Annotated in this window: 54 protein-coding genes and 5 tRNA genes; 53 read left to right on the top strand and 6 right to left on the bottom strand. The window is 39.9% G+C overall.

Annotated elements, in window-relative coordinates; all coding sequences use genetic code 11:
- Positions 1-49 precede the first annotated feature (49 nt).
- The 3 genes from WD048_09310 (at position 50) to WD048_09320 (ending at position 3,883) form a co-directional block, all read left to right on the top strand.
- Positions 50-985, top strand: coding sequence for an alpha/beta hydrolase (locus tag WD048_09310; protein MEX0812404.1), 936 nt, complete (start codon positions 50-52; stop codon positions 983-985).
- 88 nt (positions 986-1,073) lie between these two features.
- Positions 1,074-2,210: an ATP-binding protein gene (locus tag WD048_09315; GenBank protein ID MEX0812405.1), complete on the top strand. Its 1,137-nt coding sequence runs from the start codon at positions 1,074-1,076 to the stop codon at positions 2,208-2,210.
- Positions 2,211-2,428: 218 nt separating this feature from the next.
- Entirely contained in the window at positions 2,429-3,883 is a 1,455-nt protein-coding gene (locus tag WD048_09320; protein MEX0812406.1) for a T9SS type A sorting domain-containing protein, read from the top strand.
- Here the strand turns inward: WD048_09320 and WD048_09325 are convergent, their stop codons facing one another.
- Together WD048_09325 and WD048_09330 are read right to left on the bottom strand one after the other, a co-directional pair.
- A complete protein-coding gene (locus WD048_09325; GenBank protein ID MEX0812407.1) occupies positions 3,884-5,143 on the bottom strand; it encodes an FAD/NAD(P)-binding oxidoreductase in 1,260 nt (419 codons plus the stop codon). It abuts the gene before it with no gap.
- A 105-nt stretch (positions 5,144-5,248) separates the two neighbouring features.
- Positions 5,249-5,770 (bottom strand): CopD family protein, encoded by a 522-nt coding sequence (locus WD048_09330; GenBank protein MEX0812408.1) that lies wholly within the window; start codon positions 5,768-5,770, stop codon positions 5,249-5,251.
- 228 nt (positions 5,771-5,998) lie between these two features.
- On the opposite strand from WD048_09330, the gene atpD reads away from it, so the two are divergent.
- The 41 genes from atpD (at position 5,999) to WD048_09535 (ending at position 45,372) form a co-directional block, all read left to right on the top strand.
- Positions 5,999-7,516 (top strand): F0F1 ATP synthase subunit beta, encoded by a 1,518-nt coding sequence (gene atpD, locus WD048_09335; protein MEX0812409.1) that lies wholly within the window; start codon positions 5,999-6,001, stop codon positions 7,514-7,516.
- A gap of 14 nt (positions 7,517-7,530) precedes the next feature.
- The gene (locus WD048_09340) at positions 7,531-7,824 is read left to right on the top strand and encodes a F0F1 ATP synthase subunit epsilon (GenBank protein MEX0812410.1); all 294 of its coding nucleotides are present in this window, start codon (positions 7,531-7,533) and stop codon (positions 7,822-7,824) included.
- Between the two features lie 418 nt (positions 7,825-8,242).
- On the top strand, positions 8,243-9,628 hold the full coding sequence (locus tag WD048_09345; GenBank protein ID MEX0812411.1) for a c-type cytochrome: 1,386 nt from the start codon (positions 8,243-8,245) through the stop codon (positions 9,626-9,628).
- 35 nt (positions 9,629-9,663) lie between these two features.
- On the top strand, positions 9,664-12,717 hold the full coding sequence (locus WD048_09350; protein MEX0812412.1) for a TAT-variant-translocated molybdopterin oxidoreductase: 3,054 nt from the start codon (positions 9,664-9,666) through the stop codon (positions 12,715-12,717).
- A 26-nt stretch (positions 12,718-12,743) separates the two neighbouring features.
- The gene (nrfD, locus tag WD048_09355) at positions 12,744-14,186 is read left to right on the top strand and encodes an NrfD/PsrC family molybdoenzyme membrane anchor subunit (protein MEX0812413.1); all 1,443 of its coding nucleotides are present in this window, start codon (positions 12,744-12,746) and stop codon (positions 14,184-14,186) included.
- 10 nt (positions 14,187-14,196) lie between these two features.
- A complete protein-coding gene (locus WD048_09360; protein ID MEX0812414.1) occupies positions 14,197-14,733 on the top strand; it encodes a DUF3341 domain-containing protein in 537 nt (178 codons plus the stop codon).
- Positions 14,723-15,421 carry a cytochrome c gene (locus WD048_09365; protein ID MEX0812415.1) on the top strand — a complete coding sequence of 233 codons (699 nt, stop codon included), beginning with the start codon at positions 14,723-14,725 and terminating at the stop codon, positions 15,419-15,421. The genes WD048_09360 and WD048_09365 overlap by 11 nt, the downstream gene beginning before the upstream one ends.
- 23 nt (positions 15,422-15,444) lie before the next feature.
- The gene (locus tag WD048_09370) at positions 15,445-16,869 is read left to right on the top strand and encodes a hypothetical protein (protein MEX0812416.1); all 1,425 of its coding nucleotides are present in this window, start codon (positions 15,445-15,447) and stop codon (positions 16,867-16,869) included.
- 18 nt (positions 16,870-16,887) lie between these two features.
- Positions 16,888-17,919, top strand: coding sequence for a cytochrome c oxidase subunit II (locus tag WD048_09375; protein MEX0812417.1), 1,032 nt, complete (start codon positions 16,888-16,890; stop codon positions 17,917-17,919).
- Positions 17,920-17,933: 14 nt separating this feature from the next.
- Entirely contained in the window at positions 17,934-19,757 is a 1,824-nt protein-coding gene (locus WD048_09380) for a cbb3-type cytochrome c oxidase subunit I (GenBank protein ID MEX0812418.1), read from the top strand.
- Positions 19,758-19,779: 22 nt separating this feature from the next.
- Positions 19,780-20,682 carry a heme o synthase gene (gene cyoE / locus WD048_09385; protein MEX0812419.1) on the top strand — a complete coding sequence of 301 codons (903 nt, stop codon included), beginning with the start codon at positions 19,780-19,782 and terminating at the stop codon, positions 20,680-20,682.
- Positions 20,682-21,302: a cytochrome c oxidase subunit 3 gene (locus WD048_09390; GenBank protein ID MEX0812420.1), complete on the top strand. Its 621-nt coding sequence runs from the start codon at positions 20,682-20,684 to the stop codon at positions 21,300-21,302. Before cyoE ends, WD048_09390 begins: the two co-directional genes overlap by 1 nt.
- A gap of 10 nt (positions 21,303-21,312) precedes the next feature.
- Complete coding sequence (locus WD048_09395) at positions 21,313-22,080, top strand: cytochrome c oxidase subunit 3 (protein ID MEX0812421.1); 768 nt, start codon at positions 21,313-21,315, stop codon at positions 22,078-22,080.
- A gap of 35 nt (positions 22,081-22,115) precedes the next feature.
- Positions 22,116-22,451: a cytochrome C oxidase subunit IV family protein gene (locus tag WD048_09400; protein MEX0812422.1), complete on the top strand. Its 336-nt coding sequence runs from the start codon at positions 22,116-22,118 to the stop codon at positions 22,449-22,451.
- A gap of 9 nt (positions 22,452-22,460) precedes the next feature.
- Positions 22,461-23,147, top strand: coding sequence for an SCO family protein (locus WD048_09405; GenBank protein ID MEX0812423.1), 687 nt, complete (start codon positions 22,461-22,463; stop codon positions 23,145-23,147).
- Positions 23,131-23,658 carry a DUF420 domain-containing protein gene (locus WD048_09410; protein ID MEX0812424.1) on the top strand — a complete coding sequence of 176 codons (528 nt, stop codon included), beginning with the start codon at positions 23,131-23,133 and terminating at the stop codon, positions 23,656-23,658. The genes WD048_09405 and WD048_09410 overlap by 17 nt, the downstream gene beginning before the upstream one ends.
- Positions 23,659-23,668: 10 nt before the next feature.
- A complete protein-coding gene (locus WD048_09415) occupies positions 23,669-23,902 on the top strand; it encodes a hypothetical protein (protein MEX0812425.1) in 234 nt (77 codons plus the stop codon).
- 384 nt (positions 23,903-24,286) lie between these two features.
- Positions 24,287-25,255, top strand: coding sequence for a helix-hairpin-helix domain-containing protein (locus WD048_09420; GenBank protein MEX0812426.1), 969 nt, complete (start codon positions 24,287-24,289; stop codon positions 25,253-25,255).
- Entirely contained in the window at positions 25,224-25,751 is a 528-nt protein-coding gene (locus WD048_09425) for an adenine phosphoribosyltransferase (GenBank protein MEX0812427.1), read from the top strand. Before WD048_09420 ends, WD048_09425 begins: the two co-directional genes overlap by 32 nt.
- 98 nt (positions 25,752-25,849) lie before the next feature.
- The gene (locus WD048_09430; protein MEX0812428.1) at positions 25,850-26,989 is read left to right on the top strand and encodes an acyl-CoA dehydrogenase family protein; all 1,140 of its coding nucleotides are present in this window, start codon (positions 25,850-25,852) and stop codon (positions 26,987-26,989) included.
- Between the two features lie 642 nt (positions 26,990-27,631).
- On the top strand, positions 27,632-27,829 hold the full coding sequence (gene rpsU / locus WD048_09435; GenBank protein MEX0812429.1) for a 30S ribosomal protein S21: 198 nt from the start codon (positions 27,632-27,634) through the stop codon (positions 27,827-27,829).
- A 37-nt stretch (positions 27,830-27,866) separates the two neighbouring features.
- Positions 27,867-28,748 carry a tyrosine-type recombinase/integrase gene (locus WD048_09440; GenBank protein MEX0812430.1) on the top strand — a complete coding sequence of 294 codons (882 nt, stop codon included), beginning with the start codon at positions 27,867-27,869 and terminating at the stop codon, positions 28,746-28,748.
- A 13-nt stretch (positions 28,749-28,761) separates the two neighbouring features.
- Positions 28,762-29,061, top strand: coding sequence for a ribosome-associated translation inhibitor RaiA (raiA, locus tag WD048_09445; protein ID MEX0812431.1), 300 nt, complete (start codon positions 28,762-28,764; stop codon positions 29,059-29,061).
- 96 nt (positions 29,062-29,157) lie between these two features.
- Positions 29,158-29,231: transfer RNA gene (locus WD048_09450), tRNA-Thr, on the top strand.
- 16 nt (positions 29,232-29,247) lie between these two features.
- Positions 29,248-29,329: transfer RNA gene (locus WD048_09455), tRNA-Tyr, on the top strand.
- Between the two features lie 18 nt (positions 29,330-29,347).
- Positions 29,348-29,420, top strand: a tRNA-Gly gene (locus WD048_09460).
- A gap of 26 nt (positions 29,421-29,446) precedes the next feature.
- Positions 29,447-29,518: transfer RNA gene (locus WD048_09465), tRNA-Thr, on the top strand.
- A gap of 72 nt (positions 29,519-29,590) precedes the next feature.
- Positions 29,591-30,778: an elongation factor Tu gene (tuf, locus tag WD048_09470; protein ID MEX0812432.1), complete on the top strand. Its 1,188-nt coding sequence runs from the start codon at positions 29,591-29,593 to the stop codon at positions 30,776-30,778.
- A gap of 11 nt (positions 30,779-30,789) precedes the next feature.
- A tRNA-Trp gene (locus tag WD048_09475) sits at positions 30,790-30,862 on the top strand.
- A 21-nt stretch (positions 30,863-30,883) separates the two neighbouring features.
- Complete coding sequence (gene secE, locus WD048_09480; protein MEX0812433.1) at positions 30,884-31,081, top strand: preprotein translocase subunit SecE; 198 nt, start codon at positions 30,884-30,886, stop codon at positions 31,079-31,081.
- A gap of 26 nt (positions 31,082-31,107) precedes the next feature.
- Complete coding sequence (gene nusG, locus WD048_09485) at positions 31,108-31,674, top strand: transcription termination/antitermination protein NusG (GenBank protein ID MEX0812434.1); 567 nt, start codon at positions 31,108-31,110, stop codon at positions 31,672-31,674.
- Between the two features lie 3 nt (positions 31,675-31,677).
- Positions 31,678-32,121, top strand: coding sequence for a 50S ribosomal protein L11 (gene rplK / locus WD048_09490; GenBank protein MEX0812435.1), 444 nt, complete (start codon positions 31,678-31,680; stop codon positions 32,119-32,121).
- Between the two features lie 26 nt (positions 32,122-32,147).
- Positions 32,148-32,843 carry a 50S ribosomal protein L1 gene (gene rplA / locus WD048_09495; protein MEX0812436.1) on the top strand — a complete coding sequence of 232 codons (696 nt, stop codon included), beginning with the start codon at positions 32,148-32,150 and terminating at the stop codon, positions 32,841-32,843.
- 1 nt (position 32,844) lies between these two features.
- Positions 32,845-33,369 (top strand): 50S ribosomal protein L10, encoded by a 525-nt coding sequence (rplJ, locus tag WD048_09500; GenBank protein ID MEX0812437.1) that lies wholly within the window; start codon positions 32,845-32,847, stop codon positions 33,367-33,369.
- A 28-nt stretch (positions 33,370-33,397) separates the two neighbouring features.
- Entirely contained in the window at positions 33,398-33,775 is a 378-nt protein-coding gene (gene rplL / locus WD048_09505) for a 50S ribosomal protein L7/L12 (protein ID MEX0812438.1), read from the top strand.
- A 110-nt stretch (positions 33,776-33,885) separates the two neighbouring features.
- On the top strand, positions 33,886-37,692 hold the full coding sequence (rpoB, locus tag WD048_09510; protein MEX0812439.1) for a DNA-directed RNA polymerase subunit beta: 3,807 nt from the start codon (positions 33,886-33,888) through the stop codon (positions 37,690-37,692).
- A gap of 32 nt (positions 37,693-37,724) precedes the next feature.
- Complete coding sequence (rpoC, locus tag WD048_09515; protein MEX0812440.1) at positions 37,725-42,080, top strand: DNA-directed RNA polymerase subunit beta'; 4,356 nt, start codon at positions 37,725-37,727, stop codon at positions 42,078-42,080.
- Positions 42,081-42,139: 59 nt separating this feature from the next.
- Positions 42,140-42,475 (top strand): DUF3467 domain-containing protein, encoded by a 336-nt coding sequence (locus tag WD048_09520; GenBank protein ID MEX0812441.1) that lies wholly within the window; start codon positions 42,140-42,142, stop codon positions 42,473-42,475.
- A gap of 105 nt (positions 42,476-42,580) precedes the next feature.
- Positions 42,581-43,807: a tetratricopeptide repeat protein gene (locus WD048_09525; GenBank protein ID MEX0812442.1), complete on the top strand. Its 1,227-nt coding sequence runs from the start codon at positions 42,581-42,583 to the stop codon at positions 43,805-43,807.
- A complete protein-coding gene (locus tag WD048_09530) occupies positions 43,800-44,702 on the top strand; it encodes a hypothetical protein (GenBank protein ID MEX0812443.1) in 903 nt (300 codons plus the stop codon). The genes WD048_09525 and WD048_09530 overlap by 8 nt, the downstream gene beginning before the upstream one ends.
- Complete coding sequence (locus WD048_09535) at positions 44,677-45,372, top strand: hypothetical protein (GenBank protein ID MEX0812444.1); 696 nt, start codon at positions 44,677-44,679, stop codon at positions 45,370-45,372. The genes WD048_09530 and WD048_09535 overlap by 26 nt, the downstream gene beginning before the upstream one ends.
- Here WD048_09535 and WD048_09540 read toward each other — a convergent pair.
- On the bottom strand, positions 45,369-45,743 hold the full coding sequence (locus WD048_09540; protein ID MEX0812445.1) for a hypothetical protein: 375 nt from the start codon (positions 45,741-45,743) through the stop codon (positions 45,369-45,371). The genes WD048_09535 and WD048_09540 overlap by 4 nt on opposite strands.
- 96 nt (positions 45,744-45,839) lie before the next feature.
- Positions 45,840-46,178 carry a helix-turn-helix transcriptional regulator gene (locus WD048_09545; protein ID MEX0812446.1) on the bottom strand — a complete coding sequence of 113 codons (339 nt, stop codon included), beginning with the start codon at positions 46,176-46,178 and terminating at the stop codon, positions 45,840-45,842.
- A gap of 154 nt (positions 46,179-46,332) precedes the next feature.
- Between WD048_09545 and WD048_09550 the strand changes: the two genes are divergently transcribed.
- Positions 46,333-46,629, top strand: coding sequence for a hypothetical protein (locus WD048_09550; GenBank protein ID MEX0812447.1), 297 nt, complete (start codon positions 46,333-46,335; stop codon positions 46,627-46,629).
- A 114-nt stretch (positions 46,630-46,743) separates the two neighbouring features.
- On the opposite strand, the gene WD048_09555 is transcribed toward WD048_09550, so the two are convergent.
- Positions 46,744-47,916 (bottom strand): TIGR03364 family FAD-dependent oxidoreductase, encoded by a 1,173-nt coding sequence (locus WD048_09555; protein ID MEX0812448.1) that lies wholly within the window; start codon positions 47,914-47,916, stop codon positions 46,744-46,746.
- Between the two features lie 198 nt (positions 47,917-48,114).
- On the opposite strand from WD048_09555, the gene WD048_09560 reads away from it, so the two are divergent.
- The 8 genes from WD048_09560 to WD048_09595 all read left to right on the top strand — a co-directional run bounded on the left by WD048_09560 (position 48,115) and on the right by WD048_09595 (position 56,686).
- Entirely contained in the window at positions 48,115-49,335 is a 1,221-nt protein-coding gene (locus WD048_09560) for a parallel beta-helix domain-containing protein (protein MEX0812449.1), read from the top strand.
- A 20-nt stretch (positions 49,336-49,355) separates the two neighbouring features.
- Complete coding sequence (locus WD048_09565) at positions 49,356-50,447, top strand: SO2930 family diheme c-type cytochrome (GenBank protein ID MEX0812450.1); 1,092 nt, start codon at positions 49,356-49,358, stop codon at positions 50,445-50,447.
- A 50-nt stretch (positions 50,448-50,497) separates the two neighbouring features.
- Complete coding sequence (locus WD048_09570) at positions 50,498-51,991, top strand: AAA family ATPase (protein MEX0812451.1); 1,494 nt, start codon at positions 50,498-50,500, stop codon at positions 51,989-51,991.
- Between the two features lie 207 nt (positions 51,992-52,198).
- The gene (locus WD048_09575) at positions 52,199-53,758 is read left to right on the top strand and encodes an ATP-binding protein (protein ID MEX0812452.1); all 1,560 of its coding nucleotides are present in this window, start codon (positions 52,199-52,201) and stop codon (positions 53,756-53,758) included.
- Between the two features lie 47 nt (positions 53,759-53,805).
- Positions 53,806-54,204, top strand: a complete 399-nt coding sequence (locus WD048_09580; GenBank protein ID MEX0812453.1) for a response regulator — start codon at positions 53,806-53,808, stop codon at positions 54,202-54,204.
- 118 nt (positions 54,205-54,322) lie between these two features.
- Positions 54,323-54,805, top strand: a complete 483-nt coding sequence (locus WD048_09585; GenBank protein MEX0812454.1) for a DUF4168 domain-containing protein — start codon at positions 54,323-54,325, stop codon at positions 54,803-54,805.
- 109 nt (positions 54,806-54,914) lie between these two features.
- Entirely contained in the window at positions 54,915-56,105 is a 1,191-nt protein-coding gene (gene kbl / locus WD048_09590) for a glycine C-acetyltransferase (GenBank protein ID MEX0812455.1), read from the top strand.
- A 2-nt stretch (positions 56,106-56,107) separates the two neighbouring features.
- Positions 56,108-56,686, top strand: coding sequence for a hypothetical protein (locus tag WD048_09595; GenBank protein ID MEX0812456.1), 579 nt, complete (start codon positions 56,108-56,110; stop codon positions 56,684-56,686).
- Here WD048_09595 and WD048_09600 read toward each other — a convergent pair.
- Positions 56,656-57,429, bottom strand: coding sequence for a segregation/condensation protein A (locus tag WD048_09600; GenBank protein MEX0812457.1), 774 nt, complete (start codon positions 57,427-57,429; stop codon positions 56,656-56,658). The two genes, WD048_09595 and WD048_09600, sit on opposite strands and share 31 nt — an antisense overlap.
- Positions 57,430-57,671: the final 242 nt, after the last annotated feature.

Genomic DNA, 57,671 nt, shown 5'->3' on the forward strand with positions numbered 1-57,671 from the left:
GTATCTTTGGGCGGATACTTAGTTTATCTAATCATTTCAGATTTTCCCTATGAACTGGAAAACAAAATTGGTACTGCAGTTTACCAAGCTGAAAAAGCCCATTGATGGCAGTGCTGCTATTAACATTCACAAATTGAGGAAAAATGCGGCATCCGGAGCCAGGTTGGGCAGTCTTCTTTTTGATGAAAAAATTAAAATCAAAGGGCTGAAGGATACCGAGGCAGATGGAGTTCCCATAAGGATTTACAGAGACAGCGATGAAACGGATTTACCCGTAATGATTTACTATCACGGTGGCGGTTTTGTGGTACTTGATCTCGATTCACACGATAGGGTGTGCAGGCGCTTGTGCAAGATGAACAATTGCATTGTGGTTTCCGTAGATTATCGCTTGGCGCCCGAGCACAGTTTTCCATTGGCCCATGATGATGCTTTTACGGCTATCAATTGGGTTTTAAATCATATTGGCGAATACAGGGGAAATCCTGAAAAGTTGATTTTGGCCGGAGACAGTGCCGGTGGAAATTTGGCGGCATGCATGGCACATCGCTGCAAAAGGGAGCAAATTCCGGTAAAGGCCCAGATTTTGATTTATCCTTGGATAGATGGGAAAATGGACAATCCTTCCATAGAGCGAAATGGCGAAGGCTATATGTTGACCAAAGACGCTTTGTTTTGGTATCGCGAACAATATACTCCCAATCCGGAAGATCAATGCAGGCCAGAGGTTTCACCCTGTTATGAAAAGGATTTTAAAGGACTGCCTCCAGCTTTTGTACTTACCGCTGAATTCGATCCACTATTGGACGATGGCAAAAAATATTTCGACCAACTGAAAAGAGCGGGTAATAATGGGCTTTACAAAGAATATCCCAATATGATCCACGGCTTTTTCAATATGCCCAAAATCAGTCCCGATGCCTTGCAGGCCTATAAGGATATCCAGATATTTTTGAACCTAGCACTGGCTGAAAGTAAATCCTAATAGAAAAATTAGTAGTAATTTTTCGGTTGTAATAGGAATATTTGTACAAATATTTCGGTTATAATAGGAAAATTCATAGTTTTATCAAATGGATACTACTAAAAGAATTGCTGAAAAAGATATACAAAATTGGTTTTTCAAGTCAAAAGTATTGGTCGTAACAGGGGCAAGGCAAGTAGGAAAAACCACCATGTTGCAAAACATACTTTCTGAAAAAGAACAAGTTTTGTGGCTGAATGCAGATGAAACCGCTACTAGAGAAAGGCTTCAGGAGCATAATTTAAGTGCGCTGAAAGGAATAGTGGGCAATTATAAAATTATTGTAATTGATGAAATACAAAGGGTTAGAAATTCGGGCTTATTGCTAAAGTTGCTTGTCGATAATTTCAAGGACATTCAAGTTTTAGCAACAGGTTCATCTGCCTTGGATATTTCCGAAACTGTTTTTGAGCCTCTTACTGGCAGACATTTGCTTTTTCATCTTTACCCTTTTTCGCTTGCTGAAATTTATCCTTCAAAATCTTCATTCGAAATTGAACAGCAATTGCCATTTCATTTGACTTATGGCAACTATCCTGAAATTTGCAACCAAAGAGCAGATGCAGAAAAACTTTTGAAAAATCTGTCAGCGCAATATTTGTATAAAGATGTGTTGGTATGGAAAGACATAAGAAAGCCTGAATTGCTTGATAAATTACTCAAATTGTTGTCCTATCAAGTTTGTTCAGAAGTGTCTTTACATGAACTGAGCAATCAATTACAAGTCCGGTCTGAAACGGTGGAGACCTATATCGATTTACTTGAAAAGTCTTTTGTGATTTATCGGCTTCCTGCATATAGCACGAATGCTAGAAAAGAAGTGACCAAAATGCATAAAATACTGTTTTGGGACAATGGAATTAGAAATGCCGTGATTGATAATTTTGATGATTTACAATTGCGGAATGATCAGGGGCAGCTTTGGGAAAACTTCATGATTGGTGAACGTATGAAAATGAATGCTTGGCTTAATTCGGACACGAAAAGTTTTTTTTGGCGCAATTACAATCAAAGTGAAGTAGATTATTTAGAAACCAAAAAGGGTGAAATCAAAGCTTTTGAAATGAAGTGGAATTTTAATAAAAATCAGAAGGTGAGCAGGGCTTTTACAAATGCTTATCCAAATGCAGCTACAGATGTAATTCATCCGAGAAATTTTGTGGAATTTTGTCGCATAAATTCCTAAAATACCGATGGTGGCAAAAGAGTTGGTTTTGTATCAAAAACAATACACTCCCAACCCGGAAGATCAATACAAGCCAAAAGGATATTCATCGGTTTTTAGGAACCTTGTAAAACACGCTTAAAAAGTTTGAAAGTAGAAATTACTTATAAGACCCCCCCTGTGTAGTTTGATTATTGATAACCCTTTGATTTCAGTAAATTAGTGGAAATTAAGTTGTTGTGAAAAATATAAGCCTTATTGCTTTATTGATGCTTGTGTTATTCCATGCGCACAATGCGCAGGAATGGCTACGCCCATTAGATTTTACAGCACCTGATCAATCTAACGCCCGGCTAAGTACTACTGAAATTTTTCAAAACAGCATCAATAAAAATTTAAACTGTGAGAATTGTTTAGCAAAAAAACAAGCTGACAATGCTTATCCCTGGGATACGGTATTGTGTTTTAAGTGGAACAAGGATGATTGGTTGTACTATGATATGCGTGTTTTGACTTTTGATGACCAAGGCAATATTACCCAAAATGTATCAATTTTTTTTGATGAGTTTGGATGGAAAAAATATAAAAGATCGATTTATGAGTATAATCCTGAAGGAAATTTAACCTATGGCCTAAGTCAGAGAAAAAATGGCGGATCGTGGGAAAATGATATGCAATCAATTAATGAATATGATGCTGAGGGCAATCTAACAAATGCAGTTAGACAATCCTGGAAAAACGACAGGTGGGAAAACAATAACAGGCAGATTTATGAATATGATAATCAAGGAAATTTAGCAAGTGGGTATTATCAAACATGGGGAAATTCCAAATGGAACAATTATGCAAAATCAATATTCTCCTACAATAAAGACAATTTAAGGGATACAACATACAGTTACAGTTGGGATGGCAATAAATGGAAGCTTAGATCAAAATCAATTACAGAATATGATGATAATGAAAATGTGTTATACCGTCTCAGCCAAACATGGGAAGATTCTTTATGGGTGAACAACAATCGGTACATCAACACTTATAATTCAGATAGTCAACAAACCAGATATACAAGCCAATTTTGGAATGGCGTGTTTTGGGCAAATGATGAAAGGGCAATTTACACCTACACTCCTGCAGGTAAGAGAACAAAAATTTTGTACCAGGAAGGCGATGGATTGTATTGGGATAATGACGAGCAAATTATTTACATGCATGACACGGTTCAAAATTCAGGCACTCAATATATCAATGTGGCAATATCCCAATACTGGGAGGGAATGGCCTGGAAGAATGCATCCAGGAATATCAGCACAGTCAATTCTGAAGGAACTTTTCGGGAATACATAACCCAATATTGGGAAAACAATACCTGGGAAAATCAGGAAAAATGTCAATATGGAAATATCGGACTCCCTGAGGGAATTGTTATACCACAACCTGAAATAGACATCAAAGTATCGGTTTATCCCAATCCATTTATTGAAAGCACCACTTTTAGCTTAGAGGGAATTTATCAAATCAGGGAGCCTGCAGAACTTAGGATTTATAATCTGCTGGGACAAGAAGTTGAAAGGGAGTCAATTACCCAAAACAGATATGTTTTTTCAAGAGAGGCCCTTTCTTCTGGTATTTATATATACAAAATCAGGGTTGCAGGAAAATTAATTGCAAGTGGAAAGTTGGTGGCTGAATGATCAGGCCATTCCTTTCAGCATAAAATTCCAGTACATAAATGGCAACCCATACTTCTTAAGCAACCACATGCTGTATTGTTCCTTGCTGGTATCCAAAAATTTAGAGATCAATGGATCGCTGTCCCTTACATTTTCATATTTGAATTCTGCAAGCAGCATTTTTCCATATCCGGTGATGATGGGGCAAGAGGAATAGCCTTGATATATTTCATTCCCTAGTTGATTGTTTTGGATCATTTCCAAAAGATTATTGACCACTACAGGGGCTTGCTTGCGAATGGCGGCCCCGGTTTTGGCAGTGGGCAGTGCCGCTACATCTCCCAGGGCAAAAATATTTCCAAAACGCTTGTGCTGCAAAGTGTAAATATCTACATCTACCCAGCCTTTGTTATTTCCTTCCTGCACCGCTACTTCTGATTTCTGGATAAATTCCGGTGCAGATTGAGGTGGTGCCAGATGCAGCATATCATAGGGAATGCTAACGGCACCTTCCTCGTAGTGTTCGTCTATTTTTGTCAAATTGCTTTGTGGGCTGTTTTCAAATTTTTCTTTGTCAAATTGATAAACTACTTCCTGCTTTTCAGCATCTATTTTTACAGGGCGATGGAATGGCCGGAATACCACATCTTTTTCCTTGATGATTTCTTCCAGTCTTTTGGCGAAAGGTTGAACACCAAAAATCACAGAACCAGGGGTAGCATAGATCATTTTGCTTTTATCCCTGATGCCTTGTTTGCGCAAATAATGCTCTGAGAGATAGAGAAATTTTTGAGGAGCACCTCCACATTTAATCGGGGTGGTAGGTTGGGTAAAAAGCGCATTTCCACCCTTGAAATTTTGTAAAGTTTTCCAGGCTTTTACAGGATCTACATACACACTGCTCACAATGTCTTTTTTCATGGCTTCTGGCAGCCCCTCCAGTAATTCGGGGCGCATGACCAAGCCGGGCGCAATGACTAGGTAATCGTATGTGAAATCACCTGATGAAGCTGTAGCAACTTTGTTTTCATTGGGTAAAACATCGCTTGCCTTGTCCTTGATCCACTTTATTCCTTTGGGGATATAATCGGCTTCATTTCTAATAGTGTCCTCATAATTATAAGTGCCGGCACCTACCAATGTCCAGGCAGGTTGATACACATGCTTATCAGAGGGCTCTATCAGACCGATTTTAAGGTTTTTGTTTTTTCTGAGTAATTGGGCAGCAACGGTAATTCCCGCTGTTCCTCCACCAATTATCAAAATTTGGTAATGGCTCATTTGTTATGTGTTTTAGCTACAAATAAGCACTTTGTTTTATGGAGATACTGTAACAAAAGTTACACCTCTATTTACTTGGGATACTTTCCAGAATAAATAGTGCGATTACCTCAGCGACTTGTAAATCTTAATTGCGCTCATCAATATTATCACAAAACAAACCAGCCCTATCAATGCATAGAAAAGACTGATTTCCTGTCTTACAACAACCAGTATGACTATCGCTACAAGGAAAATGGTAGCCATTTCATTCCACACGCGCAACTGAGTTGAGGAATATTTAAAAACACCATTTATTTGTTGTTTATAAATGCCTTGTAAAGAAAAATGGTATAAAAATAAACCAGCTACAAAGCCCAGCTTTATCCAAAGCCAAAGTGGAATTACAGGATAATACATCAGCAGCAAAAGACCAAAGACCAGCGTTAAAACAGCCGATGGCCAGGTGATGCCATAGAGCAGTCTTTTCATCATAATGCTGAATTGTGCTTGCAAAATCCTTTTTTCAGATTCCGGTTTTTCATTGGCTTCGGCATTGTATATAAACAGGCGAACCAAATAGAACAAGCCGCTGAACCAGGTTACAACAAAAATAATATGCAGTGCTTTGATGTAGAGAAAAGCCATTTTTTAAAATACCGTATCCGGCAAAGTTCGTATTATTATTTGATCTGTAAGCAAAATTGTAAGGCTATGGCCGATTCTGTATTTATACTTATGTTTTGGCCTGAAAATAAACGCAAAATTCAAAAAAGCTGAAAAGAATTACGCCACTTTGATTGTTTTATGCAAATACTTACTTTATTTTTGCGCTCGAATTTGAGCTTCTAAATACTAAATTTAAAGTAAAACAGAATGGCGAATAAAGGTTATGTTAAGCAGGTAATTGGTCCGGTTGTGGATGTGGCATTTGCTTCAGCAACGAGCACAGCAGAACTCCCACAGATTTTAAATGCACTTGAGATCACAAAAGAAGATGGTCAAAAAATTGTACTGGAATGTCAGCAGCACCTCGGTGAAGACAGTGTGCGGGCAATTGCAATGGATTCTACCGATGGTTTGACCCGCGGAATGGATGTAATTGACCTCGGTGCGCCAATTAGTATGCCTGTCGGCAACCAGGTAAAAGGCCGCTTGTTTAATGTAGTGGGAGAAACCATTGACGGACTGGGCGAAATGGAAAGCAAAGAACGTTCGCCTATTCACCGTAAACCTCCAAAATTTGAAGACCTTTCTACAGAAGAAGAAATATTATACACTGGTATCAAAGTTATTGACCTGATTGAGCCATATTCAAAAGGTGGTAAAATCGGATTGTTTGGTGGCGCAGGTGTTGGAAAAACAGTTTTGATCCAGGAATTGATCAACAATATTGCAAAAGGCTATGATGGCCTTTCCGTATTTGCCGGAGTAGGAGAGCGAACAAGAGAAGGAAACGATCTGATGCGTGAAATGCTTGAAGCCGGTATTATCAATTACGGTGAAAAATTCATGAAGTCGATGGAAGAAGGTGGCTGGGATTTGTCAGCTGTAAATAAAGAGCAACTGGAAGAATCAAAAGCAGCATTTGTTTTCGGGCAGATGAATGAACCTCCGGGTGCACGTGCAAGAGTGGCGCTTTCAGGGCTTACATTAGCCGAATATTTTCGTGATGGAGGAGAGACAAGTGCAGAGGGAGGAAAAGACATTCTTTTCTTTATCGATAATATTTTCCGTTTTACACAAGCAGGTTCTGAGGTTTCTGCCCTTTTAGGAAGAATGCCTTCAGCAGTGGGTTACCAACCTACACTCGCTACGGAAATGGGAATAATGCAGGAGCGAATAACCTCAACTAAAACAGGCTCAATCACCTCCGTACAGGCTGTTTACGTGCCAGCGGATGACTTGACAGACCCTGCACCGGCTACAACTTTCTCTCACCTTGATGCTACAACAGTATTGAGCAGAAAGATAGCTGAGCTCGGTATTTACCCGGCTGTAGATCCATTGGATTCTACTTCCAGGATACTGACTCCTGAAATTGTTGGCGATGAGCATTATAAATGTGCACAGGATGTAAAAGAGATTTTACAGCGCTATAAAGAATTGCAGGATATTATTGCCATTCTTGGAATGGATGAATTGTCGGATGAAGACAAACTCGTAGTTACAAGAGCAAGAAGAATTCAGCGTTTCCTTTCCCAACCATTCCACGTGGCCGAGCAGTTTACAGGCTTGCCGGGTGTCTTGGTATCTATTGAAGAAACCATCAGAGGCTTCAATATGATTTTGAACGGAGAAGTAGATGAATATCCCGAAGCGGCTTTTAACCTGGTAGGTGGTATTGACGAAGCCATTGAAAAAGGCAAGAAAATGCTTGCTTCAAATAAATAAGCAAAAGGAAAAAGATGCAATTAGAAATCCTCACTCCTGAACAGAATCTTTTTAAAGGTGAAGTATCGCATGTAGAATTGCCTGGTACCAATGGTTCTTTTGGCGTGCTCGACAATCACGCGCCTATGGTTTCCGGACTTGATGAAGGAGAAGTGAGGTTTCAAACTGCTTTAAAAGCCAACAGTGCTCCACTGAATAAAGCAATTAAAAAAGATGCCGGTGACTCCAACCTGTTGATCTTAGATATCAAAGGCGGTTTTGTGGAAGTGCTCAACAACAAAGTAAGTATCCTGCTTGAAAGTATCTAAGAATTGAGCAGAAGCCAAAACTGTCGATGCATCGTTTGTAATTTCAAGTGTTTTGCAAAAGCCAATGCAATTCCATAATTAGTCCGGCAGTACATTCCCTTAATTATAGGACAAAAGAAATCTGCTTATGCAAAGCACAATTCCCGCTTTTAAATAATCATATTTCAGGTTCAAACAGGTCTCAATTTAAGCTGTATAACATTTAGTTTTTTTGATTTTAGCAAAATATTTTTTTAAAAACAATAGTTTTATTGCTGCCCAAGGGCTTTTCATATTTCTGATAAACAACAACTTACAACACTATTTATAACCCTTCTAAATAAAATCTTTTTTAGCACTTTTGTTGCTCAATATTGGAAGGATAACTAACTTTGCGCCCGAGTTATTTTGACGAAATTATGACAATCTGTTGAATACGATGATATCAAACAAGCCGGCATTCCTGATTTTTTCACTCCTATTACTCTCTGCGTTACTTTTTAAAATAAATGCTCAAGATGCAGCTGCTGCTGGTTCCGATCCGGCAATTAAGGCGGGAGAGAAGATTTTTAAATCTAATTGTGCTTCCTGCCACAAGGTGAAAGGAAACCTAATCGGGCCACAATTGTATGGTGCGCCACAAAATTGGGAAGAGAATGGTGAATTTGAGGGCGAAAGTGGCCAAGAATGGCTGTACAAATGGGTGAAAAACTCCCAGTCTGTAATTGGCACAGGCCATCCTTACGCCAATCAACTGTTTGAGGAATGGAATAAATCCGTAATGACCGCTTTTGCTTCATTGAGCAATGAAGAAATCGACAATATTTTTGCTTACGTAGAATACGAAGCCAACAAAGCTCCTGCGCAAGATGTAACTGCATCTGCCGAGGGTGCTGGCGGTGCGTCCGGCTCGGGTAAATACACCGAATTGTTCTTGTACATTCTTTTAGCCTTGCTTTTGTTGATTGCGCTAATCCTATTGCGCGTATCCAATGTGCTGAACAGAATGGTATTGGAAAAAGAAGGAGAAGAAATCCCAGCTCCGGTTCCATTTTACAAAAACAAAAAGCTGATCACCACAATTGTATTGCTGCTCTTTATTTATGTAGGCAACAATATTGTGAACAGCGCCATTGATCTTGGCAGACAACAAGGATATGCGCCTGCACAGCCCATTAAATTTTCACATAAGTTACATGCCGGTTTAAACCAAATAGACTGTCAGTACTGCCACTCCGGTGCAGACCAGAGCAAGCACTCCAATATTCCTTCGGCAAATGTATGTATGAACTGCCACAAAGGGGTACAGAATGGCCCTGAACACGGAAGAAAAGAGATCGCTAAAATTTATGCAGCAATTGGCTGGAATCCTGGAAAATTGAGCTTTATTGATGATTATGCTTCAATGCCCAAAGAAGAAGCGCGTGAATTGTACAAACAATGGCTGAGCGATGACAGTGAAAAAGATTATTCCAAAGCAGATGTAGATGAAGTTTTGGCTCAGGTTCAGGAACCTATTGAGTGGGTTAGGATTCACAATTTGCCCGATCACGTGTATTTTAATCATTCACAACACGTAAATGCAGGTGATGTAGAGTGTCAGACCTGTCACGGTGCTGTGGAAGAAATGGATGTATTGCATCAAAATGCGCCTTTGTCTATGGGCTGGTGCATCAGTTGCCACAGGGAAACACCCGTTGAATTTGCGCGCAATGATTACTACAAAACCTATAAGAAATTCCACGATCAAATAAAAGAAGGAAATGTATCTAAAGTGACTGTGGAAATGATCGGTGGTACAGAGTGTCAAAAATGTCACTACTGATTTTTTTAGAAAAACCTGAACAATCAATTGTATAAATGGCTCAAAAAAAATACTGGAAAGGATTAGACGAGAAAAATCTCACTCCTGAATTTATCAAAGAAGCCTCGAAAGAATTTAAAGAAGAAATTCCCGGTGGAAGCGATATGGATATTTCCAAAGCGTCTTCCAATCGTAGAGATTTTTTGAAAGTACTCGGATTTAGTGTCACGGCTGCCACTGTTGCTGCCAGCTGTGAAATCCCGGTGAAAAAATCTATTCCGTACATTACCAAACCGGATCATGTAACTCCCGGGATCCCCGATTTTTACGCTTCATCTTTTAATGTAGGTGGGGAATACGCCAGCATACTGGTAAAAACCAGGGAAGGCCGTCCGATCAAAATTGAAGGCAATAAGCACTCAGAGGTTACACACGGTGGCACAAGTGCTGCGGCACAAGCTTCAGTACTCAGTCTTTATGACGGATTCAGATTGAAAGGTCCCGTTAAAAACGGAGAAGCTTATTCCTGGGAAAAAGCAGATGCTGAAATAGTTGAAAAACTGGAAAAAATAGCTGCCGGATCAGGGAAAATTGTGCTTTTATCCAATACCGTACTCAGCCCTTCTACTAAAAAAATCATTGAAAAATTTCAGGCGAAATATCCCGGAACTGAATTTGTCTCTTATGACAGTTTTTCCATTTCCGGCCTATTGGATGCCAATGAAGCTGTATTTGGTAAGAGACTGATTCCCGATTATCATTTCGACAAAGCCGATTTGATAGTAGGCTTTGGCGCTGACTTTTTGGGCACATGGATTTCCCCGCTGGAATATGCTTATGATTATGCGCAAAGCAGAAAAGTGGACAAAGACAACCCTACGATGTCAAGACATATACAGGTAGAGTCTCACCTTTCACTTACAGGCAGCAATTGCGATAAAAGAATTTCCGTAAAACCTTCACAAGAAGGACTTGCACTGCTGAATGTATATAATTTTGTAGCCTCTAAGCTCGGTGCTGAGAAAATTTCAGGCCTTACAGCTTTAGACGGTAAAATACAGGCAGAACTGGAAAAAACTGCAAATGAACTGGTAAAAGCCAAAGGAAAATCACTTGTGGTTTCCGGTTCTAATGACCCCAATGTACAAACAGTAGCCAATGCACTGAATCATATTTTGGGCAATTATGGCAAAAGTCTTGATTTTGACAACCACAACCTGTTGAAGCAAGGCAATGATAAAGCAGTTCAGCAATTGAGTCGCGATATGAACAGCGGTAAGATTGACGCCCTAATTGTTTTGGGTGGTGCCAATCCGGTGTTTGAATTGCCTGAGGCTTTCAAAAAAGGATACAATAAAGTAGGTTTGAAAGTGAGCTTAAACGATTCTGTTGATGAAACCGGACTTGAATGTGATTACGTATTGCCCGACCATCATTATTTGGAATCGTGGAACGATGCGCAACCTAAAGCATTTAACTACAGCTTGGGGCAACCTACCATTGCGCCAATTTACAATACGCGACAAGCACAGGATACGCTTTTGAAATGGGCAGGGGAAAACCAATCCTATTACGATTTCATTCGCCAGTACTGGAAAGACAATTTGTTTAAAGGGCAGACCCAATACCTGAGCTTTAACTCTATGTGGGATCGCTCTTTGCACAATGGTATTTTTGATGCACCGGTGCAAAAGAACAGTGCGGGAATAAACATGCCAGCTTCAATTTCTGTTTCAGGTGCTGCTTCAAAAGTAGTGAGCGCATCTAAAAAAGCGGGAAGTGGATTTGAAATTAAATTGTATCAAAAAACAGGCGTTCCTTCAGCGGTTTTTGCGTCTAATCCTTACTTGCAGGAATTGCCCGACCCGGTATCGAAAATTACCTGGGACAATTACGCTTGTATTTCACCAAAATTTGCCAAAGACCAGGGACTCGATAGCGAGGATATGATCAAGATCAGCGCAAATGGAAAAGATATAGAACTCCCGGTTTTTGTTCAGCCCGGAACAGCTTATGGAACAATAGCGATTGCTGTTGCATATGGTCGTGAAGTAGCTGGAAAAGCCGGCAAGGGCATAGGAAAAAATGCTTATCCCTTTGAGCAGGAGCTCAACGGCAATTTTAGCCATTTTGCTACAGGTGCTGCAATAGCTCCTTTGGGTAAAACTTATCCATTGGCAATGACACAGACCTTTCACAGTATTTTTGACGGCCTCAATGAGCGCCCGATTGTAAAAGAAACAACGCTGGGAGAATATGCTAAAAATCCAATGGCCGGAAATGAAGACCGTAAAGTGGTATTGAAGCATTTGCAAACACTATACGGATACCATGATTATCCCGGACATCGCTGGGGAATGGCAATTGACCTGAATGCATGTTTTGGATGTGGAGCCTGTGTGGTTGCTTGCAATACAGAAAATAATGTGCCGGTAGTTGGTAAAGAAGAAGTAAAAAACAGGCGTGAAATGCACTGGTTGCGTATTGACCGCTACTACTCCGGTGATGAAGAAAATCCATCTGTTGTTTTTCAGCCGATGATGTGTCAGCATTGTGACAATGCGCCTTGTGAAAATGTGTGTCCGGTATCTGCCACAAACCATAGCTCTGAAGGACTGAATCAAATGGCATACAACCGTTGTATCGGTACAAGATATTGCGCCAATAACTGTCCTTATAAAGTAAGACGATTCAATTGGTTCGACTATATGAGTGCAGATTCTTTCGGTTGGAAAGGAACCTTTGCAGACAACGATCACGATCCGTTTGGAATGACAGAAGATCTGACCAGAATGGTTCTAAACCCGGATGTAACAGTTCGTTCAAGAGGAGTGATGGAAAAATGTTCATTCTGTGTACAACGCATTCAATCAGGAAAATTAGAAGCCAAAAAAGAAGGAAGACAGTTGAGAGATGAGGATATTTCTACTGCATGTCAGGCAGCTTGCCATGTTGGCGCGATTACTTTTGGCGATGTAAACAATGAAGAAAGTGAAGTAACGCAAATGACCAATAACGAAAGGGCATTTAAAGTGATTGAAGAAATCCATACCCTTCCGTCTGTCGCTTATTTGACAAAGGTCAGGAATAAAGATAAATCCGAAGCTTAATAAAGTTAAAGAAAAGTAAAAGATAGATGTCAGCTTACGAATCACCTATAAGAGAGCCCCTGATTAAAGGGGACAAAAACTACAAACAAATCACCACGGATGTAGTGCGATCTACCGAAGGTATGCCACCGGTGAGTTGGCTTATAGCCATCAGTATTTCAGGCACATTCGCTGCACTGTTTGGTATATGTGTGATCTATACCGTCTGGAAAGGCATTGGTGTTTGGGGATTAAATAAAACAGTAGGCTGGGCCTGGGACATTACCAACTTTGTTTGGTGGGTAGGTATTGGTCACGCTGGAACATTGATTTCGGCTGTATTGTTGTTGTTTCGTCAGAAGTGGAGAACAGGCATCAACCGATCTGCTGAAGCCATGACTATTTTTGCTGTAATCTGTGCTGCTCAGTTTCCCGGAATTCACATGGGGCGTCCCTGGTTGGCATTCTTTATTTTCCCATACCCCAATACACGCGGACCGCTTTGGGTAAACTTTAACTCCCCATTACTTTGGGACGTTTTTGCGATTTCAACTTATTTGACCGTATCACTATTATTTTGGTATTCTGGCTTATTGCCCGATTTTGCGACAATTAGAGACCGCTCTAAATCAAAGATCAGAAAAGCCATATACAACGGACTTTCTTTTGGTTGGACAGGATCTGCTAAACACTGGCAAAGATTTGAATCATTGTCATTGGTACTGGCTGGCATAGCCACACCACTTGTGCTTTCTGTACACACTATTGTAAGCTTTGACTTTGCCACCTCTGTTATTCCGGGCTGGCATACCACTATTTTTCCGCCCTATTTTGTTGCCGGAGCCATTTTCTCGGGTTTTGCAATGGTAGAAACATTGATGGTCATTACCAGGAAAGTGTTGAAACTGGAAGAATACATTACCATTGCCCATATTGAATCGATGAACAAAATTATCCTGCTCACAGGCTCTATAGTTGGTGTGGCCTATATTACTGAGCTTTTTGTGGCCTGGTATTCAGGTTTTATTTACGAGCAATATGCATTCTACAATCGTGCGCTTGGTCCATATTGGTGGGCGTACTGGACCATGATGACTTGTAATGTCATAACACCTCAATTGTATTGGATTAAAAAATTCAGAAGAAGCATTGTTGTGACTTTCGTGCTTTCCATTTTCATCAATATAGGAATGTGGTTCGAGCGCTTTGTGATCATTGTAACTTCACTGCACCGCGATTACCTTCCATCAAGTTGGGCATATTACACGCCTACCTGGGTGGAGATCGGAATTTTCCTTGGAACGCTGGGTATATTCTTTACTTTGTTTTTGCTTTTCGCAAGAGCATTCCCGGTAATTGCAATTGCAGAAGTGAAATCAATTTTTAAAACATCAAGTGAAAATGCCAAGAAAAAAGCCGAAGCAAAATCCAATGAAGGATTAGCTGGTGGTGGATCATTGGCAGGTGGCACTTATAGAGATAAAGAATAAACGACTTATTATGGATAAATATATTGTAGGTCTTTACGATGATGAAGAAATACTGCTGAAAGCGGTAAAAGAGATCAGGAAACAGGGCATTAGAATTACCGAATCTCTTACTCCTTTTCCGGTACATGGATTGGATGAGGCCATGGGGCTGAAAGAGAGCAAGCTGCACACGGTTGGTTTTGTTGCAGGTTTGGCCGGTATGCTTACTGCGCTGTCATTCATGACCTGGGTTTCTGTTTCCAGTTATCCGACCATATTCGGTGGCAAGCCCTATTTTTCATTGCCCTCTTTTATTCCCATCACTTTTGAGCTGACAGTTTTGTTTTCATCTGTGACTATGGTGGTGGCATTTTTTGTAAGATCGGGACTTTCCATGTTTAAGTCGCCAAAAATTTATGATGAGCGCATTACGGATTACCTTTTTGCACTCACTTTTGAAGTAAAAGAAAACACAAGCAAAGAAGAATTAGAAAAAATCAATAAAGCCCTGACCGAAACCGGTGTAGTGGAAATTAAAGAAAAAGACTTTGATGAAGATGAATACTAATATCAAAAAAGTATTTGCACTGCTATTCTGTGCCGGAACATTGGCATCATGCAGCAGCGATCCTGAAAAGCCGGGCAGAACTTTTATGCCGGATATGGCTTATTCACAGGCTTATGAAACCTATAGTGAAAACCCCAATTTCAGCGACAGCACTTCTGCAAGATTGCCGGTAGAAGGTACTATTTCTCGCGGCATGCTTCCTGAAAAATATACTGCAAGTGAGAAAGATGAATCCTATCATGTGTCTTATCTCTATAAAAGATATTACAAAGACAATAATGATGATTATGAACGCGCAGGCCGTGAACTCAGCAATCCTTTTGAACCAAGCGATGATATATTGAAAAGCGCAAAGCTTATTTACAATACAAATTGTAAAGTTTGTCACGGAGAAAAAGGAGCAGGAGATGGAAGCATAGTAGAAAGTGGAGCTTATCCACCAGTGCCGGCTTATGAAGATCGTTTGCCAAAAATTGCAGAAGGACAAATGTTCCACTCTATAGTGTATGGAAAAAACCTGATGGGAAGCTATTCTTCTCAATTATCGGTAGATGAAATCTGGAAAGTGATTTTCTATATACAACAACTGGCTGAAGTAGAGCCTTTTGAAAAAGAAGGATCAGAAGATTCCGAATCAGAAGATAAAGAGGAAGATAAGGAAGAAGAATCAAGTGTAGCATCCAATTGAATAATCTAAAGGATTGAGATAAAATGACTGAAACGTACAATTTTTCATCTGCTGCAAAGAAAACCGCCTACCTTTTAATAGGTCTGGGAACAGTAGGTACTATTTTGGGTGGAATTCTTAGTGGCGATAGCGCTCGTGTCTGGGCCAATTTACTGATCAATTCCTATTATGGAATAGGCATTGGCTTAGCTGCATTGTTCCTGCTTGCTGCACATACCGTTGGGTATGCTGGCTGGCATATAATGGTAAAGCGGATTTTGGAAGCTGTGGGCTCATTTATTCCCATTGCCGGAATTGGCCTGCTGATCGTTTTGATCGGGACTGTTTTTCATTTTCACCATATCTACCACTGGACGGATGCATTTATTAAAAAAGAAAAAGTTACAGTAGCTGAAGTAAAATCTTATCAGGCAGAACTGGCTACACATGGCTCTGAACATGCTGAGGAAGAACATGGGCACGGCCATAAATCGGAAGGTGATGCATTTGGTTTGGGCAAAAAATTTGAAAATGTTCCGCTCACATCTATGGAGAAACAAATGATAGCTGATGGGCATCATGTAGAAGTAGATCTTTCGGGTTTATCTGATGATGCACTGATCGAAAACCCCTATTATGACCCAATTATTGATGGTAAAAAAGCCTTTTTGAATGTGCCTTTTTATTCTTTTAGAATTATACTTTATCTGTTTTTGTGGAGCATGTTTTACTATTTGTTGAGAAGGGTTTCCTTGAAAGAAGATGAAATAGGAGGCATTCAGCCTTATAAAAAATCCAAAATGTATTCCGCCTTGTTTTTGGTAGTATTTGCAGTGACTTCATCTACCGGGGCCTGGGATATTGTAATGTCGATTGATACGCACTGGTACAGCACCTTGTTTGGCTGGTACAATATGTCGAGTTACTTTGTGGCCGGTGTAGCTGTGGTTGCACTCATTGCAATGTATCTGAAAGCAAATGGCTATTTGGAAAAAATGAATGATGAACACTTTCACGACCTGGGAAAATACCTCTTTGGTTTTAGTGTGTTTTGGACTTATTTGTGGTTCTCTCAATTCCTGCTGATATGGTACGGAAATATACCCGAGGCTACAATGTATTATGCTGCGCGATTCGATAGCCTGTATTTCAAAATTATTTTCTTTTTCCTTCCAGTCATAAACTTTGTATTTCCACTGCTTGTTTTGATGACCAAAAATGCAAAAAGGAATAAAGAAAGTTTGGGTTTTGTTGCTGTGGTATTGATACTTGGACACTGGTTGGATTTTTACCTGATGGTAATGCCCGGTGGAGTGGGAGAAACGGCAAGTCTTGGTTTATTAGAATTGTCCATGTTGACTTTGTTTGTCGGCCTGTTCATCTTCACAGTGCTAAATACGCTTACAAAAGCTTCGCTGGTGCCCTCTAATAATCCCTATTTGAAAGAAAGTATTCACTATCATTCATAATAATTAGAAATAAAAATCATGGTAGTTACCTTAAGTGTTATATGTTTATTGCTGATTTTTTTAATAGTATTTCAGCTAAGTAGAGCAAGTGAGCTATTAAATGTCCTGAAAGGAAAGGGTATAAATGGTGAAGATTCCACCAATACCAATGCTATCTTGCTGATGTTGTTCATGATATTCGGGCTAATAGGTGTTGTTTGGTCAACCTGGTATTACTATGACCTGTTTTTGCCTGAATCTGCTTCAGAGCACGGGGTTTGGGTAGATGAAATGTTTAATCTGACTTTGTTTTTCACTGGTATTGTATTTGTCATTACCCAAATATTGACCTTCTATTTTGCCTACAAATACAGGCAGCGTAAGAATAACAAAGTCTACTTTTTTCCGCACAACAATAAATTGGAATTGCTTTGGACAGCAGTGCCAGCAGTAGTACTTGCAGTTTTGGTTACACTTGGTATTGAAAGCTGGACAAAAATCACTTCACCGGCACCAGACAATTCACGAATTATAGAGGTTACCGGTCAGCAGTTTAACTGGATTGTGCGCTATCCAGGTGATGATAATGTTTTGGGAGACAGGTCTTTTGAGAGAATTTCTGCAGAAAACCAATTGGGTATTGACTTTGAAGATGAATTCAGCAGAGATGATGTTTATACTTCGGAAATTCATCTTGTGGTGAATCAGCCTGTGTTGTTCAAACTCGGAGCTAAAGATGTGTTGCACTCTTTCTTTTTACCGCATTTTAGAGTTAAACAGGATTGTGTGCCCGGAATACCAACCCAGTTTTGGTTTACACCTACCATCACTACCAAAGAAATGCGACAGAAATTGGATAATGAAAATTTCAATTATGAGTTGGCATGTGCCGAGCTTTGTGGCCAGGCACACTGGAATATGCGCATGGAAGTAATTGTAGAAACTGAAGAGGAATACAATAAATGGTTTGCTGAGCAAAAACCTATTTACGATTCTGTCAAGCCATCTATGGCTGAACAGGAAGAATCTTCTGAAGAAGAAATTAAAAGTGAAGGACTTACATCCTTATAAAATAATAGATCGAGATGGAAACTTTAAATACAGGAACAGCAGAACAACAGGCAGATGCACATGAAGCACATGAGCATCACCATGAGGAAAACTTTATAACAAAGTACATTTTCACTCAGGATCACAAAATGATCGGCAAGCAGTTTTTGATAACCGGTATGTTCTGGGCTATTATCGGGGGATTGTTCTCTATCTTTTTTAGACTACAACTGGCTTGGCCCGAAGAAACTTTCCCTTTTTTGGAAACCGTTCTTGGCCGATGGGCTGAGGGTGGAAAGCTGAATCCGAGCTTTTACTATGCCCTTGTTACTATGCACGGTACTATTTTGGTGTTTTTTGTGCTAACAGCAGGCCTAAGCGGTACTTTCAGTAACTTCCTTATCCCCCTTCAGGTAGGTGCCAGGGATATGGCCTCGCCAGTGATGAATATGCTTTCTTACTGGTTCTTCTTTCTCTCCGGTGCAGTAATGTTTGCCTCCTTGTTTGTACAAACAGGTCCGGCTTCTGGGGGATGGACTGCCTACCCACCTCTGAGTGCCCTCCCACAGGCAACTCCCGGCTCGGCCATTGGTATGGATTTATGGCTTATTTCAATAGCGCTTTTCATTATTTCTATTGCCCTTGGAGGACTGAATTATGTATCTACCATAATAAATATGAGAACCAAAGGCATGAGTTTTATGCGTATGCCTTTGACTATTTGGGCTTTCTTTTTTACTGCTGTAATTGGTCTTTTGTCATTCCCTGTACTTTTTGCGGCAGCTGTATTGTTGATCTTTGACAGAGCTATTGGAACAAGTTTTTTCCTGTCAGATATTTACATCGCAGGAGAAGCGCTGGCCTATTCCGGTGGTAGTCCGATTTTATTCCAGCACTTGTTCTGGTTCCTTGGTCACCCGGAAGTTTATATTATTATTCTTCCCGCCATGGGAATAGTATCTGAGGTAATGTCGGTACATGCGCGTAAACCTATTTTCGGTTACAAAGCTATGATCGTATCAATTCTCGGCATTACCATTTTATCATTCATCGTATGGGCACACCATATGTTTGTCTCAGGACTCAATCCTTTTGTGGCATCTATATTTGTACTCTTTACACTTCTGATTGCAGTACCATCTGCCATAAAGGTCTTTAACTGGATCACAACGCTTTGGCGGGGCAATATCCGTTTGAACACACCCATGCTGTTTTCCATTGGGTTTGTGTCCTTGTTTATTTCAGGAGGACTCACTGGAATTTTCCTCGGAAACTCTGCCATTGATATTCAATTGCACGATACTTATTTCGTAGTGGCGCACTTCCATATTGTGATGGGACTTGCCGCATTCTTTGGAATGTTTGCCGGAATATACCACTGGTTCCCAAAGATGTTTGGCCGTTTTATGAATAATACGCTGGGAACGCTGCACTTTTGGGTTACACTGGTGAGCAGTTACCTGATCTTTTGGCCTATGCATTACCTGGGAATGACAGGAGTGCCCAGAAGGTATTTTGCATTTTCCAGTTTTGAAACCTTCAATCAGTACGAGGGAATGAATCAGTTCATTACAATTTTTGCTATAGTCGCGTTTGTTGCCCAGATGTTATTCTTGTTCAATTTCTTTTACAGCATGTATAAAGGGCAAAAAGTTAGAGAGCAAAACCCCTGGGGTGCAAGTACCCTGGAGTGGACAACACCAATACATCCGGGGCATGGCAATTGGCCGGGAGAAATTCCGGAAGTGCACAGATGGCCTTATGATTATGGTAAACACGGTATTGATTTGACTTTGCAAACTGAACCGGTTACTGAAGAGGAAAAAAGGCGCGATAAAGAAGCGAATATTTCACATTAAATAGTTTCTGCTAATAATTAAGATGCTTGCATTAAGAACATACCTTACTAGTACTTTTGGATATTTCAGTTCCAAAGTTGCTGACTATGTGCAACTGGTCAAATTTCGCTTGTCTTTTACAGTTGTCTTTTCTTCTGTAATTGCATTTGCGATTGCTTCAGGCGGGCAGTTCTTCTTTGCGGATTTGTGTGTTTTGTTTTTGGGCGGATTTTTGATCACCGGGGCATCCAATGCATTGAACCAAGTTTTTGAGAAAGATTACGATCGTTTGATGGAACGCACAAAAGATCGGCCACTGGCACAGGGCAGAATGTTTGTCCCCGAAGCTACATTGGCAGCCGGTTTAATGGCCGTTGCGGGAATTACAATCCTTTGGCAAAATTTTAATACTACTGCTGCTGTACTTGGGGCAGTTTCTTTAATACTATATGCTTTTGTTTATACACCACTAAAGCGGATTTCACCCATAGCTGTTTTTGTAGGAGCCATTCCCGGGGCAATGCCACCATTAATTGGATGGATTGCAGCTACCGGAGTATTTAGCTTTGATGCTATGATCATTACAAGCATTCAGTTTTTATGGCAATTTCCGCATTTTTGGGCGATTGGCTGGTTGGCACATGATGATTATATCAAAGCAGGATACAAGCTTTTGCCCTCAAGTGGTGGGCGCGATCAATTTACTGCTTTGCAGTGCATGATCTATATCGTAATATTGATTCCGGTGTCTTTAATGTTGGTTAAAACCGGCCTGGTGCACTGGAGTATGGGTTTTGTATTGCTGGCCGCAGCCTTATTTTTTCTTTTTAAGGCATGGCAACTATACCGCGACTGTAGTATGGAAGCTGCAAGAAGCCTGATGTTTGCCTCTATTTTTTATTTACCGGTAGTGCTTTTGGCAATACTAATAGGAACAAGAATATAATGACCGACAGAATCAACTTAGAGGAAATAAACTGGCCTGATAATATTCAGCACAGGGGCGTGCATCCACAAAAGTTTGCCCTTTATGTTGGTATAGCTGTGATGTCAATGTCTATTGCAGGGCTCACAAGTGCCTATATCGTTAGGAAAGGTGCCGGCAACTGGGTTGAATTTGCAATGCCCGATGCATTTGTCATTAGTGCTGCGTTGATATTATTAAGCAGTTTAACACTGCATTTAGCAGTAAAAGCTTTTAGAAAAGAGAATATCACTGCATATCGCGCATTATTGGGACTTACAGTGCTTTTGGCACTTTCCTTTGCCGGTAGTCAGTGGATGGGATGGCAGAAATTGCAGGAAATGGGAATTTATATTGCGGGGAATCCTTCGGGATCTTTCGTGTATGTGATTTCCTTTGTGCATATGGCACACCTTGCGGTGGGGCTTTTGTTTTTGATCGGTACATTGGTGAGAGCTTTTGTTTCCTTTGGGAATCCTGCAAAGGTGTTGATCTACAATACGCATCCTGACAAGCGTTTACGATTAGAACTTTTGGCAATATACTGGCACTTTGTAGACCTATTATGGCTATATTTGCTCGTGTTTTTTTTGATCAGTTAATTAAAAATTTATGTCCACAGAAACTGCTGTAGAAGAGCATAAAACAGAAGAATGGGGCGGAGCGGATGACTCCCCTTTAAAGGCGAGTTACGGGAAATTGATGATGTGGTTTTTGATCGTATCAGATTCCTTTTCATTTGCTGCATTGCTTATTTCCTATGCTGCGCTCAGAATGAGTGAAGAATGGTGGCCACAGCCCGATAAGGTCTTCAATGCTTTCCCTATGTTGGAAGGTGTGAAGGTACCGCTCGGCTTTGTTACATTAATGACATTTATACTGATTTTGAGTAGTGTATTTGTTGTGAGAGCTGTACAGGAAGGACACCGCATGAACAAAAAAGGGGTGATCGGTTGGTTGTTCCTCGGAATACTAGGTGGTGTGGCTTTCTTGAGTTGTCAGGCCTGGGAGTGGTCGCATTTGATCCATCAGGGTCTGAGCTTAACTTCTAATCCTTTCGGTTATTTCATCAATGAAGATGGGGCTAAGGAATTTGTGAGTTTAGCCTTGAATGAGAATCACGAATTGGTAAGCCCTGAAGCCGGAATGGCAGCAGTGCAAGGGCCAACTATGTTTGGTAATTTATTCTTTGTTATCACCGGCTTTCACGGCTTTCACGTATTTACCGGAGTATTGATCAATATCATCATTTGGATACAGACTATAAGAGGTGTATATCAAAGAAGAGGACATTACGAAATGGTCGAAAAAGTTGGCCTTTATTGGCACTTTGTAGATTTGGTTTGGGTATTTGTATTCCTGGCTTTTTACCTTCTGTAATTTCTATTTTTTTAAAAAAGTAAAAAACAACACATATGGCAGCCGGACATTTAGACGATGCAGCATATCAAAGACAAAAAAGCGCAGTTTGGAGATCTACCTGGATAATGGCGGTAGTTACTGTACTGGAAGTAGGTATGGCAATTATCTGGCCTGAAGACTGGTCGAGGGTAGTGCTAAATTTGCTTTTTATAATTATGAGTAGCATGAAGGCTTTCTTTATTATGGGTGAATTTATGCACCTTAAGTATGAAACCCGCGCACTCACGCTTACCATCTTAGTCCCTTTTCTTTTTTTAGTCTGGGCGATTATTGCTTTTATGATGGAAGGCGAGTCCTGGCTTAATTACAAGCTGTTCTGGGGTGAATAAAGTTGTACGATGAAGTTTAATAAATTCGTTGCAATGGCTATTGTGCTGATCATTCCATTGATCTTTTACGCCTATTTTGAGTTTAAAAAACAGAATGAGGGAGTTCGTATCAAAGAACTCCCTTTTTTGTCTTTAGACAGTATCCCTGATTTTCGCCTGATCGATCAAAAAGGTGAAACTTTTGAAAGAAAGGATATTGAAGGTAAAATAGCGGTGGTGGATTTCTTCTTTACGACTTGTCCCGGTATTTGCCCAAAACTAACCGGGCAAATGCAACGCCTGCAAAAATATATTTTTGAACACCCCAATCTCAAAGCAGATTACCAACTGATTTCAATTACTGTAGATCCGGAGACGGATACCGTAGGCAGAATGCAGCATTATGCCAAAGAAGAGAATATCAGCTACGATTATTGGAAATTGCTTACCGGAAACAAGGACAGCATTTATGAACTCGCTACAGGTTTTTTTAAATTGCCTGCCATAGATTTGGGCACTGATACCGTTCCCGAACCTTTTGTACACAGCGAGCGGATGGTGCTTTTAGACAGAAAAGGCTTTATCCGGGGCTATTATGATGGAACGGATTCAAGTACGGTAAACGAATTGATGAAAGACATTGTTTTCCTTGATATCAACTATGAAATAGAAGATGGGAAAGCAAGAAAAAAACAAGCGGATGACGCAAAGCAGTAATTTCATTAAAAATTTGATACTGATCGTTTCAGTGGCTGTTCCCGCATTGGTGGCTTTTTTGTTTTACGGCCCGGCATTAAACCTGGAAACAAGTATTGAGCTTTCCTTTTTTCCAAAATTTCATGCTTCCCTAAATTCTTTGGCTACTCTGGCATTGCTCACGGGTTTTTATTTTATCCGGCAAAAAAATATTGCAGCACACCGGGCTTCAATGTTGTTTGCTTTTTCTATTTCCACGATTTTTTTATTGTCCTATGTTTTTTACCACAGTGTTTCAGAACCCACAACATATGGTGGTGAGGGCTTGTTGAAATACATTTATTATTTTGTTTTGCTCACGCATATTTTCCTTGCGGCCATTGTGCTTCCTTTTATTTTGTTTACCTTTTACCGTGCGCTGAGCAATGATATTGAAAAACACAAAAAAATAGCCCGATGGACTTTTCCTATGTGGCTGTACGTTACAGTTAGCGGAGTTTTGGTTTATTTTTTGATTTCACCGTATTATTAAACCATCACAAATGATTAAGAGAATTATATTTTCAGGTCTTTTGGTTTTGTTTTCTGTTGCAATGGCCAACGCCCAATGCCCAATGTGCAAGGCCGCTGCTGAATCATCGCTTGAAAGCGGCAGCACTATGGCACTGGGGCTGAATGCCGGTATTCTTTACCTGCTGATTATGCCTTATGCCTTTATCAGTATTTTGTTTTTTATTTGGTATTATAACAATAAGGAAAAAGTGGTGAAAGCCTGAGTTTTGGTTTTGATCTTTAAGCCTCCTTGTGTCTTCTTTACAGCGCGCGTCTCGCGCATATGAATGGGTAGTGATAAATTATATTCCCAGTCCTTTTATATTACTGTTCAAAATTGAGTCCGCTCCACAAACTTAATACCATATCGGTCAACGGTTTTCTTAATAGACTGCAACCAGCTTCAACTATATCGATAACTTTAATAAATGAACCGTCAGACCGCTTTTCGACCCAGGATTTACCCTTTGTTATAGTACGCGTCTCGCGCGTATGAATTCAGTTCATTAGCGTAATTTACCCGACACTTATCCTTGAAATTATTAATCCTATAAAATTTTATATACTTTTATAGCGATGGCATCTTTAGAAAATAAAAAACCCTTACTATGCCTTCGCACTGGAAAGACTGGATGGATTTTACACATAGCGAGCGCAATGGGTTTATATTGTTGATTTTATTGCTGCTCATAGGAATTGCCATGCCCTATTTTTTTCCTTACTTTCTCCCAAAAGAAAAAACAGATTTCAGTAAAATTGAAAATGCACTTGCTTTGCTTGAAGCAGAAAGAAAAAAAGATTCCCTGGAAAGTTTGAAGAAAGAACTGCAATTGCAAAAGGAGCAAAAAACAAGAGATTCCCTATTGGCAAATCCATTTCCTTTTAATCCCAATAAAGCAACTTTTGATGATTTTGTGAATTTGGGATTGTCCGAAAAGGTGGCCCACACCATTTTAAATTACCGCGAGAAAGGAGGTCGGTTTTATAAAAAGGAAGACTTCAAAAAGATATACGGCATCAGCGATGCTGATTATCATCGCCTTGAGGCATATGTAGATATCCCTGAGCAAAAGTATAAAGCAGATAAAGACCAAAAAACTGACTGGGAAAAACCGGCTTTCAAAAGTGCTTATTCTCCTGACACTACTTCTTTAATTGTAGAAATCAACACTGCCGATAGCCTGGAACTTATGAAAATAAAAGGCATTGGCCCAGCTTTTTCTTCATTGATCATTAAATACAGAAATTTACTCGGTGGCTACAGAGATAAATCCCAGTTATTGGAAGTCTATGGAATGGACAGTTCGCGCTGGGAATTAATATTGCCACATATCAAAATTGATTCTGCTGAAATTAATCCCATAGCACTCAATACTGCCGAATGGATAGATATGGTCAGGCATCCCTATATTGATAAAAATGTGGCCAATAACATTATCAATCACAGAGAATACAATGGATTTTACAAAGAGGTCTCCGATATCAAAACCTATTATTTGGTAAACAAGCGATTATATCGTAAAATTGCTCCCTACTTAGTTGTCGATGATAGAGCAGAAGCTAAAAAATCTGATTAGAGATATTCCCGATTTTCCCAAAGAAGGAATTGTTTTTAAAGATATTACACCACTTTTATTAGACCCTGTTGTTTGCAGGGAAATTGTAGATGCATTTATTGAACAGTTGGATGAAGAAGTGGATGTAGTTTGTGCTGTTGAAAGCAGAGGCTTTTTCTTTGGCCCTATGCTTGCCGCTCGTTTAGATGTGCCTTTTATCCCTATTCGCAAAAAAGGCAAGTTGCCGGGCACCACCATTAGCTATTCCTATGATCTTGAGTATGGATCGGCAACCATTGAAATGCACAATGGCGTACTGAAGCCCGGACAAAAAGTTTTGCTGCACGATGATTTGATTGCAACCGGAGGAACAGTAATGGCCTCTATAGAGTTGATAAAAAGACAAAGGGCAGAAGTTGTGGCTGCGGCATTTCTAGTTAGTCTGGAATTCCTCGATGGAGTAAAACAAATCAGAAATCAGGTGCCGCATATAATTTCACTGGCACCTTATGCTTAGGGTTTGTTACAAACCCTTAATTGAATTAAAAACTTTATTGCTAATAAAACGGTCTGTTTCTATAGCTTAAACAGACAAAACACAAAAGAATAACAAACATGGATTTTGAACTGAACGAAAATCAGAAAATGATCACGCAGATGCTGCGCGATTTTGGAGAAAAGCACATCAAACCCAAATTTATGGAGTGGGATGAATCGCAGGAATTTCCTTTGGAAACCTTTAAAAAACTCGGTGAGCTCGGTTTGATGGGCGTGTTGGTGCCGCAGGAATACGGTGGCTCCGGTTTTGGTTATACAGAGTATGTCACAGCGATTTCAGAAATTTCAAAATATTGCGGATCCATTGGCCTGTCTATGGCAGCGCACAATTCACTCTGCACGGGACATATCATGCAATTTGGAAATGAGGAGCAAAAGAAAAAATGGTTGCCCAAACTGGCCACTGCCGAATGGATTGGCGCCTGGGGATTGACCGAAGCCAATACCGGCTCCGATGCCATGCGCATGAAATGTACGGCCAAAAAAGATGGAGACTACTGGGTGCTCAATGGTGCAAAAAACTGGATTACACACGGTATCAGTGGAGATATTGCCGTAGTGCTGGCCAGAACCGGTGAACCGCTCGACAGCAATGGCATCACGGCATTTGTAGTGGAAAGAGGTACAGAAGGATTCAGAGGTGGAAAAAAAGAAAACAAACTGGGCATGCGCGCTTCCGAAACCGCTGAAATGATTTTTGAGGACTGCCGTGTGCCTGAGGAAAATGTGCTTGGGGAAGTAGGGGAAGGATTCCGTCAGGCCATGAAGGTATTGGATGGCGGCAGGATTTCCATTGCAGCACTTTCGCTGGGAATAGCCAAAGGCGCATACGAAGCTGCATTGCAGTATTCCAAAGAAAGAGAACAGTTCGGACAACCGATATCCAAATTCCAGGCCATATCCTTTAAGTTGGCAGACATGGCCATAAAAATAGAAAATGCAGAATTACTGACCATGCGTGCTGCCGTTATGAAAAACGAAGGCAAAAAAATGACCAAGGAATCCGCTATGGCAAAATATTACGCCTCTGAAGTAGCGGTGGAAAACTCCACCGAAGCAGTGCAGATTTTTGGCGGCTATGGCTATACCAAGGATTTTCCGGTAGAGAAATTTTACCGAGATTCCAAGCTCTGCACCATAGGGGAGGGCACTTCAGAAATCCAAAAGCTGGTAATCAGCAGGGAGATTTTGAAGTAGGGAAAGTATACTTTTAAAGGTATTTACAAAGTGGATTTTGTGTACAGCTATAAAGTAAGTGGTCGGACGACTTTTTTAGTCGTCTGACCACTCCAGTTCTTAACGTGGATGAGTGTAAGATAAAGTTGTCTGACCTTTAACCTTTCGAATCAGCATTAGAGATGACATCTTTCCAAAAAAGATATCATCTCTTTTATTCTGCCCGAACTCCAATGGGTCATGACCCATTGGAAAGCAAGTTCGAACATTGTCAGCTCTAATTTCCATTGAGAAAGAGAACGAAAGCATTAAATCCTATAGAAGTTTTTCGATCAAAGACCAATTGATCCCAGCGGGATCAGATGTTTGTAAAAAGACGGAACTCCCCCACTCACTGATCTCGGAGGGATCATATGTTTCAGACATTGAAGCTTTATCATTTTGGGCTTGTTTAGCATTTATGATTTAGAAATCAGGATTTATACTGGTTTAGGTTTGGAATTTTTACTTTGATGAAATAAACAGCATCTAATTCCCCACAGCATTCAACACAGAAGCATTAATTCCCTGTATAGAGCAATATAATATCAAGAAGCTCATTTTTTCTTGCATTTTTCCAAAACAAAAATTTATCTTTGCCATTCGTTTTTAAAAACCGATATTATGCTTATAATTGATGCAAGAGATAGCGAGTCTATTGACAGAGCGCTGAAAAAGTACAAAAAGAAGTACGAAAAAGCCGGAATCATGAAACAATTGAGATCCAGGCAACATTTCACCAAGCCATCTGTTGAAAGAAGAGAAGAAGTTTTAAAAGCTGCCTACAAGCAGAAAATGATCAATTCAGGTAAGATCAAATAAGTAGGCGGCCCAAAATCCACCTGTTTATTTTGTTCTTATGAACCTGAAGCGATTTTTAGATTATTTAAAGTACGAAAAGCGATATTCCCCGCATACTTTAGATGCATATCGCTCCGATCTTGAGCAATTCCTCCTTTTTCTTCAGCAGCAGTACGAATCACCCGCAATAGAAGAACTCAGCCATCACCACATCCGCTCCTGGATGGTGGCATTGATCGAAGGGCAGAAAACAGCCGTTTCCATCAACAGGAAACTTTCCAGTCTCAAATCCTATTTCAGGTTTGCAATGCGGGAAGGGCTGCTCAAATCCAATCCCGCAGCAAAAATACAAGCCCCCAAACAAGGCAAAAAACTACCCACATTTGTAGAGGAAAAGCAAATAGCAAAGTTATTTGATGACATCCCTTTTCCGGAAGGCTATATCGGCTGCCGCGACAAATTGATATTGGAGTGTTTCTACGCCCTGGGCCTCAGGCGTGCAGAATTGATTGCATTAAAAGAAAGTGATTTTTCACTGCCTCAGCGAACACTGAGGGTCACCGGTAAGGGGCGCAAGGAACGCTTATTGCCTTTCGATCAAAAATTAGGCGAATCCATTGAAAATTATCTTTTAGAAAAAAAAGCCATTTTCCAATCAGAAACACCGGCATTTTTCGTTACGGAAAAGGCAGTGCCACTTTACCCTAAATTGGTTTATCAAATCGTGAACAAATACTTATCTTTAGTCACTACCTTGAAAAAAAAGAGTCCGCATATCTTGAGACATACTTTTGCCACACATCTACTCAACAACGGTGCAGATATCAATGCCATCAAAGAACTGCTAGGGCACAGCAGTCTTGCAGCTACACAGGTTTATACGCACAACGATATACAAAAACTTAAATCTATTTATAAACAAGCGCATCCCAAAGCGTAAAAAAATTACAATTATGGAAATTAAACTTCAGGCCATTCATTTTGATGCAGACCAGAAATTGGTAGATTTTACAGAAAAGAAAGCGAAAAAACTTACGCAATTTTACGATAAGATAATATCCGTGGATATTTTCCTTAAATTTGACAGCGGAAATGGGCAAGTCAGAGATAAAACAGCCGATGTAAAGCTCAATATTCCAGGCAACACACTTTTCTCCGGGTTTACTTCTAAAACCTTTGAAGAGTCACTGAATAAGTGCTTTGAATCCCTTACCAGGCAACTTAAAAAACAAAAGGAAAAATTAAAGGCATAATTTTTCAGTATTCCCTTGTAATTCAAGCAAAGTATTTTTAGATTTGCAAGCCGAAATTAAGGGTGTTGTTTGAAATATTATTGTATAAATGCGAGTGCCAATGTAGCTCAGTTGGCCAGAGCAGCTGATTTGTAATCAGCCGGTCGGGGGTTCGAATCCCTCCATTGGCTCGCTTTTATCGAAACTGGGGAGATACCAAAGTGGCCAACTGGGGCAGACTGTAAATCTGTTGTCTTCGACTTCGTAGGTTCGAATCCTGCTCTCCCCACGCTAAGGAATATTATAAGCGGGAGTAGCTCAGTTGGTAGAGCATCAGCCTTCCAAGCTGAGGGTCGCGGGTTCGAGTCTCGTCTCCCGCTCATTTTTTCTGCTCTTGGGCAGAACAGCCGATGTAGCTCAGGGGTAGAGCGTTTCCTTGGTAAGGAAGAGGTCAGGGGTTCAATTCCCCTCATTGGCTCGGAAGAAAGCTTTTATTACAATAGAGTATTAGGAATATTTAGATAATCAATTAATTAAAAACAGTTTAGTCATGGCTAAAGAAAAATTTGAAAAAACGAAACCTCACTTGAATGTGGGTACAATTGGTCACGTGGATCACGGTAAAACTACTTTGACTGCGGCCATTACATCAGTATTGTCCAAAAAAGGATTTGCGCAAAGCATGGGGTATGATACCATTGATGCTGCACCTGAAGAAAAAGAAAGGGGTATTACTATTAATACTGCGCACGTAGAATACGAAACAGAAAAAAGACACTACGCTCACGTAGATTGTCCTGGTCACGCTGATTATATTAAAAATATGGTTACAGGTGCTGCCCAAATGGACGGTACTATTTTGGTAGTTGCTGCTACTGACGGGCCAATGCCTCAAACCAGAGAGCACATCTTGTTGTCAAGACAGGTTGGTGTTCCTGCAGTTGTGGTATTCATGAATAAAGTGGATTTGGTTGATGATCCTGAATTGTTGGAATTGGTTGAAATGGAAATTCGTGAGCTATTAAGCTTCTACGATTTTGATGGAGACAATATTTCTATTATTCAAGGCTCTGCATTGAAAGCGCTCGAAGGAGATGCTGAAGCTGAAAAAGCCATTGAAGCTTTGATGGATGCTGTGGATAGTGATATTCCACTTCCTCCAAGAGAAGTTGATCTGCCTTTCTTGATGCCAGTTGAAGATGTGTTCTCAATTACAGGACGTGGTACTGTTGCTACTGGTAGAATTGAAAGAGGTGTTGTAAATACCGGAGATGCTTTGGAAATCATCGGTCTTCAGGAGCAACCAATGAAATCTACTTGTACAGGAGTTGAAATGTTTAGAAAAATTCTCGATACCGGAGAAGCTGGCGATAATGTTGGTATTCTTTTAAGAGGTATTGAAAAAACCGATATCAAAAGAGGAATGGTGATTTGTAAGCCGGGTTCAATTACTCCTCACACTGAATTCAAATGTGAAGTGTATATCCTGAACAAAGAAGAAGGTGGACGTCACACTCCATTCTTTAACAAGTACAGACCTCAGTTTTACCTTAGAACTACAGATGTTACTGGTGAAATTTCTTTGCCAGACGGTGTAGAAATGGTAATGCCCGGAGATAACGTAACACTTAATGTGAAACTTATTTACCCGGTAGCGCTTGACAAAGGACTCAGATTTGCAATCCGTGAAGGTGGCAGAACTGTAGGAGCTGGTCAGGTAACTGAAATTGTAAAATAATATAGCGGTAAACGGGTGTAGCTCAATTGGTAGAGTAGTGGTCTCCAAAACCATTGGCTGGGGGTTCGAGTCCCTCCTCCCGTGCAAATAATTAAACATAAGAATGTGCTGAAAGTTAGAGTATATATTAAGGAAGCCTACGAAGAGCTATTACATAAAGTGACTTGGCCAAGCTGGCCGGAGTTGCAGCATAGCGCAGTCTTGGTTTTAATAGCTTCCATCATTATATCTTTGGTTGTTTTGGCAATGGATCAGGCCTCCAATAATGTTTTAAAATTGGTCTATCAGGCGATAGCCGGTTAAACTTAAGAGAGGTGAAATACTAAGAAATGTCTGAAGAGAATAAGACAGATGGATTAAGATGGTTTGCATTACGCGTTATTAGCGGTAAAGAACGCAAACTGAAAGAATATTTGGATAATGAAGTACGCAAATCGGGCTGGGGACATATCGTTAAGCAGATATTGGTGCCAACTGAAAAAGTGTATAAAATCCAAAGCGGTAAGAAAGTGGTAAAAGAACGCAATTTCTTTCCCGGTTATATTCTTGTTGAAGCAGTAGAGTCGCTACTAAGTGGTGAGATAATTTCTCACATTTCTACTACAAATGGAGTGATTCATTTTCTGGGAAAAAACAAACCTACACCCTTGCGTCAGACAGAGGTTAATAGGATTCTCGGAAAAGTAGATCAGATACAGGAGATGGGAGAAAATGTGATGAACGAGCCATTTATCGTGAATGAAACGGTCAAAATTATTGACGGCCCTTTCAATGATTTCAAAGGTGATATTGAAGAAATTCAGGAAGACAAGAAAAAATTGAAAGTTATAGTAAAAATATTTGGCAGGCGCACACCTGTTGAATTGAATTTTATGCAGGTAGAAAAAATATCTTAAAAAATGTCTAAAGAGATTCAAGGTTATATAAAGCTTCAAATAAGAGGCGGTCAGGCAAATCCTGCACCACCAGTAGGCCCAGCATTGGGTGCCAAAGGGGTTAACATTATGGATTTTTGCAAGCAGTTTAATGCAAAAACCCAAGATCAGCAAGGAAAGGTGATTCCGGTTGTCATTACTGTGTTTAAGGATAAATCATTCAGTTTTATCATTAAAACTACCCCGGCTCCTGTTTTACTTCTTGAATTGGGAAAAATTAAAAAAGGTTCTGCTGAGCCCAATAGGGTGAAAGTTGGTTCTGTAAACTGGAATCAGGTAAAAGAAATTGCCGAAACCAAAATGTCGGATTTAAATGCATTTACTGTTGAATCTGCGATGAAAATGGTTGCAGGAACAGCAAGAAGTATGGGGATGACCGTTAGCGGTAGAGCTCCCTGGGAAAAATAAAATGAGAATAAATAAACTTTTATAAAGTGAAATTAACTAGAAATAGAAAAGCAGTTCAGGACAAAGTTGAGGCAGGTAAAGAATATCCTTTATCCGAAGCTTGTGCTTTGATCAAAGAACTCACGAAAGTAAAATTTGATGCTTCAGTGGACCTACACATTAAATTAGGTGTAGATCCCCGAAAAGCTGATCAGGCATTACGTGGTACAGTTTCTTTACCAAATGGTACTGGAAAGGACAAAACAGTTCTTGTACTTTGCACACCAGATAAAGAAGAAGAAGCAAAAGCTGCTGGCGCTGACCATGTTGGCCTTGATGATTATGTAGAAAAGATCTCAGGCGGATGGACAGATATTGATGTTGTAATAGCATCGCCAAGTGTAATGCCTAAAATTGCCCGATTGGGACGTGTGTTGGGACCAAGAAACCTGATGCCCAATCCTAAGTCAGGGACTGTTACCAATGATATTGGTGATGTAGTGAAAGAAGTGAAGAAAGGAAAAATTGCTTTTCGTGTTGATAAATTTGGGATCATACATGCTTCAGTAGGAAGGGTTTCTTTTTCTGCCGAACAGTTGAGGGAAAATGCTGCTGAATTATTGCAGACATTGAGCAAAATGAAACCATCATCAGCGAAAGGAATTTATTTCAAAAGTATCTTCATGGCAAGTACAATGAGTCCTTCTGTGAAAATTGATACTAAATCTGTAAGCGGTATATAAAATGAAAAGAGAAGATAAAGCACTTGTTATTGACGAGTTGGCAAAAAAGTTTTCAGAAGCCGACAATTTTTACTTTACCGATACTTCCGGTTTGACGGTTGAGGAGATAAACAACTTGAGAAGACTTTGTTTTGGCAAAGAAATAGAGATGAAAGTAGCTAAAAACACTTTGATCAAATTTGCTTTGGAGAAATCCGATCGTACATTTGAAGGTTCAGACTCTGTTTTGAAAGGCACTACTGCACTTATGTTCAGTGCCGTTGCCAATACTCCGGCCAAAATAATCAAAGAATTCAGAAAATCATCAGAAAAGCCTTACCTGAAGGCTGCATATATCGATACAGACATCATTATTGGAGATGAGCAGCTCGAGAAGCTGGCTTCCCTCAAATCTAAGAATGAACTTATCGGTGATGTGATTGCATTGCTTCAGTCTCCTGCTAAAAATGTTATTTCTGCCCTACAGGGTAGCGGAGGACAGAAGCTCTCAGGTATTCTTAAAACACTGTCCCAAAAGGACGCATAAATATTTAATCAATTAAAAAATTTGTAAAATGGCTGATTTAAAAGAGTTTGCAGAACAACTTGTTAACCTTACTGTAAAAGAGGTAAACGAGCTGGCTGACATCTTAAAAGAAGAATATGGTATTGAACCTGCCGCTGCAGCAGTAGCTGTTGCCGGTGGTGGCGGTGGCGGTGAAGCCGATGCTGCTGAAGAACAAACTGAGTTTGACGTAGTTCTGACTGCTGCCGGTGGTAGTAAACTTACTGTCGTTAAACTTGTTAAAGAAATTACCGGATTGGGTCTGAAAGAAGCCAAGGAATTGGTGGACGGAGCTCCAAAACCGGTAAAAGAAGCTGCATCTAAAGACGAAGCTGAGTCTATCAAGGCCAAGTTGGAAGAGGCAGGTGCCAGTGTTGAGTTGAAGTAAATTCAATTTTTACCGGTACTAAAAATAATTATAAATAGGGTTAGTACGTCTGTTTGGCGACTAAGCCTATTTATCAATTATTGTTTTTTTATTTAAACTTCTTTGTTTCTATGGCTCAAACGACTTACCCCGAAAGAATTAATTTCGGAAAAATTGCTCGAATAAGTGAATATCCCGATTTATTAGACATACAGTTAAAGTCTTTTCAAGACTTTTTCCAGTTGGAAACAACCGCTGAAAACCGAGAAGATGAAGGTCTTTTTAAGGTTTTTATGGAAAATTTTCCGATTACAGATACCCGGAATATTTTCGAACTGGAATTTCTTGACTACTTTGTTGATCCTCCGCGCTACTCCATAGAAGAATGTATGGAAAGAGGGCTCACCTATAGTGTGCCTTTAAAAGCTAAGCTGCGCTTATCATGTAATGATGAGGAACACGTTGATTTTGAAACTATTGTTCAGGATGTTTTCCTTGGAAATATTCCCTACATGTCTCCCAAAGGGACTTTTGTAGTTAATGGTGGCGAAAGAATTGTTGTTTCTCAATTGCATCGTTCACCTGGTGTGTTCTTCGGACAAAGCTTCCACCCCAACGGCACTAAAATTTATTCTGCCCGTGTAATTCCTTTTAAAGGTGCATGGATGGAATTTGCAACAGACATCAATAATGTGATGTATGCCTATATTGATCGTAAAAAGAAGTTCCCTGTAACCACGCTTTTAAGATCAATTGGTTATGACAATGATAAAGACATACTTGAACTCTTTGGTTTATCCGATGAAGTGAAAGTAAATAAAAAGAACATTCCAAAGATTAAAGACAGAAAGCTCGCAGCAAGAGTTCTTAAATCATGGATTGAGGATTTTGTGGATGAAGATACCGGTGAGGTTGTGTCAATTGAAAGGAACGAAGTTATTCTTGAACGCGATACAATTCTCGATGATGAAGCTATAGAGCAAATCCTTGAAACAGATGTTGAAACAGTAATTCTTCAGAAAGAAGAATTGAGTGCTGATTATGCAATTATTTACAACACATTGCAAAAGGATACTTCAAATTCTGAAATTGAAGCGGTTCAGCACATTTACCGTCAGTTGCGCGGAAGCGATGCGCCTGATGATGAAACTGCAAGAGGAATTATTGAAAAATTATTTTTCTCTGATAAAAGATATGATCTCGGTGAAGTAGGGCGCTATAAAATCAATAGAAAATTGGATATCGACATGAGTGTTGATACCAAAACACTTACTAAAGAAGATATCATTGCCATTGTAAAATATCTTGTCCAGTTGAGCAATGCAAAAGCTGAGATTGATGATATTGACCACCTTAGCAACAGACGGGTAAAAACCGTAGGAGAACAATTGTATGGTCAGTTTGGTGTTGGTTTGGCGCGAATGGCCAGAACCATCAGAGAGCGAATGAATGTTCGTGACAATGAAGTATTTACTCCAATTGACTTGATCAATGCAAGAACACTTTCCTCTGTTATCAATTCATTTTTTGGTACCAGTCAGTTGTCTCAGTTTTTAGACCAAACAAATCCGCTTTCTGAAATTACTCATAAGAGAAGAATTTCAGCACTCGGCCCAGGTGGTTTATCTCGTGAAAGAGCTGGTTTTGAGGTGCGTGACGTTCACTATTCTCACTACGGAAGGCTTTGTACTATTGAAACACCTGAAGGTCCAAACATTGGTTTGATCTCTACACTTTGTGTACATGCTAAGATCAACAGAATGGGCTTTATCGAAACACCTTATAAAGAGGTGAAAGAAGGTATTGTCAATGTAACCGATCAGCCCCGCTACCTCTCTGCGGAAGAAGAAGATGACAAGCGTATTGCACAGTCAAATGCGCCTATTGATGGTAAAGGTAATTTCCTCAACGATAGAATTAAAGCAAGACACTCCGGTGAATTTCCTATTCTTCAACCAGATGAATTGGAATATATGGATGTGGCGCCTAATCAAATTGTAGGTGTTTCAGCATCACTCATTCCTTTTCTGGAAAATGATGATGCCAACCGTGCTTTGATGGGATCAAACATGCAGCGTCAGGCAGTTCCTCTTTTGCAGCCTCAATCTCCTATTGTTGGTACAGGTATAGAGGAAGTTGTAGCGCGCGATTCCAGGACACTAATCAATGCGGAAGGTGATGGTGTAGTTGAATATGTTGATGCTGACATAATCGTAGTAAAATACGATATGGACGAGGATGATGAATTGGTTTCTTTTAAAGGAGATTCCAAAACATATGAATTGACTAAATTCAAGAAAACCAATCAAAACACTTGCATCAACCTCAAACCTATCGTATCAAAAGGTGTGCGTGTCAAAAAAGGAGACATTCTTTGTGAAGGATATGCTACTGAAAAGGGCGAACTGGCACTTGGAAGAAACCTGAAAGTGGCGTTTATGCCCTGGAAAGGTTACAATTTCGAGGATGCTATTGTGGTATCCGAGAAAGTTGTTAAAGAAGATATTTTTACTTCTCTGCACATTTTGGAATATGAAATGGATGTGAGAGATACCAAACTTGGCGAAGAAGAATTGACCAATGATATTCCCAATGTGAGTGAAGAAGCCACTAAGGAATTGGATGAAAATGGTATTGTAAGAATTGGAGCACACATTAAGGATGGAGATATCCTTATTGGAAAAATCACACCTAAAGGTGAATCTGATCCTACTCCTGAAGAAAAATTGTTGCGTGCTATTTTCGGTGACAAAGCCGGAGATGTGAAAGATGCTTCAATGAAAGCACCACCATCAACTAAAGGTGTGGTAATCGACACCAAACTTTTCGCAAGGGCGCGCAAGGATAAATCTTCTAAAACAAAGGAAAAACCTTTGCTCGAGCGTATTGAGGATGAGCACAATAAGAATGTAAAAGAGATTACAAATCTTTTGATTCAGAAACTCTACAAGCTGCTGAATGGTAAAACTTCTGCCGGTGTTATTAATATCTTTAAAGAAGATGTAATAGCAAAAGGCGTGAAATTTACACAGAAAGTTCTTGCAGATGTAGATTTCGAAAATGTAGATTACAACAATTGGACTAAGGACGATAAAATGAACGGCCTTATCAAAACCATGTTGCACAACTACAAACTAAGAACCAATGAAGAGCTCGGACGCTACAAGCGCGAGAAATTCAACATCTCTGTAGGTGATGAATTGCCAAACGGTGTATTGCAAATGGCTAAAGTTTATTTGGCTAAAAAGAGAAAACTCAAAGTTGGTGATAAACTTGCCGGACGTCACGGTAACAAAGGTATTGTTGCTAAAATTGTGCGCGAAGAAGACATGCCATTCTTAGAAGATGGTACTCCTGTAGATATTGTATTGAATCCACTGGGTGTACCTTCAAGGATGAACCTTGGACAGGTTTATGAAACCGTACTTGGTTGGGCAGGAGAGAAAACAGGTGTAAAATATGCCACTCCAATCTTTGACGGAGCTTCTTATGAAGAAATTGACGAGAAAGTAGATGAAGCAGGATTGCCGCGTTTAGGACAAACCTATCTTTATGATGGCGAGACAGGAGATCGATTCCACCAGAAAGCTACAGTTGGAGTGATTTATATGCTCAAACTGGCCCACATGATCGAAGACAAAATGCACGCCCGTTCCATCGGTCCGTACTCACTCATTACACAGCAACCCCTTGGTGGTAAAGCACAGTTTGGTGGTCAGCGACTTGGTGAAATGGAGGTATGGGCACTTGAAGCATATGGTGCTGCCAATATCTTGCAGGAATTGCTTACAATTAAATCAGATGATATACAAGGCAGGGCAAAAGCCTATGAAGCCATTGTAAAAGGCGATAATCTGCCAGACGCTTCTTTACCCGAATCTTTTAATGTGTTGTTACACGAATTAAGAGGACTGGGTCTTGAATTGAGTTTTGAATAGTTTCTATTAAAGTAAAATCAGGAGGAATTCCAATGCCTATAAAAAAGGATAATAAAACAAGTTTCGACTTTACCAAATTGACGATCAGCCTGGCCTCCCCGGATGCCATTCTCGAAAGGTCATATGGGGAAGTCTTAAAACCTGAAACCATTAATTACAGAACCTACAAGCCCGAAAGAGACGGCTTGTTCTGTGAGCGAATTTTTGGGCCTGTTAAAGATTTTGAATGTTATTGTGGTAAATACAAGCGCATCCGTTATAAAGGAATCGTTTGTGATCGCTGTGGTGTAGAAGTAACTGAAAAGAAAGTGCGAAGAGAGCGCATGGGCCATATTAAATTGGTAGTTCCTGTTGTGCACATTTGGTACTTTAAATCATTGCCAAATAAAATTGGTTATTTGCTGGGGCTTTCTTCTAAAAAGCTGGAGTCTATAGTTTACTACGAACGATATGTTATCGTTCAGGCTGGTGAAGCTGGGCAGATGGAAGATGCAAAAGGAAATCCTTTTGAATACCTTTCACTGATAACTGAAGAAGAATACCTGGACATCCTTGAAAAATTACCCAAGGAAAACCAGATGCTGCCCAATGATGATCCCAATAAGTTCATCGCAGCTATGGGAGCAGAGGCTATCAAAGAGCTTTTGTCTCGTCTGCAATTAGATGATCTCTCTTATCAATTAAGGCATCAGGCAGCCAATGAGACTTCTCAGCAAAGAAAAGCAGAGGCACTCAAAAGGTTGATTGTAGTTGAAGCTTTCAGAGATGCAAACAATAGAATGGAAAATCGTCCCGAGTGGATGATCATGCAATACTTACCTGTTATTCCACCTGAATTAAGGCCTTTGGTGCCGTTGGATGGTGGACGTTTTGCAAGTTCCGACCTGAATGACCTCTACAGAAGAGTAATTATCAGGAACAACCGTCTGAAAAGATTGATGGAGATCAAAGCGCCTGAAGTTATCCTCAGAAATGAGAAAAGAATGCTTCAGGAAGCAGTTGATTCTTTGTTTGACAACTCAAGGAAATCCAATGCTGTAAAAGCTGAAGGAGGAAGAGCTCTGAAATCATTAAGCGATGTGCTCAAAGGTAAACAAGGGCGTTTCCGTCAGAATTTGCTGGGTAAAAGGGTTGACTATTCCGGTCGTTCGGTAATTGTAGTAGGGCCAGATTTAAAATTGAGCGAATGTGGTATTCCAAAGGATATGGCTGCTGAGCTTTTCAAGCCTTTTGTTATTCGCAAGCTGATTGAAAGAGGCATAGTGAAAACTGTAAAATCAGCTAAAAAACTGGTTGACAGAAAAGAACCTGTGATTTGGGATATTCTTGAAAATATTTTGAAGGGACATCCTGTAATGCTCAATCGTGCTCCAACGCTGCACAGATTGAGTTTTCAGGCATTCCAGCCTAAATTAATTGAAGGAAAAGCCATACAACTGCACCCGCTTGCCTGTACTGCATTCAACGCGGATTTTGACGGTGACCAAATGGCTGTTCACGTTCCTTTGAGTAATGCGGCAATTCTTGAAGCTCAAATGCTGATGCTTTCTTCACACAATGTGCTGAATCCTCAGAATGGTTCGCCAATTACGCTGCCATCTCAGGATATGGTTTTGGGTCTGTACTACATGACCAAAGAAAGAAAAAGCACTAAGGAAGTCCCAATTCGCGGTGAAGGAATGACTTTCTATTCTCCAGAAGAAGTCATCATTGCCTATAATGAAAATAAGATTGACCTGCATGCTGTCATCAAAGTACGTGTTACTTTAAGAGATGAAGACGGCAATTACGAGGAAAAAATCGTTGAAACAACTACCGGAAGGGTTATTTTCAATGAAGTAGTACCTAATGAAGCTGGTTTTATAAATGTTTTATTGAAAAAGAAAACACTCGGACAGGTAATCAGTTATGTGATTAAGCAAACTGATATTCCACGGACTACAGAATTCTTAGATGCTATTAAGTATTTAGGTTTCCATTGGTCGTACAAAGGTGGACTGTCATTTAACCTGGGAGACTTGTTAATTCCCGATGATAAAGTAGATATGCTTGCTGAAGCCCAGGCTGAAGTGGATGGTGTATGGGAAAACTACAACATGGGTCTGATCACCAACAATGAGCGTTACAACCAGGTAGTGGATATTTGGACACGTATGAATACGCGTTTGACTAAAACTTTGATGACCAATCTTGAAAATGATCGTCAGGGATTCAACTCAGTGTATATGATGCTTGATTCAGGAGCAAGGGGCTCGCAAGAGCAGATTCGCCAGTTATCAGGTATTCGTGGTTTGATGGCTAAGCCTAGAAAATCAGGTGGATCCAATACTGGTGGAGAAATTATTGAAAACCCGATTCTTTCAAATTTGAAAGAAGGGCTATCAGTATTGGAATATTTTATCTCTACACACGGTGCGCGTAAAGGTCTTGCGGATACAGCTCTTAAAACAGCAGATGCCGGTTATTTGACCAGAAGATTGGTAGATGTTGCCCAGGATGTTGTTATTCTTGAAGAAGACTGTGGCACCTTGAGAGGAATTGAAGTAACGGCCCTCAAAGAAAACGAAGATATTGTAGAATCACTCTTCGATAGAATTGTCGGACGTGTAAGTCTGCATGATATATATGATCCGATAAGTGATGAACTTTATGCAAAAGCCGGTGATGAGATTACTGAAGCTATTGCAAATAAGATTGAAAAATCACCTATCGAAATGGTGGAAATCCGCTCTGTATTAACTTGCGAAACCAAACGCGGTGTTTGTGTGAAATGCTACGGTAGAAATCTTACCAATAACAGGATTGCCAAAACCGGAGACTCGGTAGGTATTATAGCTGCTCAGTCTATTGGTGAGCCGGGTACACAGTTAACACTTAGAACTTTCCACGCTGGTGGTACTGCATCTAATATTGCAGCTGAATCTGAACTGCGCGCTAAATTTGACGGTGAAATTGAATTAGAAGGTGTAAGAACTGTAAACTCTGTCAATAAACAAGGCGAAAAAGAGCAGAAAGTAATTGGAAGAACTGGAGAATTGAGATTGAATGAACCTAAGAAAAAGGTGAGTTTAATGATCAACAATATACCATATGGCTCTATTCTTCATGTTAAAGATGGGCAAAAGGTCAAGAAAGATGATTTGCTTTGTTCATGGGATGCTTATAATGCTGTTATTATTTCTGAGCATGAAGGTAAAGTAGAATACCTCAATCTTATTGATGGTGTTACCTTTAGGGAAGAAGCTGATGAGCAGACCGGCCACAAAGAAAAAGTTGTGGTAGAAACCCGCGATAAGAAAAAGATACCTACTATTAATATTACTGGTAAAAAAGGTGAAGTGCTGAAGGAATATAACCTGCCTGTAGGTTCTCACATTACAGTAGATGAAGGTGAGAAAGTTAAAGTAGGCCATATCCTTGTGAAAATTCCGAGATCATCAGGAAAAGTAAGGGATATTACCGGAGGTCTTCCACGAGTAACTGAACTGGTAGAAGCAAGAAACCCATCTAATCCTGCGGTAGTTACAGCTATTGATGGAGTGGTGAGTTTCGGTGGCATTAAAAGGGGTAATCGTGAAATTTTGGTAGAGTCCAAAGATGGAGTCAAAAAGAAATACATGGTTCCTTTGACCAAGCATATTTTGGTTCAGGAAAATGACTTTGTAAAAGCTGGAATGCAGCTTTCGGAAGGAGCAATTACACCTACAGATATACTGGCAATTAAAGGCCCTTGGGCTGTTCAGGAATATATTGTGAATGAGATACAGGAAGTTTATCGCTTGCAGGGAGTGAAAATCAATGACAAACACATCGAAGTGATTGTTCGTCAGATGATGCGTAAAGTGAGAATTCTTGATGCTGGGGATACACGCTTTTTGGAAAAAGATGCTGTTGATAAATTTGAATTTATCGAAGAAAACGATCAGATATTTGATAAGAAAGTAATCGAAGATTCTGGAGATTCAGCCAATCTAAAAGTAGGACAGATTGTTACCCTGCGTCAAATCAGAGAAGAAAACTCTTATCTGAAGCGCAATGACAAAAAAGCAGTTGCTTATCGCGATGCGATTGCAGCTACTTCTGAACCAGTACTTCAGGGTATTACCAGGTCTTCTTTAAGTACTGAAAGCTGGATATCAGCTGCATCGTTCCAGGAAACAACCAAGGTGTTGAGCACTGCTTCAATTGCGGCTAAAGACGATTACCTTAAAGGTCTGAAAGAAAACGTTATTGTTGGACACAAAATACCGGCAGGTACAGGTACTCGTGTTTGGAAAGATGTGATTGTCGGATCTAAAGCGGAGTATGAAAAACTGCTTGCCGCTAAGAAAGAAAGAGAAGCTGCAAAAGCTGAGCGTGAATTAGAAGAAGGCGGTGATAAAGCCTAAATTTTAAATAATTAAATTGAAAGGTCGGTTAATACCGGCCTTTTTTGTAAATTGAACTTATGGCAGATAAAAAAGATCAAAACCAGAAAGCTAATAATCAGAATCAACTGAATATTGAATTAAACGAAGAAATGGCAGAAGGCATTTATGCCAACCTGGCCATTATCACGCATTCCAATGCAGAGTTTGTGATGGATTATGTACGCGTAATGCCCGGAGTTCCCAAGGCTAAAGTCAAATCCAGGATTATCATGACTCCACAACATGCAAAGCGATTGATGAAAGCTCTTAAAGAAAATGTCGCCAAGTTTGAAGCCACGCATGGAGAGATAAAGGACACAGAACAGGTGCAGGGTATTCCTATGAATTTTGGTGGCCCACCTGCTCAGGCTTGATTTTCCTTATCTATAATTTGCTTTGATAGGTCTTAGTTATTTATCCTCTTTTTTGATAAAGAAGAACAAATAATCTTTATATTCATTCCGAACAAACAATCGGTTATGAAAAAATTGTTTTTTATTATTGCTGCAATTGTGCTTCTGTCCGCTCAGCTACAGGCACAAACGGCTGAAGCTTATTACTCTCAAGGCTACAGTTATTCAGCTAAAGGAGATAAGCAAGCAGCTGTTGACAGCTATACCAAGGCCATTCAAATTAATGGTAATTATAAAAAAGCATATGCTGAAAGAGGTATTCTCTACAGCAGCATGGGAGAAAAGGATAAAGCTTTGGATGATTTTTCAAAAGCACTTAACATAGATCCTTCTTATGACTACGCCAGGCGCAATCGTGCAGCCATTTATATGGAAAGGGAAAAATTTGAAGCTGCAGTAAAAGATTATGATCAATTGATACAACAAGACCCTCAGTTTTCATTTTATTACGATTTGCGGGGCGTGGCCAATTATAAAATAAACAGGAAGGAAGCAGCGTTGGCTGATTTTACCAAAGCTCTGGAAATCAGCCCCGACAATGAAGAGGTACAGGTAAAGCGCGCAAAACTTTTGCTGGAACTTGGAAAAGATGAAGAGGCCTATGAAATGCTTGCTAAAACGAATTACTCCAAAGAAAAACTTTCCAATGAAGCCAAATTACAACTTGGTCGCAGCAGCCGGAAAACAGGTGAATATGAAAGGGCAGTTTCCTACCTTGAAGATTTGGCAAAAAACAATTTCAAACCCGAGTACGTCAATCTTGAACTGGGTTTATGCTACCTGCACCTAAAACAATTTGAAAAAGCAATTCGGGCACTTGACAATTGCCTGGCACACAATCCCAACAATGAGATTGCATTTATCAATAAAGCCAGTGCTGAATCGCAAAGCGGCAATTATGCAAAAGCAGCCGATACTTATACCACAATCCTTGATAAATTTGACAATAACCACTATCGAGCGCTGAATGGCAGGGCAATAGCCTATTATGCCATGGGTGAAGCAGAAATGGCTTGCTCAGACTGGGAAAAAGCAGCAGAATCTGGCGATCAAAATGCAAAAGACAACCTGGAAGAATACTGCTCAGAAGAGGCACTGCAAGCGGTAAAGCAGCAAGCAGTTACAAATGAAAAGGATACAATTGCCCCTGAGCAAGTAGAAGAAATTGAGCAGGAAGAAATAGAAGATTTGCCAGAAGAAGATGTTCAAGAGACAGAAATGGAAGAAGCGGAGGATGAGCAACCCAAAAAGGAAAAAAAGAAGAAATCTAAGAAGGAGAAGTTAGATGACTAAGCGCCTGAACAATTCAAATATTATTGTAGCTAATAATTACTATACAGGCGGGATGTTAATGCCCGGGAGGGTATTCTACGCCAATTCACCCTATCGCTTCGGCTACCAAGGCAGTGAGAGGGACGATGAGATAGCCAAGGGGCTATACACCACGCACTTCAGGCAGATGGACACAAGGCTACTCAGGTGGTGGTCGATCGACCCCAAGACCGCATCGATGCCATGGCAAAGTCCTTACATGACTATGGATGGTAATCCTATTGTCTTAGATGATAAAGATGGGGATTGTGCCACTTGCATAAGTGGGGCGATAGCTGGAGCGATTACAGAGATTGTTGCTCAATTTGCCGTAGCTTTCTTTGTAGAAGGAAATGATGCAGAAACAGCCTTAAAAAATATAGTATGGGAGGATGTTGTTATCTCAACGGCTACAGGAGCAGTTTCTGGTGCATTTGATGGGGGAATGAGTAAATGGGCTTCTTTCTTTGCGAAATCCCGAAACAGGAAAGCACTTGAGATAATGATAAAAGAAGGAGGGGATATTTTAATTGAAGGGATAAATAATACACTACAAGCTGCACTGAAAGATGATGAGATTGATGTTAAAGATGTCGTACAACAAACCTTAGTGAGCTATGGAATAGGGAAAGCCTACAGTAGTAAAGTTAAAAATGCAGATTTAGGCAGTGGTAATAAGAAGGTTGAGATAGCTAATGCTAAGGATAGGGCATCCCGTAAATCAGCAAGCCAAGAAACAAAGAACGAGTTTACTGAAAAAGGTAAGAAAGCGAGCAATGAATTTATACAGTTAAATGCGGCTGAAAGAGTTATTGATGGTGCTGTTCCTGCTTCAGCAGGAAAAATCGTAAATGAAGAAAGTAAAAATGAAGAATAAAACACACGTTATGAAATTAATTACATTAGTTATATTTTGTTTTTGTTACGCTGTTCAAGCCCAGGATTTCGAAGGGGTTGTAGTATATGAAATAGAAGCGTTAAACCCTAACCCTAAGATTATATCTGATAGCCTATGGAATGCAAAAATAGAAGAAGAGTATGGAAGTGACGGCAAGGCAAAACAAAGGTATTTCTATAAAAACCAAAATTATTTATCTGTAATGACAGGGGGGCAGAAAAGAGGATATCAATTATATGATCCAGAAAATAAATTAATTTACTCTTGGGAAGAAGGTTCGGATACTGCAATAACAGTAGATAGTAGAGATTTCATTGATGAACTAATTGGGATTAAGAGTTTAGATAGAAAAGATACTATTTTGGGAATACCTACTGATATTGTATCAGTAAAGTCAAAATTTGGAGAAACAATAATATGGTATAATAGCAATTATTTAAAAATAGACCCCAAGCTTTACAAGGGGCATAAGTACGGTCATTGGTATCCTATTTTAGAAAAAACAAAAAGCCTGCCCTTAAAAATCGAAACCAAGAGTTTTATGACACACATGGTTCAAACTGCGGTTGATTATGAACAGAAGTCTATTGAGATAGATAAGTTCAAATTGCCCTCTTTTAAATATGTAATGGCTAATCCAGTAAATTAATTTCTTCTGTCTAATATTAATAGGTATGCTATAAGAAATATTATAAATGGGAAAAAGTAAATAGGTATTTTTGAAGGCTCTTTATTCCAATAATATGAGTCATTTTCTGGAGAAAATAAGACTTTTATTCTTTGGCCTTTTATTAATGTTTTGCAGTTTCTCTTACTTGCCTTGACTGTATGTACTTCACCATTGTTTTTTACGTCAATTAAGCTAGTACCTGTTCTCCTACATCGAGTTTTATACACTTCAACACTTACAGTACTTCCATTATCAAAAGCCTTTTTTTGATAGTAATAATCATTACTTACGAAGTATATAATTAAAATAAACAGCAGAGCAGCTAATTTGAAAAAGTGCTTTTTCAGCATTTATATAGCGGTTTTTGATAAGTGGTTCTTAAATAAAAAACATCCATCAATGCAAGTACAAGCAATTTAGAAAATGGTGATAATCCATGAGGAAAATCAAATCATTTTAAGTTTGGCCGCCCTCAACAGGTTGTCCACGGTATAGAGCACGCATGTCTTGTCCTCCTCGGGCAGCGCCTCAATCTCCTGCCACCTTTTTAGCATAGCGGGATCTTTCATAAAACCTGCCTCCTTGTTCTCACCGAGCAGATACCCCACGGTAGTGCCGAGCAGGTTCGCCAGCTTCACGGCAGCTTCAATGGAGGGCGTCATCTCCTGCCTCTCGTACTTGCCGATCACCGAATGCGAGGTGTTCAGGAGCTTAGCCAGTTCCTTTTGCGAGAGGTTTTTAGCCTTCCTGCACTCCGCCAGTTTTTTACCGAAATCCAATCCCATGATAAGTACCTTAAAAGGGTCAGAACGACCGTGTTTTGTTAGTTTAACACAAATATAGGCATAGGAAAAGGTAACTAAAAATCCGATAGGCTTGTTTTGTTGAATTGGAAAATATACCTTTACACCCAATAAGGTACTGAAAAAATGTTTTTCTATGTCAGCAAAGCAATTTAACCCGAGCAACCCCGAACAACTGATCTACCAGAACGAACTGCTAAGGCTCACGGTGCTGGGCGGCATCAAGCTGGAAGGCCTGGACAGGATGCGGGCTACCCTAAAAGTAGAGCTGAGGGACAGCAGCCGCCCACCGCTGCGCCACAACCTGGACCTCTACAACGATAACCAACTGGAAAAGCTCATCAGGAAAACGGCAGAAAGGCTGGAGATCGGCACGAGCGTAATCGCTGCCAGTCTATCGGAGCTCCCCGCTGGCGCGCATTTTGCAGCATAGCCTGAAGCATAGCGAATGTCCGCCCGGCTGAGTCCTGCCCGAATGACTTTGTTCATGCGGGCATTCGGACGGGCGAGCCTATCAGGTTCTAGCTCATTCCAAACAAAACTGCCCTCACCTCTTCCCCGAAACAAAAGCAAAATTAGAAAGCCTGAAATTGCCGGAAGTAATTTTTTCTGCTAAGCCGGGCGCCAAAGTCATTCCGGCTCCGCCCAGGGCATTTACTATGGTTACATGGTCGTTTACCGGATGCACCAGCACATTTTCCCCCCGTGTAGATTTAGCATATACCGCATGCCAGGTTTCCGCAATATCCATTACCGGTGCTTCGAAAAATCCGCTGAGATGATCCAGTATCAATTCATTGATGTGTTTTTTATCAAAAGGTTCGGGCATCCAGCCATGTTCCTGGGATTTGCCAATAGTGATAGCCCCGTCTGCCATTTGTGAGGCCATCACCTGAATGCCCCATCTTAAATATTCTGGATATTCCTTCTCAATACTTTTTCTAAGTGCATTGATGCTTTTACATTCGCTAAAAGCAGGGTAATTTGTAAAAGTCAAACCACTTGTCAGTGCCGGGCCAATGCGCCAGTTGCCGGGCTGTTTTTTAGTGCGCATCATTTGTAGTTTACACTTGGTGATACCGGCTTGCATGAAAATATCGGGATATAGCGTTTCGAAATCCGGACCATTACATAGATAAATTTTATCGGCTTTTAGGGTTTCCCCTCTTGAGGTATAGACATTTTGCCCTTCAATATGCAGGGCGCAGGTTTCCCAGTGAAAATCTACAGAATACCTCTCCTTCAGATAGACCGGAAGTAACTCCAATGCTTCCCTCGGATCTAAGATGATCTCAGTTTTGCTGTGCATGGCTGCAAGTAATCCGTCTTTTTTTAATCCGGGACTGATTTTCATTGCAGCATCCGGTGTCAGCATTTTTACTTTGTATCCTTTTCCAGCAGAATTTTTTACAAATTCTTCCAGTACATCAAGCTCGGCTTTATTGCGCGCAATATATAATGCGCCTTTTTTGTCGAGATACATTCCCGTGTGTCGGGCAATATCTTCCCAAATGGATTTGCTGCGCAAGGCAATATCAAAAAAGAAACCCGCACTTTGCCCTATTGGCCAGCACATACCGAAATTTCGAACAGATGCTCCCGCAGATTTTTGAGAACGGTCTAAAATCTTTACTTTCTTGCCTTTTAAAGCCTCACTCAATGCTATAGACTGCCCCACTACACCAGCTCCAATAATTAATGTATCTGCATGTTTTTTCATCCTATAAAATTAAGCAAGCTAAGTGGATGGAAAAAACATTACTAATAATAATCAATGCTTTTATCAAGAGTTTATACTAAAGCCCTTTAAGGATTGTTAGAGTTAGCATTGTTTTGTTGAATCTAAGAATTCGGTTTATCAGATTTCCCCTATCTTTATGCATTCAAGAATTTTACCTGTTTCCCAAACAATTATAATATGAATCATTTAAGGATAATCCTTTTTTCCGCAATCTTATTTTTGCTTTATTCCTGTTCTGAACAAAAGGAAGGCATTCAGTGGAAAAGCATTGAAAAAAGCCTGAATACCAAATTTATAAAAGCCAATGATGGCGATACAATTGATATCCCTGAAGGCCATTACAAATTCAAAGGCACTATATGGTTAGAAGGTAAAAATGACATTACCATTCGCGGAGCAGGAATGGACAAAACTTTTCTGTCTTTCAGAGGTCAGGAAGAGGGCTCCGAAGGGCTCAAAATCACAAATGGCAGAAACATCACTGTTCTGGATATTACACTTCAGGATTCAAAAGGCGATTTGATTAAAGCGCAGAAAATAGATGGCCTGACTTTTAAAAATGTAAAAACCGAATGGCTGGGCGAACCCAAAGAAGAAAATGGAGCCTATGGTTTTTATCCCGTGGATTGTGATCGGGTTTTGATAGATAATTCTACTTCAATTGGCGCATCAGATGCAGGGATTTATGTGGGGCAGTCGAGAGATGTCATTGTTAGAAATTGTACAGCCTATCACAATGTGGCCGGTATTGAAATTGAAAACTGTGTGCGAGCGGATGTTTATGATTGTTTGGCACATGAAAACACCGGGGGCATTTTGATTTTTGATATGCCCGACCTTACACAAAATGGTCGGGAAGTTCGTGTATTTAATAATAAAGTGATTTCAAACAACTACAGAAATTTTGCGCCCGAAGGTAATATAGTAGGGGAAGTGCCTCCCGGAACTGGAATAATGGTACTTGCAACCACAGCAGTTGAGATTTTTGACAATGAAATTGATAGAAACAAAACCATTGGTATTGCAATAGCCAGCTATAAACTGGTGCAAAAGCCCTATGATGATCCAGACTTTAACCCTTACCCCAAAAGCATTTCAATCTACAACAACACTATCAGCAAAGGGCTTTTCCAATTTCCTACTTTTGGCAATGACCTGGGCAAATTGTTGTTGTTTAAATTCCCTTTTAGTCGTCCCGATATCTTATTTGACGGATTTTTCGATCCTGAAATTGAGCAGAAAGACGGGAACTATGTTGCGCCTTATCAAATTTGTGTAGGTGAAAATAATGGTGCCAAATTTGCAAATATTGATGCAGCCAATGATTTTGCAAATATTATTACGGAACTCGACCAATTCAATTGCGAACCAACGAATTTCCCCGCTGTGCGTTTATAAGAATAAAGTGGATCCCTACAATGCTTAAATATTTTGTTTTATCTGTTTTAGCACTGCTGATCTATGCCTGTGCACAAGACCCCGGCAAAGAACAGGTTGCTATAGAAGAAGTGAATCTGGATGGAGAGAGTATAGAAGCTTCTGATGTGGAAGCTGAAAAATTATCTGTTCTCGGTTTTTTTAAAAAACCCATGAAAAACCTGGAACCGGCTGAAGGTGTTGTTCCTTATGATTTGGCCACTCCGCTTTTTTCGGATTATGCTTTTAAGGCCAGGTTTGTAAAATTACCCGAAGGAAAAATGGCAAAATACCATCCTACTGAGACAATGGATTTTCCCGAAGGCACCATACTGATCAAGAACTTTTACTACCCTGCTGATTTCAGAAAACCCGAAGGCGAAAGACGCATTCTTGAAACCCGGTTGCTGATCAATGAAGGTGAGGAGTGGAAAGCAGAAGCTTATGTCTGGAATGAAGAGCAAACAGAAGCTTACCTGGTAATAGCCGGGGAACGCATCAACATCAGCTGGGTGCACTATGACGGTACTGAAAAGCAGCTCAATTATTCGGTACCCACTCAAAATCAATGCAAAGGCTGTCACAGCAAATCCAATAAAATGATGCCCATTGGCCCTACTTCCCGTCAACTGAACAAGCAGTTTGATTATGCAGATGTAAGTGCCAATCAACTGAAATATTGGAGCGAAAATGGACTTTTAGCCGGATTGCATCAAAATATAAGCGAACTGGATGCCGTGCCATTATGGGATGATCCCGAATCAGGCAATCTGGAACAAAGAGCACGTGCTTATCTCGATATCAATTGTGCCCACTGCCACAGAGCCGAGGGCCCGGCCAATACCAGTGGATTTTTTCTCGATTATTATCAAAAGCGCAAAACAGCACTCGGCATTTATAAATCTCCCATTGCTGCCGGTAGGGGTTCTGGCGGTTTAAAATATGACATTCATCCCGGCAAACCCGATTCTTCTATTTTGTACTTCCGCATGATTTCAGAAGACCCGGGAATTATGATGCCCGAACTGGGCAAAAAAATGGTGCATACAGAAGGTGTGGAGCTCATAAGGAAGTGGATTGCGCAGATGAATTAAACCGAGCTCAAGCTTGAAAAAATGAAGGAAAAATTCTTAGCTTAAGCACAATGAAACTACTCAACTTCCTTCAAAACCCCGACTCATACCCGCATTCTACTTCAGATAAAATCCGGGTAATAGAAACCCACATATCCGTAATATTCCTGACAGGAAACTTTGCCTATAAACTCAAAAAACCGCTTGATCTGGGGTTTTTGGATTTTACTACTTTGGAAAAGCGAAAATTTTATTGTGAAGAAGAATTGCGCCTAAATTCAATTTTCGCACCTGAAATCTACATTGAAGTCCTGCCTGTTTATGAAAAAGAAGGCAAATTCAGTTTTCAGCAAAAGGGAAAAGTAGCAGAGTATATTTTGAAAATGCGGCAGTTTGATCAGGAGCAGATACTTTCGTCTAAAGTAGAAAGCGGAGATGTTTCCCCTGAACTTTTCGCCCAATTGGCACAAAAGCTTGCCTATCTGCATCAAAAAGCCAACTCAGATCAGGAGATCAGCAGTTATGCTTCGGTACAAGCTGTTCAAAAAATTGCAGAACAGAATTTTAATCAGACAGAAGCATATATCGGCAAGTGCATCACTGAAGTAAGTTTTGAAAAAATTCGAAAATCCACTTTGGGCTTTCTCGATAAGAACAAAGCACTTTTTGAAAGAAGGCAAAAATCGGGAAAGATCAGGGAATGCCACGGTGACCTGCACTTAAATAATATTTGCATTTATAAAGGTGAAATACAGTTTTTTGACCGTATAGAATTCAATAAGGAATTTAGAAATATTGATGTGGTCTATGACCTGGCATTCCTGATAATGGATCTGCATTACAGGAAGCAATATACTGCTGCCAACAGATTAATGAATGAATATTTTGAACAAAGTGGCGACTATGAAGGGGCTGCTTTACTGCCTTTTTATGCTTGTGTAAGAGCTTATATCCGTGGAAAAGTAATTGCATTTCGATTGAAAAATCAGGAAATTCAGGCAAAAGAACGAAATGAAATAATTGCAGAAGCCAAAGCCTACTTTGATTTGGCCGAATCTTATACAAAGACTGAAAAAACAGCACTTTGGATTATGAGTGGTTTATCCGGCTCGGGTAAAAGTACTGTAGCGCGTAAAATTGCAGCAAAAAAACAATTTCTGATCATTCGTTCTGATGCGCTTAGAAAGCATCTTACAGGAGTGCCACTTTATGAAAAAGGACCTCAAGAAATCTACAAAGCTGAAGTCAGCCAAGAGACATACAATACGCTTATTAAGCTTGCAGAATTTTTAACAAACAGAGGTGTTTCTGTAATACTTGATGCCAGGTTTGATAAAAGAAATTTGAGAATCAAGGCCATGCAACTGGCTGAAGAAAAGCAGCTTGATTTCAAAATAATTTACTGCCAGGCTAATACAGAAGAACTAAAAAAACGCTTAAAGCTGAGATCCGGTGATGTTTCCGATGCCGATGCATCTTTGATTGATCAACAAGCAAAAACTTTTGAAGAATTTACCGACACAGAAAAAGTATTTGTACAAGCTTCTGCTTCTTTAGTTTCGTGAGCAATTATTTTCCCGATAAATTTTTATTGCAATTAAATTTGGAGAAATGCATTAAAAAATGAAACAATTTTTAATACTTTTAAGTAAATGAGTGAAATTAAAATTAATCATTCATTTAGCAAGAGACTAATGGGGATCTTGCATTCATACCTATAGCAATGATGGTTGAACTTTGTGATTTAAAGAAAATGAACAGGAGGTCTTAACATGACTATCTCTACCCATAAATTCAATGTTCTGGTAGTAGAAGACAATGAAGGGGATTTTATACTTATAGAGGATTATCTTAAAGAAAAGATGAACAATCCATTTGTTCAGCAAGCGAAATCTTTCGCTGGAGCGACTGGGGTTTTAGATAAAAACAAGCAATTTGATGTTATACTGCTCGATCTTTCTCTACCGGATATAAGTGGTGAAGAACTGGTGAAAAAAATCAGCAAGCTGGCTGAGCAGATACCAATCATAGTATTGACAGGCTATGCTCAAAAAAACTTTGGAGTAAAAACACTTTCACTCGGTGTTTCAGATTATTTACTCAAAGATGAATTCACTCCAACAGAACTGTACAAAAGCATTATATACAGTATTGAGCGCAAACGCATCAATTCAAAATTAAAAGAATCGGAACAAAAATACCGGCATATTTTTCATTCAAGCCCGCTGCCTATGTGGGTTTACGAAATTGACACCCTTCGCTTTCTTGATGTAAATAATGCTGCGGTAAGGCATTATGGATATAGCCAAAAAGATTTTCTCTCTATGACCATTAAAGATATCCGCCCCCCGGAGGATATTAAGCAACTCAAAAAAGTAGTGTCACTTTCAGAAGGCAAAGGTGAGTTGTACTTTCAGGGAATTTTCAGACATAAGAAGAAATCCGGAGAAATCATTATGGTAGATATACAAAGCAATATTATAAGTTTTGATGGCAGACATGCTGAATTGGTGCTTGCAACGGATATTACAGAGAAATTAAAAGCAGAGCAGCAACTTAAAAAAAGTGAAGCGGCACTAAGAAAATTAAACAGAGAACTGGAGAAAAGAGTAGCTGAGCGCACTACTGAATTAATGGAAAGTAATGAGGAATTAGAAATGTTCAATTATGCAGTATCACATGAATTAAGAGCTCCTTTACGATTTATGAATTTTTGCCTCGTATCAATTATCAAAATGCGGGATAAAAATCAATTGGAAGAGGCTTTTGAAGTAATTGAAGATATGCTCAATGCCAGTAATAAAATGTACCAACAATTGGAAGATCTCCTGGCTTTTTCAAAAGTAGGAAAGCAAACCATAAAGCATGAGAAATTTGATATGTATCAACTATTAAAGGAAGTGCTAAAAGATTTGGGACGCGAATACGATTTGGCTAAATACACAATAGAGATCACGCCACAGCCATTGGTATTTGGGGATAAAAATTTGCTTTACTACCTGCTTAGAAACCTGCTGTCCAATGCGCTGAAATACAGTTCTAAAAAAGAAAAGCCACATATTGAAATAGATGTAGAAGAAAAAAAACAAGAGTTTATCTATAGCATAAAGGACAATGGAGTTGGTTTTAATATGAAATATTACCACGCTTTATTTAAATATTTTGAAAGATTGCACTCTGAGAATGAGTTTGCAGGAAATGGTGCCGGACTATCCATTGCCCAGCGCATTATAAAAAGGCATGGGGGAGAAATATGGGCTGAAGGCAAGGAAGGAAAAGGAGCATGCTTTTACTTTTCTTTACCAAAAAAAGCTCCGCGCTCAAAATTCTAAGACTGAAAACAATCGAATTAATAAATATTTTTGTTACATTGGATAATATGCGCCAAATCAGAATTTTATTGGTAGAGGACAATGAAGGTGATATACTGCTGACTACAGAAGCATTAGAGGAGGGAAATGTCAGTGGTGAATTGATCGTAGTAAAAGATGGTTGGGAAGCTGTACAATTTCTTGAAAAAACAGGGAAGTACAAGGCCGCCAAAAGCCCTGACATAGTATTCCTGGACATCAATATACCAAAGTTGAATGGCCTTGAAGTTTTGCAAAGAATTAAAAACAATAATGTCATTAAACATATTCCTGTAATAATGCTTTCTAGTTCATCTGCTAAAAATGATGTTTTACTCTCTAATAGATACAATGCCAATTTTTATATCAACAAACCACTTGAAATAGCCAATTTAAAACAAGTGCTCAATTTGGTTAAAGAGGCTTAAAATCAGAGTTTTCCGTCACAGAAATTGTATATGCTGTTAATACCCGTTATACAATGTTAAATACTTTGGGATTGGATCAGATTCTTCATATCATGTAAAAAATCAAATTTTATCAATTATGTTTAAACAAGTTTTATTTGCAGTATTTACTGCCACTACAGTACTTTTTTCAACCCCGCTAATGGCTCAAATGCAAGGGCCAAGCCAAGCTCCTGCCGGTGGTCAGGAATCTGCCCCTGAAGTATCAGATGCAGAACTCGAGAAATTTGTGAATGCACTGAATAAAGTCAATCAGGTTCAGGAACAGTACCAGGGAGAAATGGTACAACAAGTAGAAAAAAGTGGTCTTGATGTAGAACGCTTCAATGAGATTGCCAATGCACAGCAAAACCCCAATCAGGAAGTGGAAGCCAGTGAAAAAGAACTGGCTAATTTTCAAACTGCGGTAGAAAAAATTTCCTCAACACAGCAGGAAATGCAAAGCGAATTGCAGAATGCTGTTGTTGATGCTGGAATGCAACCTACACGGTACCAGCAGATCATGAACCAGGTAAATCAGGATCCTGCGCTTCAGCAAAAAGTTCAATCCATGATGGAATAATCAATTGCTGAAAAAATGCTTTATAAAAGGATGGTCTATTCAGGCTGTCCTTTTTTTATTCTAGCCCGTTCTACTTTTGTATTTTTACCCGACACAAAAAATAACATCTATGTACGGAGGATTAAAAGAGCATTTAAAATCGGAATTGAAAGAAATTGAAGTGGCCGGGCTATATAAAAAAGAAAGAGTGATTAGCACGGCACAAGATGCTGTTATCCGCTTAGAAGATGGCAGCGAAGTGATTAATTTCTGTGCCAATAATTACCTTGGGCTTTCCAATAATAAGCAGGTAAGGGAAGCCGCCAAAAAAAGCATTGATGAACGTGGTTTTGGCATGTCATCGGTACGCTTTATTTGTGGCACACAGGATATCCATAAAAAATTGGAAAGCAGAATTTCCGAATTCCTGGGTACGGAAGACACCATATTATATGCCGCTGCTTTTGATGCCAATGGCGGTGTTTTTGAACCACTATTTGGCCCGGAAGACGCCATTATTTCAGATGCACTGAACCATGCTTCTATTATTGATGGAGTGCGTTTGTGTAAAGCCAAGCGCTATCGTTTTCAGCACAATGATATGGATGATCTGGAAGCCAAACTGAAAGATGCGCAGGAGCAAAGATTCAGAATTGTGGTTACAGATGGTGTATTTTCCATGGATGGTACTATTGCCCAATTGGATAAAATTTGTGCTTTGGCAGAAAAATACGATGCCTTGGTAATGGTGGATGAATGTCATGCCTCCGGGTTTATGGGGGAAACCGGACGCGGCACACATGAATTTAGAAATGTAATCGGACAAATTGATATCATTACCGGAACTCTGGGCAAAGCACTGGGTGGTGCCTCTGGTGGCTTTACTTCCGGCAGAAAGGAAATTGTAGATTTGCTCAGGCAGCGCTCCAGGCCTTATCTTTTTTCCAATACTTTGGCACCGGCAATTACAGGCGCGTCTATTGAAGTATTGGATATGCTTTCCGAAAGTACTGCATTGCGAGATAAGCTCGAAGAAAACACCCTCTATTTCCGCGAAAAAATTAAATCCGCTGGATTTGATATCAAGCCGGGCACACACCCCATAGTGCCCATAATGATTTATGATGCCAAAAAATCACAGGAATTTGCTGATGCGCTTTTAAAAGAAGGCATTTATGTGATTGGATTTTTCTATCCCGTAGTCCCAAAAGGAGAGGCCCGAATCAGGGTTCAACTTTCGGCAGCGCATGAACGCAAACATTTGGATAAAGCCATTGCTGCTTTTAGCAGTATCGGAAAACAATTGGGCATAATTCAATAATCATGACAGAAGACCCGCAAGGCTTTGCCCGTTTTTTTACCAGGAATCTGTTGCGGGGACTTTTGTTTTTTGCCTTGTTTTTGATTGCCTTTGTTTTTCTCCGCGATTGGATTTTAAGCCATTACGAGCAATGGTTACAACCCATAGCAGACGAGCCCTTCTGGCTTTATGTGGTGTTTTTTCTCAACGAACTGATCTTTGGTTTTATTCCGCCTGAAGTTTTTATGGTAATCTTTATTCCGCAGGGCACCGAGTATTTTATTAGGCAAATTATTTTAATGACCATACTTTCCTATTGCGGAGGTTTCCTGGCGTATGCCGGTGGGAAATTTTTATCAAGATTTCCTGCTTTTGACTTGCTTGGTAGATTTCCAAGACTGGCCAAATGGCAACCCTACTATAATAAATACGGAGGTTTGTTGGTGTTTGCTTCCGCCATTACCCCATTGCCTTTTGCGCTTGTAAGTTTGCTTTGCGGGTGGTTGAAATATCCCTTGGGGCGTTATATACTTTTCGGGAGTCTGCGATTTATTCGCTTTGTGCTCTATGGTTATTTGTTTTGGTTGGCCAATTCCTTTTGATCAGCATTTTTGAGCTCAACAGTAAAGTTGTTTATTCCATCTCTCAGTTGGATACTGATATTGCCCAATTGTATCAGTTCAAGCAAAGCAAGAAAAGTGAAAAGTGCATGTATGCGGTCTTCACAGATTTGAAATATTGTTTCAAACCCGGCAGGTTCCCCCGGATTTAAGATGCCCAGTAAATATTCTTTTTGACTGCTGATGCTGTAGTTGTAGCGAATAATGGTGTGTTGAACATTTTGCTTTCTATCCTCAAATCGGTTCAGTACTTTATTGAAAGCTTGCATCAATTTGTAGAGATCGAGCGTGTGCAGCTCGGCAGTATCATCACTGTGGTGATTGATGTATTTCAGCTCGGATTGAATATTGCCTCTTTGAAAAATTTTAGTACGATTTTCTTCCAGTGTTTTCAGGTCATCAATTACTGCTTTGAATTTTTTGTATTCAAGCAGCTTCTGCACCAGTTCTTCTCGCGGATCGAGTTCATTGCCTTCCTCATCTACTTCTTTGCGGGGCAATAGCATTTTGGCTTTAATACGCATTAAAGAAGAAGCTACCAGTATAAATTCACTGGCCACTTCAATGTTCATGGTTTCCATTTGGTGGATATAATCCAGGAAATCGGCAGTGATCTTTGAAATTGGGATGTCATAAATATCCAGCTCATCCCTTTCTATGAAGAAAAGTAAAAGATCAAAAGGACCTTCGAATTGCGGCAGTTTTATTTCAAAAATATCTGACAAGAAAAAATGGATTAGTTTGTAAAAATAAGACTAAGTAAATGGACTGTGAAATTTTAGTACAACTCAGGTTTTGTATCAGCTGCAATTATCGTTTTTAAAATCTGACTCAAATTCCTATAAAACGGCTTGTACCTGCTATGGGGCATCATGGTTTCTATGTTAAGACCGTTACAGGGATATGGTTTGGGTATATAGCAAAACAAACTCAATAATAGTAAGTGTTTCACGATTTTTTGGGAATT

It is taken from the genome of Chitinophagales bacterium (assembly GCA_040877935.1).
Lineage (GTDB): Bacteria > Bacteroidota > Bacteroidia > Chitinophagales > CAIOSU01 > JBBDNB01.

Excerpts from the sequence above, each read along its gene's own strand:
- WD048_09310 (MEX0812404.1), top strand. The coding sequence starts at position 50 with ATGAACTGGAAAACAAAATTGGTACTGCAGTTTACCAAGCTGAAAAAG.
- WD048_09315 (MEX0812405.1), top strand. The coding sequence starts at position 1,074 with ATGGATACTACTAAAAGAATTGCTGAAAAAGATATACAAAATTGGTTT.
- WD048_09325 (MEX0812407.1), bottom strand. The coding sequence starts at position 5,143 with ATGAGCCATTACCAAATTTTGATAATTGGTGGAGGAACAGCGGGAATT.
- WD048_09330 (MEX0812408.1), bottom strand. The coding sequence starts at position 5,770 with ATGGCTTTTCTCTACATCAAAGCACTGCATATTATTTTTGTTGTAACC.
- atpD (MEX0812409.1), top strand. The coding sequence starts at position 5,999 with ATGGCGAATAAAGGTTATGTTAAGCAGGTAATTGGTCCGGTTGTGGAT.
- WD048_09340 (MEX0812410.1), top strand. The coding sequence starts at position 7,531 with ATGCAATTAGAAATCCTCACTCCTGAACAGAATCTTTTTAAAGGTGAA.
- WD048_09345 (MEX0812411.1), top strand. The coding sequence starts at position 8,243 with ATGATATCAAACAAGCCGGCATTCCTGATTTTTTCACTCCTATTACTC.
- WD048_09350 (MEX0812412.1), top strand. The coding sequence starts at position 9,664 with ATGGCTCAAAAAAAATACTGGAAAGGATTAGACGAGAAAAATCTCACT.
- nrfD (MEX0812413.1), top strand. The coding sequence starts at position 12,744 with ATGTCAGCTTACGAATCACCTATAAGAGAGCCCCTGATTAAAGGGGAC.
- WD048_09360 (MEX0812414.1), top strand. The coding sequence starts at position 14,197 with ATGGATAAATATATTGTAGGTCTTTACGATGATGAAGAAATACTGCTG.
- WD048_09365 (MEX0812415.1), top strand. The coding sequence starts at position 14,723 with ATGAATACTAATATCAAAAAAGTATTTGCACTGCTATTCTGTGCCGGA.
- WD048_09370 (MEX0812416.1), top strand. The coding sequence starts at position 15,445 with ATGACTGAAACGTACAATTTTTCATCTGCTGCAAAGAAAACCGCCTAC.
- WD048_09375 (MEX0812417.1), top strand. The coding sequence starts at position 16,888 with ATGGTAGTTACCTTAAGTGTTATATGTTTATTGCTGATTTTTTTAATA.
- WD048_09380 (MEX0812418.1), top strand. The coding sequence starts at position 17,934 with ATGGAAACTTTAAATACAGGAACAGCAGAACAACAGGCAGATGCACAT.
- cyoE (MEX0812419.1), top strand. The coding sequence starts at position 19,780 with ATGCTTGCATTAAGAACATACCTTACTAGTACTTTTGGATATTTCAGT.
- WD048_09390 (MEX0812420.1), top strand. The coding sequence starts at position 20,682 with ATGACCGACAGAATCAACTTAGAGGAAATAAACTGGCCTGATAATATT.
- WD048_09395 (MEX0812421.1), top strand. The coding sequence starts at position 21,313 with ATGTCCACAGAAACTGCTGTAGAAGAGCATAAAACAGAAGAATGGGGC.
- WD048_09400 (MEX0812422.1), top strand. The coding sequence starts at position 22,116 with ATGGCAGCCGGACATTTAGACGATGCAGCATATCAAAGACAAAAAAGC.
- WD048_09405 (MEX0812423.1), top strand. The coding sequence starts at position 22,461 with ATGAAGTTTAATAAATTCGTTGCAATGGCTATTGTGCTGATCATTCCA.
- WD048_09410 (MEX0812424.1), top strand. The coding sequence starts at position 23,131 with ATGACGCAAAGCAGTAATTTCATTAAAAATTTGATACTGATCGTTTCA.
- WD048_09415 (MEX0812425.1), top strand. The coding sequence starts at position 23,669 with ATGATTAAGAGAATTATATTTTCAGGTCTTTTGGTTTTGTTTTCTGTT.
- WD048_09420 (MEX0812426.1), top strand. The coding sequence starts at position 24,287 with ATGCCTTCGCACTGGAAAGACTGGATGGATTTTACACATAGCGAGCGC.
- WD048_09425 (MEX0812427.1), top strand. The coding sequence starts at position 25,224 with ATGATAGAGCAGAAGCTAAAAAATCTGATTAGAGATATTCCCGATTTT.
- WD048_09430 (MEX0812428.1), top strand. The coding sequence starts at position 25,850 with ATGGATTTTGAACTGAACGAAAATCAGAAAATGATCACGCAGATGCTG.
- rpsU (MEX0812429.1), top strand. The coding sequence starts at position 27,632 with ATGCTTATAATTGATGCAAGAGATAGCGAGTCTATTGACAGAGCGCTG.
- WD048_09440 (MEX0812430.1), top strand. The coding sequence starts at position 27,867 with ATGAACCTGAAGCGATTTTTAGATTATTTAAAGTACGAAAAGCGATAT.
- raiA (MEX0812431.1), top strand. The coding sequence starts at position 28,762 with ATGGAAATTAAACTTCAGGCCATTCATTTTGATGCAGACCAGAAATTG.
- tuf (MEX0812432.1), top strand. The coding sequence starts at position 29,591 with ATGGCTAAAGAAAAATTTGAAAAAACGAAACCTCACTTGAATGTGGGT.
- nusG (MEX0812434.1), top strand. The coding sequence starts at position 31,108 with ATGTCTGAAGAGAATAAGACAGATGGATTAAGATGGTTTGCATTACGC.
- rplK (MEX0812435.1), top strand. The coding sequence starts at position 31,678 with ATGTCTAAAGAGATTCAAGGTTATATAAAGCTTCAAATAAGAGGCGGT.
- rplJ (MEX0812437.1), top strand. The coding sequence starts at position 32,845 with ATGAAAAGAGAAGATAAAGCACTTGTTATTGACGAGTTGGCAAAAAAG.
- rplL (MEX0812438.1), top strand. The coding sequence starts at position 33,398 with ATGGCTGATTTAAAAGAGTTTGCAGAACAACTTGTTAACCTTACTGTA.
- rpoB (MEX0812439.1), top strand. The coding sequence starts at position 33,886 with ATGGCTCAAACGACTTACCCCGAAAGAATTAATTTCGGAAAAATTGCT.
- rpoC (MEX0812440.1), top strand. The coding sequence starts at position 37,725 with ATGCCTATAAAAAAGGATAATAAAACAAGTTTCGACTTTACCAAATTG.
- WD048_09520 (MEX0812441.1), top strand. The coding sequence starts at position 42,140 with ATGGCAGATAAAAAAGATCAAAACCAGAAAGCTAATAATCAGAATCAA.
- WD048_09525 (MEX0812442.1), top strand. The coding sequence starts at position 42,581 with ATGAAAAAATTGTTTTTTATTATTGCTGCAATTGTGCTTCTGTCCGCT.
- WD048_09530 (MEX0812443.1), top strand. The coding sequence starts at position 43,800 with ATGACTAAGCGCCTGAACAATTCAAATATTATTGTAGCTAATAATTAC.
- WD048_09535 (MEX0812444.1), top strand. The coding sequence starts at position 44,677 with ATGAAGAAAGTAAAAATGAAGAATAAAACACACGTTATGAAATTAATT.
- WD048_09540 (MEX0812445.1), bottom strand. The coding sequence starts at position 45,743 with ATGCTGAAAAAGCACTTTTTCAAATTAGCTGCTCTGCTGTTTATTTTA.
- WD048_09545 (MEX0812446.1), bottom strand. The coding sequence starts at position 46,178 with ATGGGATTGGATTTCGGTAAAAAACTGGCGGAGTGCAGGAAGGCTAAA.
- WD048_09550 (MEX0812447.1), top strand. The coding sequence starts at position 46,333 with ATGTCAGCAAAGCAATTTAACCCGAGCAACCCCGAACAACTGATCTAC.
- WD048_09555 (MEX0812448.1), bottom strand. The coding sequence starts at position 47,916 with ATGAAAAAACATGCAGATACATTAATTATTGGAGCTGGTGTAGTGGGG.
- WD048_09560 (MEX0812449.1), top strand. The coding sequence starts at position 48,115 with ATGAATCATTTAAGGATAATCCTTTTTTCCGCAATCTTATTTTTGCTT.
- WD048_09565 (MEX0812450.1), top strand. The coding sequence starts at position 49,356 with ATGCTTAAATATTTTGTTTTATCTGTTTTAGCACTGCTGATCTATGCC.
- WD048_09570 (MEX0812451.1), top strand. The coding sequence starts at position 50,498 with ATGAAACTACTCAACTTCCTTCAAAACCCCGACTCATACCCGCATTCT.
- WD048_09575 (MEX0812452.1), top strand. The coding sequence starts at position 52,199 with ATGACTATCTCTACCCATAAATTCAATGTTCTGGTAGTAGAAGACAAT.
- WD048_09580 (MEX0812453.1), top strand. The coding sequence starts at position 53,806 with ATGCGCCAAATCAGAATTTTATTGGTAGAGGACAATGAAGGTGATATA.
- WD048_09585 (MEX0812454.1), top strand. The coding sequence starts at position 54,323 with ATGTTTAAACAAGTTTTATTTGCAGTATTTACTGCCACTACAGTACTT.
- kbl (MEX0812455.1), top strand. The coding sequence starts at position 54,915 with ATGTACGGAGGATTAAAAGAGCATTTAAAATCGGAATTGAAAGAAATT.
- WD048_09595 (MEX0812456.1), top strand. The coding sequence starts at position 56,108 with ATGACAGAAGACCCGCAAGGCTTTGCCCGTTTTTTTACCAGGAATCTG.